The sequence below is a fragment of the Bacillus sp. LBA3-1-1.1 genome, assembly GCF_040676495.1.
In the GTDB taxonomy this organism is placed as follows: domain Bacteria; phylum Bacillota; class Bacilli; order Bacillales; family Bacillaceae_G; genus Bacillus_A; species Bacillus_A nitratireducens.
Genome location: NZ_JBEGIB010000007.1, coordinates 56577 through 114247, shown reverse-complemented (window position 1 = coordinate 114247; position 57671 = coordinate 56577). Strand labels below are relative to the sequence as shown.

The following is a 57671-nucleotide window of genomic DNA, read 5'->3' as shown; positions in this document are numbered from 1 at the left end:
TATTCAAACGCAGCCAATCGACTTAGTGGTTTTAGATATTATGATGCCGAAAATGGATGGTTATGAAGTGACGCGTCAAATTCGCGCAAAACATCATATGCCAATCATTTTCTTAAGTGCGAAAACATCTGATTTTGATAAGGTGACAGGTCTTGTACTAGGTGCAGATGATTATATGACGAAACCTTTTACGCCGATTGAATTAGTCGCACGTGTAAATGCACAACTACGCCGCTTTCTTACGTTAAATCAGCCGAGAATGGAAGAAAGTAAATCAGCTTTGGAAATAGGTGGAATTGTTATTGATCCTGAGCGAAGAACAGTAAATGTATACGGAGAGCAAATTGAATTAACACCAAAAGAATTTGATATTTTATATGTATTAGCAAGTCATCCGAAGAAAGTGTACAGTGTGGAAAATATATTTCAGCAAGTATGGGCAGATGATTATTATGAAGGCGGAAATACAGTTATGGTACATATCCGTACTTTGCGGAAAAAACTTGGAGAAGATAAAAGAAAGAATAAGTTAATAAAAACAGTGTGGGGAGTAGGGTATACTTTCAATGGCTAAAAAGATGAGAAGCTTTCGCTCGAAGATGGTTATGCTATTTGCGTTAAGTATGGTATTTGCAGCTGGCGTAACGTATTTCATTTATGAAGGATTACGGATTTACTATAAATTAGCAGTTCATTATGAGGATCCTCTAGCTCAATTTCGTTCGGTTATAAGAGGGATTGGGGATATTACTTTCTTTTTACTAATATTTATCCCTCTGTCTATTATGTTTTTTTTCTTCCTTACTAGACCATATTTAAAATATTTTGATGAAATTTCAGACGGGATTCATCATCTGGCGAATGGGGATTTTACAAATCAAGTTCGCGTTTTATCAAATGATGAGTTTGGATATATCGCCGGCGAAATTAATGTAGCGAGTGAAAAATTAAAAGAAGCAGTGGAACGAGGAGACTTTGCAGAGAGTAGTAAAGACCAGTTAATTGTTAACTTAGCCCATGATTTAAGAACGCCACTAACATCTGTGTTAGGATATTTAGATTTAATTCTTAAAGATGAGAATTTAACGAAGGAACAAATTAAACATTTTTCTACGATTGCATATACAAAATCGCAAAGACTGGAAAGTTTAATTGATGAACTATTTGAAATTACACGTATGAATTATGGCATGCTAAAGCTAGATAAAAAGCAAATTGATATAAGTGAATTACTCATACAGTTAGATGAGGAATTATATCCGCTATTAGAGAAACATCATTTAGAAGCTAGGCTGAATGTTGATCCTAATTTACCGATTAATGGTGATGGGAAATTGCTAGCTAGAGTATTTGAAAACTTGTTAACAAATGCCGTTCGATACGGATGCGATGGACAATTTGTTGATATGAATGGGTATATCGATAATGAAGAAGTTGTTGTACAAATTATAAATTACGGAGATAGCATTCCAGAAGAAGATTTACCGTATCTTTTTGATGTGTTTTATACAGGTGATAAATCGAGAACAGAGGACCGTGGCGGAACAGGCCTTGGACTATTTATCGCAAAAAATATTATCGAGCAGCATGATGGTACGATTTCTGCTGAAAGCAATGTTATTAGAACGATATTTGAAGTGAGATTGCCAAAAGAAGAGAGTGAAACAATTTAATAAAAATTTAAACTTTACCCCACTTTTTATTTTAATAGTTTTTTCTATTCTATACGTAAGTTACGTTAAGGAGGAACTAGAAATGAAAAAGTGGGTATTTATTTCTCTTTTTATAGTATGTACAGCATGCGTAGGCTTTTATATATCACCATTATTTCAAAAGGAGATCGACGTTAAAATTGCAGAAAAAGATAATAAAGTAAAAGCCGCGAACACTGAAAAGATAGAGGTTACAAAGGAACAAATTTATAAAGGTGACCTATTATTAGTTAATAAAAATTACCCAGTAAAAAAAGATAGTATTAGGTCTGATATTATAAATGTAAATCACAATAGTGAATTAGTAAGAGGTTACGTGATATTTGATAGAAATCTTCGCTTATCAAAGGGTGTTGTAAAAAAGTTTTTAAACGTTGTCGATGCAGCTGGAAAAGATGGAGTACAGCATTTCTTAATGAGTAGCGGTTACCGAGATTTTCAAGAACAAAGTAAATTATATAAAGAAATGGGATCGGATTATGCACTACCAGCAGGATATAGTGAGCATAATTTAGGATTATCACTCGACGTTGGATCTACGCAAAAGAAGATGGAGAAAGCGCCTGAAGGAAAATGGATTGAAGAGGACGTATGGAAGCACGGATTTGTTTTACGTTATCCGAAAAATAAAAGCGATATTACAGGCATTCAATATGAGCCGTGGCATATACGTTATGTCGGCTTACCTCACAGTGCCATTATGCAAAAAAAGAAAATTACATTAGAGGAATATTTGGACTTTTTAAAAGAGAAAAAAGAAATTTCAACGAATGTAGAAGGGAAGCAATATACGGTTTCTTATTATAAAGTGTCCGGGAACAGGAAAGTGAATGTTCCGGTAAATAAACAGTATGAAATTTCGGGGAATAATATGGATGGGGTTATTGTGACGGTTCAGGAGTAGGAGTTTCTTTAAACTAGAAGAATGGGTACAATTCTTCTAGTTTTTGTTGTGTAAAAAGACAATACAGTTGTTTAATTTTAAAACTTAAAACAAGCATAACCCCGTTCTAAATTTAGGACGGGGTTAAAATATAGTTGTTTGAAAAGCTAAGGTGTATTTAATACTTTGGTTAAACACCTTACAAATAATCCAGGCTATTAAAAATCAGGATGAGTCCCACTATACACATAATCCATGAAAGAGCCGATCCTGTATTATTAGTGATTTTCACTCGAAGCTTCTCGAGAGATGTTTGCATCCACCACCCAAACAGGAGATAGAAGAGAAACAGCAAGAGGGACGGCAACACCATGATAAAGTTGTATCCAGCTAAAATAGAAGACCATTCCACCCACGATAGATTAGAAGTAGTCATTATACCAATTGCTGCAAAATAAGGAAATGCAGCACCTACTTCAATTAATGAAGTAGTGAATCCTAGAGCAACTATTGAAAGAATGCTATTGGATTTTGGGGCAGGTAGGTCTGAACTTTTCTTTGTTGGAACATAAAAACTTGCTATTAACAATATCACCCCAATAATAAAGAACGTCCAGCTTACGATTCGATTTTGAAATACGCCAGAAATAATCTCAAGCAAGAAATCTAATCCTAACATAAGTGAAACTCCAACAGTAAAATAACAGCCTGCTATCGTTAATAAATAAACTAATAAACGTTTAGTAAGTCTCTCTTTATCTGTTAAAAGCAAATATATTGTTACCCCCAATGTGGCAGGGCTTAGCGTGTCTAATAGAGCCAATCCCCCTATTAGGAGAAGTAGTTCTGTAGTCATCATTATTTCCCCCTTATTCCGGTTGGGGATTATTTTTTTTAGCCATAAAAATGGCATTTGCCTGATCCATAAATTCAAGCAAATCCTGGTCAATTGGATATAAGCTCAGTTTCTCTGATTGCTTGGACGACAGCCTTATTTCCCACAGCTTATTTAAAAATTCATCTTCACCTTCAAACTCCTCTAAGCGCTTTTCGTCCATCCTTCTAATGATATTTTGGACTTTGGCTGCTTTTGGGCCGTCCTCCATATAACGCTTTAACTGACCTATTAGAGCAATCCATTCGAGTGAATCAGGGTTGTCACTCGTCATATTGGGAACCTTTTCCCATAATTTTATTTCCCTATCTTTAAAGATAGATTCACGATAATACTGCTGCATTTCTTTATCTTTACTAGATAGTTTCATAATCTTCTGAATTGCGATTTGGTTTTCTTCCCCTTCTATTGCAATTCCAAGTATCAATTCCCGTATGGATAACTCTATTTTCTTTAAGTTTTCCTGTTCTTTTATTACAAAAGATAATTGACTCTTTAAACTATCCGACCAATCCCATTCACTGGAAGCGAGCATATTCTTAATCTCATGTAACGAAAATCCAATCTTTTTTAAAAATTGAACCTGCTGTAGTTTTTTTATTTCTTCATTTGTATATAAACGATGGCCGCCCTCTGTCTTGGATGCGGGTTTTAATAAGCCGATTTTATCGTAGTAACGCAGTGTTCTTACTGTAACACCTGTCAACTCCCCAACCTTATTAATGTGTATCAACTGATAAACCTACCTTCCTGTACGTTAAGACTCTACCATTAACAACTGTTATATTCATTCTATCTTATCATCTTCAGTTCTCACTTGTTCTTACCAAGAATCTTTATTACTTATTCTTCTTTACGAAAAAAATTCTGAAGTAAGTAACCGATTCCCAAACCAATCAGTACACCTGGAAGTGCATGATTCATTGTCAGTCCAATGCCTGCACCTATAATGACACACCCATAAATAATAATATCTTTCTGTTTCATCTATGAACCTCCTAAGTTTTTATTACATTTATCCCGCAAAAGTCCGATTGGTGAAGGTTAATAATTAGTGGGGGATGGACGAGACCGCCACTTTATTTCGAGAGCACTAAGTAGTTACTAAATAGTATATAAAATAACCTAACGTCAACTTCAAGCATTTATTTTCTTTTTTAATTTATAATCTTATTTAACAGAACGAAATGATTTACCATTAAACATTATAACGTTATATTTACTTTTCGTTTTTTTCGTGATACTCTAAATATGTGAAAGAGATATAAAAAATGAAACTTTAATGTAAGCGTATTCTTATGGCTTCTTATAGAAAAGGGTGGAAATACAATGACAGAACGATTCGTACTACGTAATGTGAAACGTGTGAACGGGGAAGAGATTGACATTGTAATTGAAAATAATAAAATCGCACAGGTGACGAAAGCTGGTGCTGGCGAGGGTGGAAAGATTCTTGATTACTCTGGTACTTACGTATCGAGTGGTTGGATTGATTTACACGTTCATGCTTTTCCAGAGTTTGATCCGTATGGCGATGAGGTGGATGAAATTGGCGTTAAGCAAGGAGTAACGACAATTGTTGATGCGGGTAGCTGCGGAGCTGATCGTATTGCAGATTTAGTACAAAGTAGAGAGCAGGCAAAAACGAATTTATTTGCCTTTTTAAATATTTCTCGCATCGGTTTGAAACGAATTGATGAATTATCCAATATGGAATGGATAGATAAAGAGAAAGTAATAGAAGCAGTAGAAAAGTATAAAGATGTAATCGTTGGGTTAAAGGCGAGAATGAGTAAAAGTGTCGTTTGTGATAGTGGAATTGAACCGCTACATGTTGCACGCTCTTTATCTCGTGAAACATCATTACCGATTATGGTACATATCGGTTCAGCCCCTCCTCGCATTGAGGAAGTTGTACCTCTTTTAGAAAAAGATGATGTTATTACACATTACTTAAACGGGAAAGAAAATAATTTATTTGATGAAGAAGGCAAACCGCTATCTGTGTTACTAAATGCAGTGAAACGCGGTGTTCATTTAGATGTTGGGCATGGTAATGCTAGTTTTTCTTTTAAAGTAGCAGAGGCGGCGAAGCGTCACGATATTGCCTTTAATACAATTAGTACAGATATTTACCGAAAGAATCGTATACACGGTCCAGTGTATAGTATGGCTCATGTTCTTTCGAAATTCCTTTACTTAGGTTATCCGCTAGAAGAAGTAATTGATGCGGTGACGAAAAATGCGGCAGAGTGGCTGAAAAAACCAGAGCTTGGCCGTATTCAAGAAGGCGATATTGCAAACTTAACTTTATTTACGGTGAAAGATGAACCGATTACGTTAATTGATTCAGAAGGGGATCAGCGCATTGCTGAAAGAAGAATTGATACGAAAGGGGTTGTAATCAATGGGTCATTCATTGAATGCTAAGTACGGATTAAAAAGAGTGATTAATGCGAGCGGTAGAATGAGTATTTTAGGTGTATCCGCTCCGGCAAATACAGTTATGGATGCGATGAAACATGGTGGACAAAATTATGTGGAAATTGCAGATTTAGTAGATAAAGCAGGAGACCATATTGCGAGAATTCTAGATTCGGAGGCAGCGGTCGTTGTGAATTCAGCATCGAGCGGAATTGCGCTTTCTATCGCTGGGATCGTTACAGAAGGAAATCGCCGCAAAAGTGAAAGACTTCATCAAGAGGTCATCGCGAAAAATGAAGTGATTATGTTAAAAGGTCATAACGTTCAATACGGTGCGCCTGTTGAAACGATGATTTACTTAGGCGGGGGTAAACTTGTAGAAGTTGGCTATGCAAATGAAGGGAAAGCAGAGCATATTGAAGATGCGATTGGTGAAAATACAGCAGCAATTCTGTATGTGAAATCCCATCATGCCGTTCAAAAAAATATGATTTCTGTTGAAGAAGCATGGGAAGTTGCGCAGCGAAATAACATCCCACTTATCGTCGATGTGGCAGCTGAAGAAGATATTCAAAAGTACGTGAAGTATTCAGACCTTGCCATTTATAGCGGTTCAAAGGCGATTGAAGGACCAACTTCTGGTATTGTCGGCGGGAAACGAAAATATATCGAGTGGCTGAAAGTACAATTACATTGCATCGGAAGAAGTATGAAAGTTGGGAAAGAAACAACTTTCGGTTTACTTCAAGCACTTGATGAGTACGGAGTAAAAGAAGATAAGAGTGAGCAAGAAAAAGAGTTATTACAAGTACTTATGCCGCTAAAAGAATTAAATGGTGTAAATGTAACGATCGTTCAAGATGAAGCAGGAAGAGCGATTTTTAGAGCGCGTATTCACATTAACGAGAACGAGTTAAATAAATCAGCAAAAGACGTTGTAACAGCATTACGAGAAGGGGAAATCGCAATTTACACACGTGATTACGGAGTAAGACAAGGATTCTTTGATATTGATCCACGCCCACTTCAAGGTGATGACATACATGTAATTGAAGAAAAAATGAGAGAAATTGTAGGGGGAAACTAAAATGACAAACATTCAAAAACGTTTTTATAAAGGCCGCGTAGCATTAAATGTATTAGCGAACAATATTGAAAATGCGAAAGATATTTTTGAAGCCGCAGAAGGTTATGTAGTAGTCGGTGTGTTATCAAAAGATTATCCGACAGTAGAAGAAGCAGTAACTGCGATGAAAGCATACGGAAAAGAAATTGATGACGCTGTATCAATCGGACTAGGAGCAGGAGATAATCGTCAAGCGACTGTTGTAGCTGAAATTGCGAAGCATTATCCTGGTAGTCATATTAACCAAGTGTTCCCTTCAGTTGGAGCGACACGTGCAAATCTAGGCGGAAAAGATAGCTGGATTAATAGTTTAGTATCACCAACAGGAAAAGTAGGGTACGTAAATATTTCTACTGGTCCAATTAGTGCAGCTGGGGAAGAAAAAGCAATCGTTCCAATTAAAACAGCAATCGCACTTGTACGTGATATGGGCGGAAATTCATTGAAATACTTCCCAATGAAAGGTTTAGCTCATGAAGAAGAATATCGCGCTGTTGCGAAAGCATGTGCGGAAGAAGGATTTGCATTAGAGCCAACGGGCGGAATTGATAAAGAAAACTTTGAAACAATTGTGCGTATTGCGCTAGAGGCAAACGTAGAGCAAGTTATCCCGCACGTGTACTCTTCTATTATTGATAAAGAAACTGGTAATACGAAAACAGAAGATGTTCGTGAGTTATTAGCGGTAGTGAAGAAGTTAGTTGATCAATATGCGTAAGAAAATTGCAGCATTCGGTGAAGTGATGATGCGCCTGCAAGTACCAGGATATGAATTATTATCGCAAGCAAACACATTAAATTACTCATTTTCTGGTACAGGTGTGAACGTTGCAGCAGCACTTTCTCATCTAGGGCATGAAGGTTTTCTTATTTCAAGAGGCGGTAAATATGTCGGCATGTACTTTTTAGAAAATGGATTTGGTGCACGTGCAAGCCGCGTTACATATTCAAATCGATTAGAGAGTAGCTTCAATACGGCATGTGAAGAGATGTACCAATTTGAAGAAATCGCCAAGGAAATTGATATCGTTCATTTTTGCGGGATTACACTTGCGATGAATGATACGGTGCGCCATCATATGAAATCTTTAGCGAAAGCAGTTAAAGAAAGCGGAGGCACTGTCGTTTTTGATTGCAATTATCGTCCATCTCTTTGGGGAGAAGACGGATATGAGCAGGCGAAACCACATTATGAAGAAATGCTGGCTCTTGCTGATATCGTTATGATGAACGAAAAAGATGCAATGTTCGTTCTTGGAATGAAAACAGAAGAGACGGAGCGAGAAGCACAACTTGTGGATCTTATTCCAAAAGTGGCTGAAACATATCGTATCGCTACAATTGCTGGTACACATCGCTCTATTAATAGCGATAATACACACTCACTTCGCGGGTTTATATGTAAAGATGGTGCGTTCACTTTTGCAAAAACACTTACGTTTTCTGTATATGATAGAATAGGTGCTGGAGATGCTTATACGAGCGGGATTATTCATGGCGAGATAGAAGAGTTTGCACCAGAGAAAGCTGTTTCATTTGCGTCAGCAGCTGGAATGCTTGCACATACAATCGTCGGTGATACGCCAATGTCATCAGAGAAGGATATACTTCGGGCAATGACGGCATCAGTAGGTGATGTAGAAAGGTAGTGGTGTAACGGTGAACGTAACGAGAAAAAAAGGACCATTATATTTACAAATAAAAAATATTATTCGTGATCGAATACTGCATGGCGTATATGCGATTCATACGAATATTCCTTCCGAACCGCAGTTAGAAGAAGAGTTCAAAGTGAGTAAAATTACAGTGCGAAACGCCATTAAAGAACTCGCTCAAGAAGGATATTTGGAAAAGAAGAGTGGTAAAGGAACGAAAGTTATTCGCAATACTTCTGCGACAAAACTGTCAAAGGGTAAGAAATTTACAGAAGTGTTAGTGGAAGAAGGATATAAAGTACAAAAGAAATTGCTAAAAGCAGAAGTCGTTCATAATGAAGAAGGAACAGTGCCATTTCGATTATTCGGTAAGGAGAGTTTTCGTATTGAACGTTTATATACGTTAAATGATGCACCGTACATTCATTATACACACTATTTCTCAGCACGAATGGCAAGTACAGATTTATCGGACTTTGATCTACAATCGCTTTACGATTTAGTTGAAGACCGAGGTATACATCTAGAAAACTTCAGAGATGAATTCGCAGTTGGAGCCGCTCCTAGTTTTGCTGCAGAAGCGTTAGGTGAAAAAGAGGGGACAGCGCTATTAAAACGTATGCGCTATTCTTACGATGAAGTTGGCGAAGTAATTGAATATAGCGAAGGCTACTACAATACAGAAATGCAGCATTATGTAGTGAATTATGACGTATAAAAAGAGGGTATTCGCCCTCTTTTTTTATAAAGTGAAACTTTAATTGGATTCATCCCGCACCAATCAGGTGTTACTGTCCACAAATACGGGGTAAAAGTAAGGGGAATGAGAGATGGATATATACTTATTAATCGTCACGTTACTTGCGATTGCAATTGTTATTTTAGGGGTATCATGGTGGAAATGGCATGCATTTATTAGTTTAACAGTTGCTAGTTTATTTTTAGCCATTATGTCTGGACTGAATTTAATGAAAATAGTGACTGCCTATGAAACTGGTGTTGGTAGTGTACTAGGGCATTTAGTTGGTATTTTAGCTCTCGGAACAATTTTAGGGAAAATGATGTCCGATTCAGGGGCCGGCATGCAAGTGGCAGACTTCTTTATTCGATTTTTCGGTGTGAAGAAACTACCTTGGGCTATGTTATTTGCAGGATTTGTTATAGGGATTCCGGTATTTTTTGAAGTGGGGATCGTCATTTTATTACCACTTGTTATTTCCATTCGAAAAACGACGAAGCAAAATATATTATTAATTGCGTTACCTGTTATTGCTGGATTATCGATTGTGCATGGGCTCGTGCCACCACATCCAGGGGCGATGACAGCAATCGGTATTTATAACGCGAACTTAGGAAAGGTGCTTTTATATTCATTAATTATTGCGTTACCAACAGCCATTATTGCAGGACCGATATTTGCAAAGTGGGTACATAAAAGGGTTATACCTGAAAATGAACCAGAGCTAGTTCGAGTTACGACTGTATCAACTGATTTACCAAGTCGTAAAGTTTCATTCTTTATTATTTTATTACCGGTTGTATTAATGATTTTATCAGTAGTTGCACCGTATATTTCATTACCGAAAAAGATGACTGAATTTTTCGTGTTTATAGGAAGTCCAGTAATTGCTTTACTTATTTCATGTTTCGCAGCATTTTATTTACTTGGAATAAGACAAGGAATTAATAAAAAGGTCATTAAAAAATTAACGGACGAAAGTTTACTACCGGTCGGTTCCATTATTTTAATTATCGGTGCAGGTGGTGGATTTAAACAAATATTAATTGAAAGCGGCGTTGGAACGGCGATTGCACAAATGGCAGAACATATATCGTTATCACCAATTGTATTAGCTTTCATGGTAGCTGGATTAATTCGAATTGCAACAGGTTCAGCGACAGTAGCATTAACGACAGCAGCAGGAATTGTTTCACCAGTTATTCAGCACATGTCTGGTGTAAATTTAGAATTGCTTGTTATTGCAACAGGTGCAGGATCATTAATGTTTTCTCACGTAAATGATGCGGGGTTCTGGCTTGTAAAAGAGTATTTAGGTTTGACAGTAAAAGAAACGTTTAAAACGTGGACGGTGTTGGAGACATTGTTATCATTTATTGCATTCGGCTTTGCGCTTTTACTTAATATGTTTGTTTAAAAGAAGGGGGTGCCTATTTAAAGGTATCCTCTTTTTGTGTTGGGGCTCTTTTCATGAAACAAGCCCGTTTTTAGGAAGGCCAAGCTTCCGATTTGCCCTGAAAACATAATATAAATGGAATCCCCTCATTTAGAGCAAGGTGAACTTGTTATGAATGATACTAAAGGAGGAATAGAGTAATGAGCGAAAAGTGTGAACACAGACATGATGATTGTAACCGCAGACACCATGGTTGCGGCGGCGGTTTTGCGCTTCTAATCGTATTGTTTATTTTATTAATCATCATCGGTGCTAGCTGCTTCGGCGGTGGCGGTTCTTGTGGTTATGGTGGTTACGGCGGTTATGCTGGCGGCTATGGTGGATATTGCTGCTAATTATTTAAAAACTATTGAAAATAGCCTTGTGCATATTGCACAAGGCTATTTTATTCATACATTAATATGCTGTGATAATTTATTAATGTACAGAGAACGGATTAAGAAGAAGAAAATAATCTCGATAATCCCGAAAAAGGTGAGTACAATCAATAACTCTTTTAGTAAAGAAAAAGCGAACATGCTTTGTAAAAACTTAACCGCAAATAACGTGTGAACACCAGCAACGATGTAAGGAACGAAAAATAAAATTCCTAATTGAATCGTTGCAGAACGAAACATTTCTGATTCTGTTAAGCCAAGTTTTGTAATTGTAATGTACTTTTGTTTTTCATTCGTTAAGTCGTTATACATACGGAAGTATAAAACACTAGCTGCACCGATAAAGAAAATAAAGCCAAGAAATGCCCAAATAAAGAATTGAGCAACTGCATTTTCTTTATTATGGAGTAACTCATCAGTAGCTGTATAAATATTAAAAGGGACGGGAGCAGCATGCTTATCGTCTTTATGTGCCTCATAATATTTTTCGGTGTCATTACTCATACTTTTTAATATATTTTTAGTTGGAACAATTGCATTTTCCCAATTCTCCACGAAATAGTTATAAACCGTAATTGTTTCAATATGAGGAACCATAGTATCGATTGCATAATCTTGCATAATAACTAAATTTGGTAATGCAAATGGTGGTGCTATTCCTTTTTTAATAAATCCCTTTATATAAAACTCCTTTTTATTTGATTCAAGTGTAATTGTATTTTGTTTTACAAATGGATTTGATACAAGGTTTAATAGTTCTGGTGAATAGCGAGAAATAATATAAACTTCTTTTGCATCAAGGGTGATTATAGGTCTCCTTAACTGCTTAGCAATTTCGTTATAATCACTCATTTTCATAATTGCAATCTCTTTTTTTGAAGCATCATCTTTTAAAAGCGTAAATTTGTATTTTTTATATTGAAAATGAGCATTGGAAAGTTCGGATTCAATAGTATTAATGTGCTTTCGTTCAAGGGAATGGTCCCCTTCTAATTTGTATGTGAAGGGAATTGGATATCGTTCTAGTATCGACGCTTTTGTATTATTATTCGCAGCAAATAGTCCGATAATAATCGTAAATGCAAGTGCAGATAGCATGGAAACGATAAAGAGTACATTAATATTACTACGGGTACGGGCAACTAAGTCTGAAATCCATAACATATTTATTTGTTTCAAATAAAACTTTCTGCGTTTCTTTAAAATATAGATAAAAAGAAGAAATGTTTGTGAAAAGAATAAATATGTCCCGACTACTACGAGCGGTAAAATAGATAACATAATAAAGAAGACAGATCCATTTTGTACATTCTTTTCAGTTACGTAGCCTTGCGGGTAACCGGCAATATAATAGCATAGCCCTAAACAAATTAAAGCGAATAAAGAGATGAGTATAGACGGCCTTTTTTCGGCTATCACTTTCTTGTTCCCTTTAATAAGATGGACTGTTTTACGAGTGCGAATAAACATCGGTGTAAACGTAGAAACGATTAAAAATAAAATGATAAATGTTACGGTTGTAACGATTATCGCTTCTGTTGGCCAATATAAATAGAGACCTTTTGAACTTGTTAATTTCGAAGTAACTAATAAGAAAAAGTTAGAAAATACAAGGCCACCTTGTATCCCGATAAAGATAGATAATATCCCGATTATCATGTTTTCAGTAAATAACAGTCTTTTTAATTGTCTCTGTGAGATACCAAGAATAGTGAGTACCCCGAATTGCTGCTTCCGTACATTTAAAAATGTGCCAATTGAATATAAGAGAAAGAAGAACGAGAACATAACGATAACAAGCTGTGCTGTACTAGCTAAGTTCGTTAGAGGGTCACGTTCTTGAAAGCTTTGTACACTTTGTAAGCGCGGATGATACGCGTATACAGTAAATGAAAAGAAAACCATTATAGAAAACGCACTACTTACAAAATAAGCGAAATATGCTTTAGAATTACGCGAGACATTTTTAAATGCAAATTGCCAAAACGTCATCCACGTCTTCCTCCTAATAATGCTAAAACATCTAAAATTTCTTGATAAAATTTCTCGCGATATAGTCCGCGGTGTAATTCATTGTAAAGCCCACCATCTTTAATGAAAATAACGCGGTTACAATAACTCGCTGCAAACGGATCGTGAGTAACCATTAAAATTGTGGCATCCTCTTCTTTATTTAATTTCGTAAATAATTCCATTACATCAATTGCTGCTTTCGAATCTAAGTTTCCTGTCGGTTCATCGGCAAGTAGAAGTGACGGATGATGAATAACAGCACGCGCTACTGCGGTACGCTGTGCTTGTCCTCCAGAAACTTCAAAAATACGTTTGTCCAAAATATGATCAATTCCAAGTTTTTTTGAAATGTTCTCAAGTTTTTCGTCCATTTCTTTTAATGGAACATTATCTAAAGTTAAAGGTAGTACGATATTTTCACCGATTGTCAGTGTATCCAGTAGGTTAAAGTTTTGGAAAACAAACCCTAACTCTTGGCGGCGGAAAATAGCTAACTTCTCTCTACGAAATGTGTGCGGTTTTTTTCCGTTAATAACGACATCACCAGAAGTAGGGGAATCAATTGTAGAGATAACGTTTAAAAATGTAGATTTACCGCTCCCAGACGGCCCCATAATCGCAACGAATTCGCCTTTATCTACATGTAAATTTATATTTTTTAAAGCGGTATGAGGGACTTTTCCTTCATATACTTTTGAGACGTTTTTTATGTGTAAAACTTCTTCCATAGTAATCACCTTTCTATTTTTAAAACTTAATATGTTGTGATAATTTTTGCATATAAAAGGAACGAATTAAAAGGAAAAAGATAATTTCAACCGTTCCAAAGATTACAAGTACAACTGTAATTTCAGCGAATAATGATAGATTTAATATCTCTTGCAACATTTTTGTCGCAAACATCGTATGGATCGATGCCATAATGTAAGGAACAAAGAAAAGAATCGCAAGTTGAATTGTAGCGGATTGCTTCATTTCGACTTCTGTTAAACCGATTTTTGTTATCGTTATATACTTTTCTTGCTCATTTGTTAAATCTGTATACATCCGGAAGTAAAGAACACTGCCAGCTCCGATAAAGAAAATAACACCTAGGAAAGTACCAATTAAGAAAAACGAAGCAACATTTAATTTTGTTTTGTATAGAGAGTCGCTTGCTTCACTTGCATGAAACGGTGGATGTTCTGCCTGAATAGCTGCATTGTCATTATCAATTTTTGTTATAAATGCTGAACCGATATTATGTGCCTTTTCCCAATCTGGAACTTTGAAGCTATATACACTCATCTGTTTTGAAGTGGTTGATAAGGCTTCTACATTTTCATCAGATAATACGAGAAGTTGTGATATTAAGTTATTCGGGAAAGGGTTATAACTTTTATATTCTTTCACTTGTAGCTGTAAAGAGTTTTGAGTAAGTGTCAGAGTATTTCTCTTTTCTTGATCAAAAACTGTTCCGATGAATTGATCATCTATGTCTTTAATAAGGATATAAGACTCATTATTACTTACGGTGAGCGTTTCCCAATTTAATGCTTTAGCAAGTATATTATAGTCACTTTGTTTAATTGCATAATAGAGCTGTGCATTATCTTCTGCCGAAGACACTTCATATATATTCGTTCTAAATTTCTTATAAGTAAACTGCTCTTCGTTAAATTTTTGTTCTAACCAATTTAAATGTTCATCAGCTAACGTATTTTCAGTATGTGATAAATAAGTAAACGGGAAAGGGTTTTTCCTTATTTCATCAAACTTTGTGAATTTCCCAAACCCATATAAGAATGTAATCATTGTGAAAGCGAGTGTCGATAACATCGTCACGATAAAGAGCATGTTAATATTTGTCCGAATCCGAGTTGCTAAATCAGAAACCCAAAGCATATTAATACGTTTCATATAAAATTTTCTTCTCGTCTTTAATATGCGAATGAGTAAGAAGCTAATTTGTGAGAAGAAAAAATATGTCCCAGCTGCAGCAAGTGATGGGATGACAAATATACAGGAGGCAGCGTACAAAAGCCCAGCGATATCTCCTAGTGACATAAAATATAGTGGGTTTGCTGCTAAAACATATCCAGATATTAAACACATCGCACCAAAGAGAGAGATGTGTACAGATGCTTTTCTTTCTTTTTGTTTTGTTCCTTCTTTTAAAAGACGTACAGCTTTTCTCGTACGGATTAGCATCGGTGTAAAAGATGATACGAGAATGAAGAGTCCAAGAAAGATAATTATAGTTAAAACGATAGCACCTGTAGGCCACCAATATAAATATAAACCAGGCACATGCGTAATTTTGGCGGTAACTAATAAAAAGAACTGTGAAAAGACAAGGCCAAATTGAATGCCGAAAAATATGGATAGGCCACCAATTAGCATGTTTTCTAGAAATACGAGCCTCTTTAATTGCTTTGGAGATATGCCAAGTACCGTTAAAATCCCGAACTGTTTTTTTCGTACTTTTAAGAAAGTACCGATTGAATATAGTAAAAAGAAAAACGAAAAGAATACAATGACAACTTCTGAGATTATCATTAATATGTTCAGAGCAGCATTCACGCCTGTCATATGCAATTTAGGATGAAATAAATAAACTGCAAACGAGAAAAAAATTGCAATGGAAAACGCACTGCTTATAAAATAGGCAAAATAAGCTCTGGCGTTCCGCGTCACGTTTTTAAATGCAAACTGCCAAAATGTCATTCACCTAGACCTCCTAATAGAGTTAATGTGAAAGGAGTATGGGGGATTTTTCCGCATACTCTTTTCATAAAGCTCACCTTTTTCTTATTTAAAACTTAATATGTTGCGATAATTTTTGCATATAAAGTGAACGAATTAATAGGAAAAAGATAATCTCAACCGTTCCAAAAATCACAAGTACAACCGTAATTTCAGCGAACAATGATAAGTTAATAATATCTTGCAACATCTTTGTCGCAAACATCGTATGAATAGAAGCCATAATGTATGGAACGAAAAATAAGATTCCAAGTTGAATGGTCGCTGAACGCTTCATTTCTGATTCTGTTAAGCCAATCTTCGTAATCGTTGCATATTTTTCTTGCTCGTTTGTTAAATCTGTATACATACGGAAGTACAGTACACTACCAGCTCCAATAAAGAAAATGATCCCAAGGAATGTACCAATGAGGAAGTAGGAAGCACTTCCGGATTTGATTCTGTATAAAGAGTTGCCTGATTCAAAAATACGAACGAGAGATCCTTCGTGCTTGATACTCGCGCGGTCTTTATCTGCTCGTTTTACAAACTCATCAGCAATAGCATATGTATTCTCCCAGTTTTCTACGTTGTAATTATAGACTGTCACATGTTTAGTGTTAGTTGGCAAATTGTTAACGACAGAATCAGATAATACTAATGTTTCATAAGCAAAAGTAGACGGGAGGGTATTATCTATTTTGATCCCTTTTATTTGTAGCTTATAATTTGTATTAGCGAGTGTAATATGTGTTCTATTGTAATTTGGATCGAGTGAAGTAAATAGTGGGACATATGCTGCTCCAGATAATACATATGTTTCATTCTCATTTATAAATAGCTTTTGTAATTGTAATGACGTAGCGAGCTTATTATAGTCACTTTGCTTTATGGCATATGTGTCATAATAAATTTCTGTATTATTTTTCGCTTCTACAGGTGTAGCGTATAAATCTACTTTAATTTTGTCGTAAGAGAATTGCCCATCTTCTAATTGTTTTTCTAGCCAATTTAAGTGCTGGGAAGTAAATGGATTCTCATCAAATGAGAAATATGAAAATGCGAATGGTGAATTTCGTTCAACATCAAGTTTCATAAATTTCCCGAACCCATATAAAAATGTAATCATCGTAAAAGCAATTGTAGATAGCATTGCCACAACGAAAAGCATATTAATATTTGATCGAATGCGGCTAGCTAAATCAGAAATCCAGAGCATATTAATACGCTTCATATAAAAATTCCGTCTCTTTTTCAACAGGTGAATGAGCAAGAAACTAATTTGCGAAAAGAAGAAATATGTTCCGATTGAAACGAGTGCCGGAATGACGAAAATACTTGAAAGCATATAAACCATTGCTATTTGTGGGCTTATTGATACGAAATATATTGGTTTGCTCGCTAAAGCGTAGCCACCTATTAAACATATAGCACCAAATAGAGAAATGAGTATGGATGGCTTTCGTTCTTTTTGTTTTCCACCATTTGCTTTTAAGAGATGTACTGATTTTTTCGTTCGAATGAGCATCGGTGTAAATGTAGATACAACGATAAAAAGGCCAAGAAAAACAATTGTTGTTAAAATGAAAGCATTCGTAGGGGGATATAAATATATCCCTGGTAGGTGTGTGATTTTCGCTGTAACTAATAAGAAAAACTGTGAAAATACAAAACCAAACTGCATGCCGAAAAAGATAGATAAAATACCGATTAACATATTTTCCATAAAAACGAGACGGTGTAATTGTTTTCTTGATATTCCTAAAACGGTCAAAACGCCGAATTGTTTTTTACGTACTTTTAAAAACGATCCGATTGAATATAGTAAAAAGAAAAAAGAGAACAAGACAATGACAACTTCTGAAAATATCATTAACCCTGAAACTTCAGAGATCATATTGGAGTTTTGTAATTTCGGATGAAATAAATAAACAGCAAAAGAAAAGAAAACAGCAATAGAAAAGGCGCTGCTTATAAAGTAGGCAAAATAAGCTCTTGAGTTGCGCGTTACATTTTTAAATGCAAACTGCCAAAATGTCATAATATATGCCTCCCGTTAGCAGGCCGATATGTAGTTTTATTGCAAAAAATGTATGAGAGTGAGATCTCATACATTTTGCTAGCATATGTTACGATCATGCTTCAGTCACCTTCTCCGTATTCTCTGCTTGATTATTTGCAGCGTTGTGGAAGATGATTTTAATCGTCGTTCCTTTACCAACTTCAGAGTCTAGTTTCACGGAATGACCTAAATAATCACAAATTTTACTTACAATATAAAGTCCCATACCAGTAGATTCCCCGAATGTACGACCATTTTTTCCAGTGTAAAATGGTTCAAACACTCTTCGAACATCTTCTTGCGGAATACCGACACCTTCGTCACGAACTTCCAAAATAATATCTTTTCCATTTCGGTAAGCTGATAAGAAAACTTTCTTTCCGCGTTCACCAGAATAGCGAACGGCATTTGTCATTAACTGATAAATGATGAACTTTAGCCATTTCGCATCAGAAGCAACTTTTAAATCTGAATGAACTTCTAAAACTGGGAAGACTCCATTTCGAATGAATAGTTCTTTTAATCCGTTAATATTTTTTGTTACAGTATCTTTTAATGAAATCGTCTCAACATGGAAGTCCTCATGGAAGTTATTTAATCTTGCCATGTATAAAGCCATATCGAGCCCTTGATTTAATCGCTCTAGCTCTTTTTTGAATTTCGGGATTAAATGTTCATCTTCCATTTCAAGCACCATAAGCTGCATAACAGAAACAGGCGTTTTCATTTGATGTACCCAATGGTTAATAAATAATTGGTGTTCTTGCTGTTTTACTTCGAATGTTTGTAAGTCTTTTTGGAATAGGCGATATTGCGTACGAACGAGCTCGTTTACACTGTGGGGCATAGGAGCAGTCGCTCTTTCAATAAACGCATCTTCCATTTTCTCTGGTGGTTCACTTAATCTATGGTACATTCTACGGTTACGAACGTAACGATAAGCGAGGAAACAGATGAATAAGTATAAGCTTAAAACGATGAAGTAAAACTTATTATTTTGAAATCCGTCTACTGCATCATAAAGAACGAAAATGATTCCGAAGTTTAATACATATAGTAGGAAAAATGCAAAATGATCACGTAAAAATAGCTTCATGCTTATTCACTCCAAGTTGCGTTAAAACGATACCCAAGTCCACGTACTGTTTCAATAGCATTTTCAATACCAAGCTCATTGAACTTTTTACGAAGACGCGTAATGTTTACGTTTAATGTATTTTCTTCAACGAAGCTCTCATCATCCCATAGAGCAGCTAATAAATCTTCACGGCTCGCTGTACGAGGGAATTTAGATAATAACATTTCTGCTAAAATCGCCTCTTTCTTTGTTAAAAGAACTTGCTCAGCGCCGAAATGAATTTCTGGGCGTTCTGGGAATAGTTTTAAACCTTCTACTTCAACGATACGTTCAGAAATATTTGGTGCATAATCACCGTAAATACGACGTAATTGACCTTTAATTTTCGCCATTACAACGTCATAGTGGAACGGTTTTGTAATATAATCATCCGCACCGCTTTCAATCGCCATAATTTGTTCCATCTCACCAGCACGCGCTGAAATGAAAATAATTGGGCAAGTAGATTCATGGCGAATTTGACGGCACCAGTAGAAACCATCGAATTTCGGTAAGTTTACATCAAGTAAAACAAGATGTGGTTTCACAGCGTTAAACGATTCCATAATATCATCGAAGTTCTCTGCAACAACAGCTTCATAGCCATATTTTTGAATGTGAGATTGTAGTAATGATGAAATATTTGGATCGTCTTCAACGATTAAAATTTTATACATATGTATATTCCTCCTAAAAAAACAATTGTAGCTATAGTGTATCATGTGTTTCAAGTCTTTTCATTATGTTGAAATGGAAGCTAATAAACAGTATAGGTCAAAAGTGTGAAAAGTAAAAAGGGCTATGGGTATAATTGACAATTATTGGTTTTTAATTTAATATTTAGATAAATATCTAAATGTCTAATTAGTGAAGGGAAGAAAGACATTGAATCAAGCATTTAAAGCATTAGCAGACCCAACAAGGCGAAAAATTTTAGACTTATTAAAAGAAGGTGATCTAACTGCTGGTGAGATTGCTGAACAGTTCAATATGACAAAGCCAAGTATTTCACACCACTTAAATGCACTTAAAAATGCTGAACTTATTCAAGATGAAAAAAAAGGGCAATTCGTTGTGTATTCGTTGAACACAACTGTATTTCAAGATTTATTGACCTGGGTGTTTACGTTTACGAATAAGGGGGAAGAGGGGAAATGAAGAAACATCTTTTTGCAATTATATTAATTCTTATAACTTGTATCGCATGGGCGTTTGCTTGGCCACATTTGCCGGATACAATCGCGACACATTGGAGTGGTGGGAAGGTAGATGGCTATTCTTCTAAACTTTACGGAATGATTTCTATGGTTGGAATTATGATTGCGTTATATGTATTTCTAAATGTGATACCAAAGATTGATCCAAGGAAAGCAAATTACGAGAAATTTTCTAAAGCTTTTATGATGATGAATAACGGGATACTCCTGCTACTATTTGTAGGAAATATAGATATTATTACAAGTGGACTAGGATATAATTTATTCATTAATCGAGTTCCAGAATTATTAGTTGGTGTTTTATTTTTAGTGATGGGTAATTATTTACCGCAGTGTAAGCCTAACTTTTTCGTTGGGATGCGTAATCCTTGGACGTTAAGTAATGAAGAAGTATGGCGGAAAACACATCGATTTAGTGGAAAAGTATTTGTAGCTTTAGGACTCATTATGATTATAAGTGTTTTCGCTCCAGCTGATTGGAGATCTTATATGATGCTAGGGATTATAGTAGTTGCTGTCCTCATAACAAATTTATATTCTTACGTTTTATATAAAAAAGAAATGCGATTGTGAGCAATAAGGGATTGAACTGTACTAGTCAAATTTTATATTTATAGTTTCTATGTGTTAAGAGATTTTAATACTCAGTGGGGATAACGAAAAAGCTCGCTGAGTAAATTTTTCGCTTTTAGGTCTGAAAATTCAGTTAAAAAGATAGTTTGGGGGAAATCACATGTTAGAGATTATAAATTTTAGTAAGACATACAAAGGTGGCAAGAAAGCAGTAGATCATTTAAATATTACTGTTCAAGCAGGAGATATCTTTGGATTTATTGGGCATAACGGTGCGGGGAAAAGTACAACAATTAAGTCGTTAGTTGGAGTTATAGATTTTGAGGAGGGTGAAATTTTTGTTGATGGATATTCAGTAAAAAAGGATCCGATTGCATGTAAGAGAGTAATGGCGTATATTCCCGATAATCCAGATTTATATGAGCAATTAACAGGAATTCAATATTTAAACTTTGTTGCGGATGTGTTTAAAGTGTCTGCAAAAGATCGGGAAAAGGAGATACAAAAGTATGGAGATGCTTTTGAGATTACACCGTACCTAGGTGATTTAATATCTTCTTATTCACATGGTATGAAACAAAAAGTGGCGATTATATCAGCGGTTTTGCATAAACCGAAATTATTAGTTTTAGATGAACCCTTCGTCGGTCTTGATCCAAAGGCTGCTGTAGTGTTGAAAGGTATTATGAAGGAGCTTTGTGAAAAGGGAAGTGCGATTTTCTTTTCTACGCATGTTTTAGATGTGGCGGAGAAGTTATGTAATAAAATAGCGATGATTAATAGAGGGAAATTAGCACTTTCAGGGGAAGTGAATTCTTTAATAAAGGAAGGCTCATTGGAAGAGCTCTTTATGAAGGAGCTTGCTAATGAATATTAGTAGTCTAGATCTTTTAAAAATCCGCTTGATAACACAGCTTGGCTTAAATACTTTTAAATACGAAAAAGATAAGAAAAAGAAGCAGAATAAGATTTTACTGACAGCATCTATTGCCTTGGTGGGTGTCATGTTAATGCTATATTGTGGTGCCTCAGCATATGGGTTGGTGAAACTAGGAATAAGTGAAATTATCCCAGTTTATGCACTAGTTATTAGCAGTGTATTGACGTTGTTTTTCACTATATTTAAGGCAAATGGAGAGATTTTTGCTTTTAAGGATTACGATCTTTTAATGTCATTACCGATTCGTGTAAGTACTGTTATTACAAGTAGGTTTTTGTATTTATATATGCTGAATACACTCTTTTCAATCATAATCATGCTACCAATGGGAGTTGTTTATGGCATACATGAGAGGCCATCAGTTTCTTTTTACTTTATGTGGTTTATCAGTATGTTTATAGCATCTTTAATTCCAACAACAATAGCAGCGATCTTTGGAGCTGCTATTACGGCAATCGCTTCTAAATTTAAAAATACGAATAAAATAACTACGACTTTAAGTTTTATAGTAATTATTACATTCGGTTTCTTTATGCTAAAAAGCGGAAATGCTCAATATAGCCTTAATGATATGAATGGAATGGGTGCAATTGTTTCAGAGCAATTAACTAAAGTTTACCCATTAGCTAACATGTTTCAAAAAGCAATTGTTAATGCTGATATTGTAGCTTTCATCCTATTCGTTGGGATATCAGTTATTTGGTATTATCTTTTTGTAAAAATACTTTCGTTAAAATATAAGCAAATAAACACAGGGATTTCCACTTATCATATGCTTTCAAATTATGAGATTCATAGTATGAGAAAAGAAAGTGTATTGGTCGCATTGTATAAAAAAGAGCTGAAACGTTTCTTTTCTTCTACAGTGTATGTCATAAATAGTGGAATGGGAGTCGTGATGGCTATAGCTTTCTCGCTAGCTATAGTTGTAGTAGGACCAAGTCAATTAATAGCGTACCCTGGAATTGAGACCCTGTTGCAAAAGGTTGCGCCATTTGCTATTGCAGCAGCGATTTCGATGACGTGTACAACATGTGTGTCATTGTCATTAGAAGGAAAAAATGTATGGATTATTAAGTCGTTGCCTATAGCGCCAAAGATGATCTATGACAGTAAAATTCTTGTGAATCTTTCATTAAGTATACCTGCATCAATTATTAGTGCCGTATTATTGATAATAAGATTAAAACTAGATGTTTGGAGTTCCCTTTTAATCGTAATAACACCGATAGCATATTCATTCTTTTCGGCAGTATGGGGGATTTTTATTAATAATCGATTTGGTTATTATGATTGGGTATCAGAAACTCAAATAGTAAAACAAAGTGTAGGATCGTTTGTCGGTATGTTTGGTGGCTTAATTACGGCTGTTATACCTGCCTTGTTAATCGGTACTGCTACGATCTCGAACTACAGAGTATTTACTTTTGTAGTTGTTATAGTGCTTGCGATTATTACTATTTTCTTGTATAAGAACGAGTCGAGAAGAAGTATAAAATAAAAAGCTGCTTTTCCTTTAAAGAGGAAGAGCAGCTTCTTTATTTTGAAAAATTTTAGACCTTTATATTACTTTTTTAAAACAGGTACCCATATCTCGCTTCTGAAATTCGGCGACGATATATCTTTCTGTTCATTCCACAATATTTCCGGTCCTTCCGCTAGTTCATAGTTCGAAGAAGGGAACCATTCGGAATAAATACGTCCCCACACATTTTGTAATGCATCAGGAAATGGACCGATAGCTTCAAATATAGCCCACGTTGAAGCTGCGACTTCAAGTTGTTTGAATTGCTTTGGACAAGTTTTTGTTGTGGCTACCCCAATATAATGATCGAGTTCTCCTTTTTCCTCCATTCTTCCTTCAGAAAAGTTAGTAGAGGCACTAATAATTCCAGTAGGTTCAATATTTGAAAGGGACTTTAATGTTTGGATAGCCCCCGGATCTAAACTTTTCCACATAGAAGCAATTTCTTCGTTTACACCATTAAAAACAATCGGTACTCCTTTTTGTATACCAATGATTTGAAATGGCTCTTTTTCTTCAATTCGATAGTTCATTTCATTTCCTCCTTGAATAGATAGTTGGAAGGTCATTGGTGAATAAGCTTTCAAAGAACGACTAGTCCTTCGAGCTTCGGAAGGTGTTATTCCGTGCAAATTTTGAAATGCACGTGTAAATGAATCTGGTGAGTTGTATCCATATTTGATAGCGACATCAATGACTTTTGCATTGCTATCTTTTAGTTCAAAGGCAGCAAGAGTAAGACGTCTACAGCGAATATATTCTGATAGTGATATGCCAGCTAAAAAAGAAAACATTCTTTTGAAATGATATTCGGAGCAGAAAGCTATTTTTGCCACTTCTTTAAAATCAATTTCGTGTGTAAGGTTGTCTTCAATATACTGCATTGCCGCATTCATATTTTTAAGTGAATCCATTATATGACCTCCTCTGTACATAGAATAGCAGGAATGAAATAACTACATCCGACATTTCATGCACAACTTTGTAGGGGGCATTTTTAACCTTACAAAATTGTAATGTTCCTGTAAGGAGAATGAATGGATGGCATGATATTCCAATGTTATAGTAACAAAGTACTTTAGCTCATTAGATTAAATTTTGATTTCTCCGCTTATGTGCCTTACATAACTGTCATGTTTGTGTAAGAAACATCGATAGTGGCAAGAGTAGAGAGTGTATATAGTTGAAAATAGAGAATAGAAGAAATGAGGGATGTCGAGATGAAAACAGTGTTAGAAGCAAAAAATATTGAAAAAGTATATGACACAGGTGGGAATAAATTTGCAGCTTTAAAAGGTATTAACTTACAAGTAAAAGAAGGTGAGTTCGTTGGAATTATGGGACCTTCTGGTTCGGGTAAGACGACTCTTTTAAATGTTCTTTCTACAATTGATAATGCGACGAACGGTGAAATTTTAATTGATGGAAAAGATATCGTGAAGATGAACGATGATAAGCTGGCGTTATTCCGCCGTGATCATTTAGGTTTCATTTTCCAAGATTATAACTTATTAGATACGTTAACGGTGAAAGAGAATGTTGCGTTACCTCTTGCGTTATCAAAGGTGAAAGCGAGTGAGATTGATCGCCGCGTTCTTGAAATCTCAAAGAAATTCGGCATTGATCATATTTTAAGTCAGTTCCCATATCAAGTGTCGGGCGGACAGAAGCAGCGCTGCGCAGCATCGCGTGCGATCGTTACAAGTCCTAGTATGATTTTCGGAGACGAGCCGACTGGAGCACTTGATTCTAAATCAGCGACAGATTTATTAGAAAGTATGAAGTCGTTAAATGAATATGATAACTCCACAATTTTAATGGTAACGCACGATGCATTTGCGGCGAGTTATTGTAAACGAGTTATTTTCATTAAAGATGGTGAGTTATATAAAGAATTACACCGCGGTGAATTAACGCGTAAACAGTTCTTCCAAAAAGTCGTTGACGTAATGTCTTCCATTTCTGGAGGTATGGCTGATGACCTTATCTAGCATTGCCCTCCGCAACATACAGCGGAACTTTAAAGACTACTTTGTATATTTTGCATCTATGATCTTTAGCATCGTCATTTATTTTACATTTAAGGCGTTGCAGTACAATTCACAAATGGAAAAAGCTGCGGAAGGTTCTAAAAAAATTAGCGGTGCGTTTCAAGTTTCAAGTGTCATGCTAATTATATTCGTAGCGGTGTTCATTATATATTCGAACGGCTTTTTTACACGAAAGCGTAAAAAAGAAGTTGGACTATATTCGTTACTTGGTATTCGTAAAAGACAAATCGGTAAAATGCTCTTTTATGAAAATATGTTAATGGGATTAATGTCTTTAATTATAGGGATTGCGATTGGTAGCGTCCTTTCGAAACTATTCCTTGAATTATTAGTAAGCATGATGGGATTAAACTTAAATGTACATTTTGAAGTACCGATGGCTGCAATTGTTGATACAGCAATTATTTTCTTTGTGATTATATTGTATACATCACTTCAAGGATATCGTTTAATTTATCGATTCAAGCTAATTGAACTTTTCCGCGCTGAACGTGAAGGAGAAGCAATGCCAAAAGGATCAGTAATTATGGCATTAATTTCAGTTTTCTTAATCGGTTCAGGTTATTTCTTAGCATTAATGTATGTGAAAGCACTTAAGTATGCCGACTTTATGGTAGTCGCACTTTACATTTTACTGGCGACAGTAGTAGGTACGTACTTACTATTTATGTTCTTTACAGTATTCGTATTAAAACGTGCAAGAAATAATAAATCATCGTTTTATAACGGTATGAATATGGTAACGACGTCACAGTTACTATATCGTATTAAAGGAAATGCAAAGTCACTGGCGACAATTTCTATTTTAAGTGCAGTAACATTAACAGCGGTTGGTACGTCAGTTACGATGTATTACAATACATTTACACAATCAAAAGTAGCTGCGCCTTACAGTTATTCTTATGAGAAAAAAGATGAAGAGCTAGATAAGAAAGTAAATGCGATCCTTGCTGAAGAGAAGGCGAATCACCCTGTTAAAGATCAATTTGAAATTGAGACGGTTCCTGTAAAAGGGAAGTTTGAAGGGGATAAAGTGGACTTCATTCTTAATCTAAACTACACGATTTCAGAGACATACCAGTTTATGTCTCAGTCCGAATTTAATAAACTTGCTAAAAAAATCGATGCAGAAACAGTGAATATAGCTACTGGTGAAGCATTTATATATGACAGTTCTTATATTGAAGGGTATGAGTTTAGTTCTCAATATAAAGGAAGTAAAGCAGTATTCCAAATTGGCAATGAAACGAAGACATTAACGATTCAAGGTGCAAATAATACAGCACTTACGAACTTAGGTGAATTAGTGATTGTCGTTTCAGATGAAATGTATGAACAAGCGAAGCAAGCATTTGGAACACGTACTGTAAAAAATATTGATGTAAAAGATGAAAGAAATAGTAAAGTATTAACAGAAAAATTAGCAAAAGTGATGCCAGCTGGTGAATCAGAAATGGTACCATCATTTAGAGATTTCTATACTGGTTTCCAAATGGGGCTTGAAGGAACGGGACTAATGATGTTCATCGGAATGTTTTTAGGACTTGTATTCTTACTAGCAACAGGCTCCATTATTTACTTTAAGCAATTAACTGAAGCAAATGCAGATCGTGAGCGTTACGTTGTACTTCGTAAAGTTGGTGTAACGAAACAAGAAATGAAAAAAGCTATTGCAAAACAAGTAAGCTTTATCTTTGCGATTCCGTTAGTAATCGGAATTCTGCATAGCTTATTTGCACTAAAAGGCTTAGCAAACTTATTACCATTTGAAATTATGATTCCGCTTCTAATTAGTATCGGAGTATATGGCGTCATTTATATTGGATATTACTTCTTAACAGTTCGCTCTTATTATAAGATTGTGAGCGCGAAGTAATAAATGAGCAGCTATCGCTATAGGCGGTGGCTGTTTTTTAATTCTTCATAAAATCTTAAGAAATCTCCTCAATTTTTATTAAGAAACGATAGTTATACTTAGAAACAAGTTAAAAACTATTGAACGAATGGGGAGAGGTTTATGTGCAGCTCATAACATTCTTACATGAATTTATTAAACATCCGAAACATACTGGTGCAGTTGCGCCAAGTTCAAAAATATTAGCAAAGAAAATGGTAAATATAATTGATTTTAATAGAGCGAAATGTATCGTAGAGTTAGGGCCTGGTACAGGTGTTTTTACGAAAGAAATTATGAAGAGAAAGAAGAAGGAGACAATATTTCTTCTTATTGAAATTAATGAAGTGTTTTGCAAAGAGTTAACGAGAAAGTTTAAAAATGAGCAGAACGTCATTGTTATACACGGTTCAGCGGAAAATATAAAGAAGTATATGAAAGAGTTAAATATAGACTACATCGATTATGTCTTATCAGGATTGCCTTTTACTTCTTTACCAGAAGAAGTTTCAAAGCGCATTTTAAACAATGTAATGGAGGCGATACATGAGAACGGTGAATTTATTACATTTCAATATTCACTTGTGAAAAAAGGATTTATACAGCATTTCTTTCCTGAAATTACACTCGAAAAAGTGTGGCTCAATTTCCCGCCAGCTTACGTCTTTAGCTGTAAAAAAGAGCTAAGGAGAGCGTATGCATAATGGAATTGCACGAATTATTATCTTATATTGAGCAGTACGGTTATTGGGCATTGTTTTTCTGCTTATGGTTAGGTATTATCGGTATGCCAATTCCAGATGAAATGATTGTAATGAGTGGTGGTTTTGTATCTTCACTAGGGATATTAAGTGTCATTCCAGCGTTTTTATTAACATATTTAGGTGTCGTATCTGGGCTATCATTAGGTTATATATTAGGGAAAATATTTGGTACAAAAGTACTTGATAAGCTAATGAAAAAGAAAAAGGCGAAATATCTTTTGAAATCTCAACAAATGGTAGAGAAGTATGGCCATTATGCGTTAGTCACAAGTTACTTCATACCAATTGTAAGACATATTGTACCGTATTTAGTTGGAATGAATAACATGTCATTTAAGATGTATGCCTTGTATTCCTATACAACAGGATTTGTTTGGACACTTGTTTATTTTGTGCTCGGTTCTTTATTTGGACAACATATTGAAAGTATTGTAGCGATCGCGATAGAGTATGGCGTGTATTTTGGCGGGATTGTTTTTGGTGTTGCGAATGGTGCTTATTTATATAAGCAAAGAAGAAGTACAGTGATGAGTAAGTAAATAGAATAGAGGTTTACGCTTATTGAGAGTAGTATTAAAAGGGAGAGTTATTTTGTAGAATAACTCTCCCTTTTAATGTAATAGCTTCTTATTGCTTACATTAGGCATTGTCTGAAATACAATTATATAAATTGTTAATATGATTGTATTGATCAGATTGGCTAATATAGTCATAAAATCACTTGATGGAGTGATAAGAACAAAGATTGAAAGTGCGGCAGAAGCAAGTGGAATGAATTTTTGTAGAGCAGTTAACTTTCCATCTTTATGAAACTTTGAAGATTGAAAGAAGCAAAGTAAGAAAATAAAGGATGTAAATAATAATCCTAAATACCCCCACCCATCTTCAATATACCAAGGTAAAAAGCTCATTCGTGATGTGAAAATAAATAAATTGAAAACTAAGGTGCTAATGATTAACGTATTTAAAATCGTGATATTTGTCTGTTTTTTCATTTGAATTATACTCCGAAATTTATTTTATCCCGCTATTTGTGGGTAGAAGAACCCCACTGATTAAAGTTGCACTTTATTGAGATGTTTTTGCCATTTCCATAAATCGCTGTTCAATTTCATCCAATTCGAATGAGTGGTATATTCTGCGGTCTTCTTTATCTAAAATTCGATAATGTTGAGATAAAATATTTTGTTGTATTTGATAACCGTTTAATTCTTTTATTTGTCGCCACCACACTTTTCCTCCTAACGTCTTCGGGAAGTTCGTATTGTAATGTGTAAAAGCGATTGTTTTTATAATTTCATTCACATCATCTCCAAATGTCATCTGGACTGTATCGCTCTGTTCGAAGAGTGTTACGACACAAACTGCGCCTGCCCATGTTAGCGTGCGTCTTCCTTTTTCGATTTCCACTAATGTTTTCTTCGATAAACCAATAATTTCTGACATTTTATCTTGGGATAAATCACTTTCAACACGGATGAGTTTTAATTTTGAATTAACGAGTTCAATAAATTCTTGTTTATCCATAATACGGCTCCTTTTTCGTTATAGTGTAAAATTACACTAAAGGTGTAATTTTGTCAATGTTAGTATAAAAAGTTACTTTTTTTGTTTTGGTCTTTCTAATTAATATTTCACTTTTAGTTTAAGAAAATGTTAAGAAACCGTACGAGTTTTTATTAAGAAATACGCTCTATACTTAGAAACATCTTAAAGAAAACATAATGAAAGGCGGAATATAGATGAAAAGATTTATCCTTGCATCATTACTTGTCATCATAGCAGGAGCTGTATATGTATTAAATGGGAGCGCTAAGCTAGATCAAATGAATCCCTTTCTTGATATAGAGGATCATTATGCAATAATTGATAACGATGGAAAAGAGTTAGGTGGAAATAAAGGTCGTGAATATAAAGTGAAAGCTTATGATGAAAATGGTAAGGAAAAAGAAGTTACAATTGATGGAGTAGATGAATTACAAAAAGGTTCATACTGGCATGTGCTTACGAGAGGCGAGTTCTTGCGTGATAAAGTGCAAGTAACGATAGATAAAATTCCTGATGGGGCGAAGGCTAAGTTAGGACTGTAAGTATAAAACCGATTCTTAATGAAGGAATCGGTTTTGTTATTTTATGGTAAAGTGTAGTGGGAGGGGGCAAGAATGATGCTACTCATTGTTAGTCTTATTTTAATTGGATTTATGTGTAGTATGAGAATAGTATCCTTACATATGATAGAACGAGAAAAGATAGAAGAGCGATATGTATATTGTCCAAAATGTGATGCGAAAATTAGAAGAGGAAATTCTGCTCCTTTTTGTTCGAAATGCAATGTAACATTTTAACTATAAAAAATCCAAAATCACTTTGTATGGTTTTGGATTTTTTATGTTGAAAAATCACAGTGCGATTTCAGAAAAATGAAAGAGAAAATGATGTTCTCTTTCGCTTTTTTAGTTAAAATAGGGTGTACATAGCAAGGTTTAAATGGAGTGTTATATTTGGAAATTCTTATCATAGTAGGGTGCCTATTAATAGGCATCATTTTTATTGGTCTAAGTATTTATAGGTTTGTAAAATAAATAAAAGAAAAAGATTCAAAAAAAGATAAATGGACAGTAGTATCACAAAATATTCTAGGGCTATTTTGTGATACGCTGCAGGGAGGTGCACCGTTCTACTTTTTAATTGGTGCACTCTTTTTTGTAGTGGGGCTTTTATTTCTCTATATGGGAATGGGATGGGTTGAAATTGATTAGTTGGCGCTAGAGAATCAATTATATAGTCGTAGAATTAAGAAGGAGAGAGTAAATGCCGATTATAAGAGATATCCGATTAAGTTTTCTAAAGAGAAAAGAGAATATAAGCAGTCTAGAGATATTACAATCAACATCCTCGAGTAACTATGAGGAAGAGATATCTTTTTTAAAAGAAACGAGCTGTATTACTTCTTTATACGAGCGACATATGTCAAAGTTAAGAACAGACTATGAAAAAGTTATCTTGATTTACTGTGTGGATGATATGTCATTATTAAATCAGTGGGAGAAGAAATATCGAATTTTTCCTGAATATATGAATGTGTTTGTAGAGTATGGGAGTGTAAAGGATTTTCCATATTTATCAGATAGAGAGAAAAAAGAATTAGCACTTCAAATCGTTCATACTGAAATGAAGAGTTTAGCTGTGGAATGTGATTGGGATATAGAGATGTTAGAAAAGGCATACAATAAGGTACTGGATTTGGATTATAAAAATGAACTTGTATATATAAAGAAGAGTAGTCCGAATAAAAAATATGTATGTAGTATAATTTGGCAGCATGAAGTGGCTTATGCTGATATTTACTTAGAAATAAGAGAGTATAGAACGAGACGGTTAATCAAAAAGGAAAAGCTTATTAGAGAAGAAGATATGTATAAAATGTTTAATCATGTTAGTGACGTGGCATGGAAATTAAACCATAAAGTGATTTTGATGAATGATAAAGGGAAAGCTATGTGGATGTTAACCTTTTTGGAGAAAAACGATCCAGATAATTTAGTTTGGAAGATGGAAAGAATTGAGGAAAGTTGATAAAAAAAGAGCTTGAAACAATTCAAGCTCTTTTTTTATTACTATTTATGTCCTAAAATACGCTCAATCTCGTGCACACTTAATTTACTTGCCTTAGCAATCGTTTCAAGTGGTATACCAAGATCATACATACTTTTAATCATTTGAACTTTTCCCTGTTGAACCCCTTCTTTTCGACCTTGTTCAATGCCTTTTTCAATCCCTTTTTTTATTCCTTGTTCCATTCCTCTTTTTATTCCTTCTGTCTCTGCGTGGGCGAATTTTGCTGCTTCATCCATTAAAACTTTCTCCCTTGCGTCATAGGCTTGTCGGAAAGAAGAATCTTGACTCATACGTTCCCATTTATTTATCGCTTTTTGTAAAATAGGATCTTGGTTCATAGCAATATCCTCCAATGTTTTAGTTAAGTGCTCATCCTCATTTGCTGAAAGTAATAAAAGCCAACGAACAAATGGATCTTTCCACGGATTTACTTTTTCTTCATGCCATTGTTCTGTTAACTGTGGGATTTCTACAATGTGAATCTCTATGTCATCACTTAAGCGTTTCTGTTGTTGTGTATTCCATAATGTGCCCGTTGTATGAAATTCTTTGTGATCTGAAAACATTATGAAGTTCAATAAATTAATGGTGATGGTTTTATGAAGCGAACTGTAAGGCATCCCTTTTTGTAATTGGGATGTGTATAATTTTCCCCAATAATATAAACTACGTTTTATCATATCGTGATTATTATTGAGGTCGGGTAAGTCGGAGTCCTCGCGGACTCTTTCTCCCCTCAGAACCGGACTTGTCCGTTTCCAAACATCCGGCTCAAGCCTTCTTTTTATCCCAAACAGCTAATCGTTCTTCATCCATCATACGCCATTCTATTACCTGGATTCTTTCTCGAGGCGTTAATGAAATATGTTTGTTCACTTTCTTGTAAATATATGCTCTCTCTCGAGAGATAGGATGCTTTTGATGGAGTTGAATGTGACAAGATGTATGTAGAAGTTGAAGATTACCATATTCATTTGTTCCTCCGTACACTTTAGGAACTTTATGATGTATTTCTAGTGCTTCTCCGTTTTGTAGAGCCTCTTCACACATTGGACAGATATATTTCTGTTTCTTTGCGATTTTAATTCGAGTTAGCGTATTATTGTTATCAAAATCTTTTTTATTTCGTTTGGCAAAATAATGAGAGAGTTCAGGATTATCTGGGCTGTTTTTGTATCTTACTCCAATATGTCTTACAATGGGAGTCCAAATCATTTTATAGATTTGATACTGTGTCTTTGGACAGGTAAGAACCCATTTATCATGACCTCCATATTTAGGTTTTCGAAAATATTGCTTTACAATCCATTTCCAACTTTTCTTTGGATGTAAGTGTTTTACATGTCGTACTACATTTCCCCAAATAAAGTAGTCCATGGATGAGAAAACCTTTTTCGATACTACATGTCTCCAGTAATACGCATACCCACGTATTATTGAATTTAAGTTTGTTAGTAGTGTATAAACAGGTTTTCCTCTTAACTTTTGAAAAGTTGTTTTAATTTTCTTCTTAGCTTTCTGGATACTTGTTTTTGAAGGTTTTATTAACAATTTATTCTTGTCTTGCACATATTGTTTAATATGAAAACCTAAAAAATCAAAGCCCTCAGTGATGTGAGTAACACGAGTTTTATCCATTGCTAATGTAATTCCGCGTTTCTCAAGATATGGTACTAACTCTCGATACAAGGATTCGGCTTCTTTTTTGGTTTGACAAGCGATGATAAAATCATCTGCATAACGAACCATTGCCTTTGTGCATTTGACATGAATATTATAGGCAGTACCCTGTCTTTTTGTATTACTTTTACTGTATCTGATACCGAGTTCTTTCTCCATGCCATGTAAGGCGATATTAGCCAAGAGCGGTGAAATTACACCTCCTTGAGGGGAACCCACTGTTGTAGGATGAAACACTTGGTTATCTACATACCCAGATTGCAGCCACCTACTAATAATCTCTTTGGCTGGGAAGTTTTGAATTTTCTCTAAGATATGTTCATGATTGAGATTATCGAAACACCCTGCAAAATCCCCTTCAAATACCCAAACTTTTTTACTTTTGGAGTTTAGTTTATTAAAGATATTCGATAGCATCATGCGCACTACGCTTTGGACGGAATCCGTACGAAATGGGTTCAAATTCTGCCTCCCACTCCGGTTCCGGGGCGTTTCTGACGATATTCTGCCAAATTCTATCCCTAACTGTCGGAATGCCCAACGGGCGTAATTTTCCATTTTTCTTCGGAATGTGTATGCGCTTTACTGCTCTTGGACGATGTAATTTGATATTTTGGTAGCTCATTTGATGAAACAATGCCACCCTAGACCTAGGTGACAATATACGTTCTCCATCGATACCCGCTGTGCGCTTCCCACGGTTTATTTGTGTAACTCTTTTAATTGATAACAATAGATTCGCTTTGCTTCGAAGCATAAGACGTTGTAATTTTCTTACTCTTCTACTTTGGTTTTGTTGTTTGGCACGAAAAATTCGTTGTCGTAACTTCCTTACATACCTTTCGATTTCTTTCCATTGAATTGTAAACCAATCTGTAAGTGAAGGAATAGCCGACGCCTTGTGAGCTGTATCCATAACTAGATTCCTTCCTTTCGGCAGAAGTTTCTTTCCGCTTTTTTTCGTATTGAAGACCTGTTGGAAGTCTGCACCCTTTCGGGTTGCATCATTAGGTTTTTTTCCCTGGATGCTATTCGCACAGTTATGAGTTCCTGTTGTCTTTCGACCTTGCGACTTTCGCTTTTTCCAACATCCCATACCCTCTATAACGTCATTTTGCCTTACGACATCCTTACTGTACAACGTACAGATTATATAGGGCTTACCAAGTTCCACTTCTAATAGATACGATGAGGGAAGGTACCTTCTTCTACTCCGACGGATATGTAGGTTGTCTCTCAGTGGCATCCAAAGTCCACTTTTCTAATCCGCAATCCCAATGTATCAACGTCTTTCATTAGGTTCGTAGTAACGAAGCTTAAGAAGATTCACTGTCGTTTACCTTTCTCATCTTTCCCTAGCACGGATTGAATGTACGTTCATCGCTTCCTTAGGAATTCCCTCATGCAACCAACCCTGCCATTACTAGCAACGCTGTTTTGGGTGGGAATATTCTTGACAACTAGAATAGCGTATCCTTATGGATACGCACTATTATGAAGCGACTTCTTGTCGCGCCTGTATTTCTACATTTACTTTTGTTCCTGTGTTTAATGTCGCTGAAATGTCTAAAATAGATAACTTATCCTCTTCATATTCCCGATGTAAATGTGGATCTTCTAGTTGTAGGGAAGCAATGGGCGACTCTAAAGACTCTTGTAACATAGCGTTTAAAAATGCAATTAGAATATCTTCACTACCATTCGTACCAAACAATTGTTTAAATGCAAAATCAATGCGTAAATTAACTAACTGTTGGTTGAACACAGCTTTTCCTCTCCCTTGTATCAGGTTGTTTCTTTCCTTCATTTTACCTAAAAAGAACTAGGCCATGCAAACAGACCCTTCTGCTATTTTGTTAGTAGTAATATTAGAAAATGAAAGGCAAGTAGGTCTATGTTATACTCTAGTGAAATCAAAAAAACAATTTTTATTTATATTGAGGAAAAGGTGATACATATGCAAAAAGATATTTTAAAGTTATTAGATAAAAAGCAAAGTAAATATGAATTTCCTGCCTTTGATAATGAATATATGGATATTTCGCAAGTGAAATTCTCTCTTTTCTTTAAAGATACTAAGGATTGGTTAATGGTGTTTCAAATTGTCGGTGTAGGTTCATTAGGTGTATTTAATGATATTCAAGTATATGGCGATAGAATGAATCATTCAATTGGTGATGACGGTATTTTGCAAGTAAAAGATGGAGATTATGAATTATTTGATAATGAAGGTGAATTTATACCGGATATTCATAACGGTAGTTTAAAAATTCGCGATCATCATTTTGAATATCAATTTACAGAAGAAGATTATGCGAATAATGGAATAGAAGTGAAAACGAAAGAGTCTTATCCAACATATTTCATGCGTATGCTTGCTGCTAATGACGAAGCTAGAAAGTTATTATGGTGGGATAAAGAAGAAATTTTAGAAGAGTTCGGTTTAAAAGGTGATTGGGAAGTAGCTTATGAAACGGAAGAGTGGCAACATGTTGAAGAAGAGAAAGTAAGTGAAAATGAATTCTTCCAATCAGTAGCTGCAGCGATAGAGAAGCAAGATCCAAGTGTTATTGTAGATAAGGATGCTAATACGCACTGGAAAAATTGGGTAGAGTTTGATTACGAAAACTCATATTAAAAATGAAAGAGTAGATCAAAGCGCATTTTTACTAAAAAAGACTATCCGAAATGTTAAAAATCGGATAGTCTTTTTTCATTAAACAACCGCAGGATTATAAATCATCGTAAAGTGCCCTTGTAATAGTTCAATATGACACGGTGTATGGAGCGAGCTTTCTCCATCAGTATCTACTTCTTTTTCTTCTTCTGTTTCAATCTGAATGGATTTCGCTTTTACGTGGAAGATATCATTTTCGTTTGAGTCTTCAAATAGTTTCTTTCCGATATAATCTTTAAACGCTTGAATGCCTGTTGATTTGACTACGAAAATATCAAGTGTTCCATCATCACATTTTACGTTCGGAATAAAGGATGGGATACCTCCGAGATATTCACCGTTTCCAACCATAATAAGGACAGCTTCGTCTTCATATACTTGTCCGTCGTACGTAATTTTTACTGGGAATGTTTCAGCGTTTTTGACAGTTCGAATGGTGCTTAAGTAGTAACCAATTTTACCAAGCTTTGCTTTCTCTTCCGCATCGATATTGTTTGATACTTCAGATACGAGTCCAATGCCCCAAAAGTTTAAGAAGTGTTGCCCGTTTGCTTTTGCGACGTCAACTGGTTTTACATGTCCTATTGTAATAAGTTTTGCTGCTTCTGCAATATTTTGCGGAACGCCGAGTGTGCGAGAGAAGTCGTTGCAAGTTCCGCCTGGAATGATTGCAAGTGTAGGTCTAGTTTCAAGAGGGGCTAAGCCGTTTGTGCATTCAAATACAGTTCCATCACCACCAAAGACGATAATTAAATCTACTTTACTAGCAAACTCCTGGCAATATTTTGTTGCATCACTTTGCTTTTTCGTATGGAGGATATGTAGATCAGGAAAAGTTGCGGCAAGTCGTGGTACGATTTTCGTTAAGTTCGTGTGTAAATCGCCTTGTCCTGCTTTCGGATTTATGATGAGGAGTACTTTTTCAAATTTTGTCTTTGTCATTTTTATTCTCTCCCTTTGTCTTTTACGAATCGTGATAGAAAATAAACTTCCATCAGTAATTGATGGAAGTTTATTTTTTTATATTATTCCGTTACAACTGAAGCGATAAATGGTAAGTTACGATATTTTTCTGCGCAGTCGATACCGTAGCCAACGATAAATTCGTCTGGAATTTGGAAGCCAACATATTCAGCTTTTAAATCCACTTTACGGCGTTCAGGTTTATCAAGTAACGTACAGAATTTCAATGCTTTTGGTTTATGCATAAAGAAGTGATCTTTTAAGAAGTGAAGTGTTAAACCAGAATCGATAATGTCTTCTACGACAATTACGTTTTTTCCAGTAATGTTTACATCGATATCTTTTAATAGTTTTACTTTTCCAGTTGTTTCTGTTTGATTTCCGTAGCTAGATGCAGAGATAAAGTCGATAGTTACTTCGTTTTTAATATGACGAATTAAATCAGCAGCGAATACGAAAGATCCTTTTAATACAGCAATTACTACGATTTCTTCTCCTTCAAAATCACGTTCGATTTGAAGAGCTAGCTCTTTTACTTTTTCTTGTAATTGTTCTTCGGAAATTAAAGTGTCTTTTATTTCAATTTTCATTTGAATCCTCCTACAGTGTAAAACTTGTGAACATTTCGACTGTAAAGGATAGAAAGGAAAAAGTCAAAGAAGATATAAGGTTTTTACAGAAATCCCCACAAAATAATCAGATGATATGATATACTGATTACATTAAGAAAACGCTTCCATAAAGGGTGGTTATGATGAGAGAGAAAGAGTATACAAGTGCAACATTTATAAAAGCATTACTTTTAACAATTGTTCTTGGTATGTTGGCGTACATAATTGATATACCTGCAATTCGCATTTCACTAATTGGAATGACTTTAGTATTAGGCGCAATTTCCCACGGTATGATGTCACAGCTGCAAGAAGTTGGACTTGATGATATGAAAGATCATATAGATAAGAAATGATAAACCTTCACGTATATAGAGTGAAGGTTTTTTCGTTTCTTACAAAAATGTAAGGTAGTTTGTAAGACAAATCGATAGTTGCATAGTAGTGTTTTGGATAAACTATAAGTGTAAGGTAAAAGGCAAGCATATTTTAGGTAAATTAAGTTTTAGGCACTCTATATGTGAAAAAGGAGTAGGAGGGCATGGAGAAACATTGGACGACCTTTTCTTTTTTAGCAACTAGTAACACCGTAATGCTAGCTGGAGAAATGGATTTTTTGCATACGTTTGATCGAGAAGACGATCATTCTTCTTCTAAATTTACAATGAAATGGAGTAAGTGGAGCGATAGTTGTAAATTAGAAGAAGAGGCCCCTAACGAAAGGCAAAAAATTATTTTAACAAATCCTATTAAAGCATGGGTCGTTCAATGTCGTAAGTGTAACGTCAAAAATCACTTCAAGAAAACTGAGCCGAGACAATTAGTTATCACTCCGGCCCTTTCTACTTCTCAATCACGCGAAAGTAACAAATAAATATCGAGACACATCAAAAAAAGCATTGTACTATACGATGCTTTTTTTATTTTTACGAAAAATCCCTTAGCGTAGAAAAGATTTGCTATGATTATGGAGGAATCTTATATTTTATATATGGTAGGAAATGGAATTAAAGTGAAATTAGAAAAGGTGTGTATGATGAAAAAATATAGTGTAATTGCAGTAGCCAGTTTATTGACAACAAATCTATTAGCGTTTCCTTCTAGTTCGCTAGCGGAAATTGAAAATAAAACAAGAACTAATATAGAAGCTTTACAGAGTATACATAGTGATAGACAGAGTGAATTGCAAAAACAATTTGATGCTATAAAAGAGCAACAAATGGAATTAGAAAAAAGAAAAGATATTTTGAAACAGCAAGAAGAGTTATTTAATAAAGTTGACGAATTAAAACAGAAAAAAGAAGAATTACTAAAACAAGATAGTGAAGATAGAGAAAGATTAGAAGAAGTTCAGCAAAAATTAGATGAATTAAAGAAACAACAAGAAGAACTTGAAAAGAAGAATCCGTTAGAAGTACAAGGAAAGAATAACCAAGAAGAAACAAACTTGAATGAATTAGAGGAACAAAAAAAGAAGGAGGAGCTTGAAGAGAAGAGTCGATTAGAAGGAAACGAAAAGAATAACCAAGAAGAAACAAATCCTGAATTAAAAGAGAAACAAAAGAGAGAAGAATTAAAGAAACAGCAAGACGAATTACGAGTAAATCAGCAACAATTGGAGCAACAACAAATAGAGTTAAAGCAGAAAGAAGAGCAAGCAAGACAAGAACTTGAATTAAAGCAAAAGGAAAAACAAGAGCTTGAGTTAAAGCAAAAAGAAGAGCAAGAAAAACAAGAGCTTGAGTTAAAGCAAAAAGAAGAACAAGAGCTTGAGTTAAAGCAAAAAGAAGAACAAGAGCTTGAATTAAAGCAAAAGGAAGAACAGGAAAAAAGAGAAGTAGAATTAAAAAGGGCAGTGAGTAATTTACAAGCAGCACCACAATCATTCCCTGATGTTCCAGGGTGGGCGGAAGAGTCTGTTAATTATTTAGTGAATAAAAAAGTAATTACAGGAATGCCGGATGGAACATTTTCACCGCATAGCGTATTAAGTAGGGCTGAAGCGGCTACAATTATGGCTAAAGTTTTAGGATTAGAAGTTAAAGAAGGGGACAAGCCGACCTTTATAGATTCGAAAGATAATTGGGCATCTTCCTACATTGCAGCGGTGGAAAAAGCAGGTGTTATTAAAGGTGAAGGAAACGGGAAATTTAATCCATACGGTCAAATGACAAGAGCGGCAATGGCAACAATGCTTGTACAAGCATATCAATTAGATTCGAAAGTTAATGGAGAATTACCGACATTATTTAATGATGTGAAAGATCATTGGGGTGAGAAATTCATTAATATTTTAGTAGAATTAGGTATATCAAGTGGTATTGATGGAACACAGTGGCAACCTGACAAATCGATAACACGTGCTGAGGCAGCGCGACTTGTTGCGGTAACAGATCAATCTAAAGATAGCGAAGTAAAAGTGAAAAAGGTAAATATAACGAAAAATTTCTTTACTTATAATGGTCCATCATTATCATCAGGTATTTCAAATGAATATGTATCACAAGAAGTAAGAGTATATGAAGAAAGAGATGGTGGATGGATAAAAATTCATACGGATTTGGGTTTTAAGTGGGTGTGCTTAACTGAGAAGAAAGTAAATATAACGAAAAACTTCGTTACATATAATGAATCGTCATTATCGTCTGGTATTTCAGGCGAGTATACTCCGCAAGAAGTGACGGTTGTTGAAGAAAGAGAAGGCGATTGGATTAAAATTCGTACGAGTGTAGGCTATAAATGGGTATGTCTAACTGAAAAGAAAGTACAGATTGATAGAGACTTTACTACTTATGATGCTCCGTCACGGTCTGCGACTATTTTAGCGTATTATGGACCACAAACAGTAACTGTTGTAGAAGAAAGAGGAACGTGGCTTCGTATAAGTACATATGCAGGATACCAGTGGTTAGATACGAAAAAGGAGACAAAGTATTTATCTAAAGTATTTTTTGCATATGACAGCCCTAGTTTTGTATCACGTGTATCAGGGAAATATTCTCCGCAAACAGTAGAAGTGTATGGCGAAAGAGCAGGTGGTTGGATTCAAATACAAACTAATAATGGTTTGAAATGGGTGAATGAAGGCAATATTAATCTTAGTCAAGTGATATTGAACGTACCATCAATTTACCAATTTCCAGAATTACACAATGGCTGTGAAGTAGTTTCTTTACAAATGCTTGTGGAACATCAAATTGGTCGTTCATTAAATAAAGTAGCATTTGCGTTTGAAATGCCTTTTGATCAAACGAAATTAAAGAACTATAAAACATCATCACAAATTTGGGGAGATCCAGATGTAGGGTTTGTAGGTGATGTGACAGGAAATACGCCAGGATATTCTATTAATCCAGAGCCATTAAAAAGATTGTTAGATAAATATGCAAGAGGAACGAATTTAACAGGAAATGATTTTTCAGTCCTAGAAGATTATGTGCGAAATGGGAAACCGGTTGTTACTTGGGTAACTGTAGCACTAAATAATCCTAGACCAATTACAACATGGAAAACACCAGGCGGAAAAATAATTAATGGGCGAATGAATACTCATGCGGTCGTTTTAACAGGTGTGGATGATAATTATGTGTATTATAATGATCCATTTTATGGAACGAAAAATGTGAAAGTGAGTAAGAGTTGGTTTGCAAGTATTTATAACCAAATGGGGAAGAAAGCTTTAAGTGTAGATTAAATAAAAAAGGTTATCCAAAAGATTATTTTTGGATAACCTTTTTTTATAATGAAATCTTTAACAGAATTCCATTTCATCTGCATCTTATATTTACATCTCTTGTTTATTCTAGTAATACATCCGGTGCGACGTGATGTATTACTAGAATAAAGTATAAAGGGAGAGAAATAAAATGAAAAAAAAACTATTACCAATTTGTGCAATGGCACTTTTAACAGTAGGATATTCTTCAGTAGCGAGTGCTTCTACTGGAACATTAACAAAAGAAGAAACGGCGCAAATGCAGCAAGATAAAGCTAAAAAAGAAGAAGCAATTAAGGAACAGCAAAAGAGCGAAGTAGAGAAAAAAGAAGCAGCACAAGTACAAGAAAAAAGTGATATGGCTAAAAAAGAGGAAGCAATAAAAGCAGGGCAAAAGAATGATACAGCGAAAAAAGAAGTAACACCACAAGTGCAAGAAAAGGAAGCTCTTGCAAAAAAAGAAGCAGCAATTAAGGCAGGGCAAAAGAATGATGCAGCGAAAAAAGAAGTAGCGAAACAAGCTGTACAAGGTGAAAAATTACCAAACACAGCATCAAATAATGTAGCAATGATGGCATTAAGCGCATGTCTTGTAGCGATTGGGACATTATTTGGTTTGAACCGTCGTAATAAAGTTAAGGCGTAAATAAAATATTTTCCTATAAAGAATGGGATAATTTCATATATTAAAAATGGTAGGCTACTCCTACCATTTTTTGCATGGAGGGATTCACAGTGACAGTTCTAAATCGTATTGGATTTACGTTAATGATAGTAGGCTTATTAATGGGAGCCTATTACGCTTTTGAATGGTACAAAGGAAAAAGTTCTGCACAAGATTTAACGACAGAAGAAATTAAAAATTTTGAACAACAAACATCCAAGCAGCATTCTAGCGAAGTACCAGTAAATGCACAAGTACCTTCTTCTCAAATACAACATAAAGAAGGAGAAAAGGTAGCGATGTTAAATATACCGAAAATAAAGAAGAAGTTTTCTATATATTGGGGAGCGAATGATGCAACATTGAAAAAAGGAGTCGGTATGTTTGTTAGTGATTTAACGACAACACCATCTGGAGGGGGGCATACTGTACTAAGCGGGCATAGGGATACTGTATTTACAGATTTAGGAGAGTTAAAAGAAAAGGATACTCTTATTTTAGAGTATGATAATAAAACTTACACATATGAAATTCAAAAGACATGGATTACCCATGCGGAAGATCGTACTGTTATTGTAAAAAAAGAAGAACCGACATTAACAATGACGACTTGTTATCCATTTGATTATATAGGGGATGCACCGGATCGATATATTATCGAGGCAAAGTTAATTACGAGTAATTCAAAATAAATTATAGAGCTTTGAATAGTAATTTCTTAAAGCGAGAGGGGAAGACATAGATTATGTCAAAAAACATTTTACTTGTTGAAGATGAAGATATTTTACGCGAAATATTAAAGGATTACTTTTTGAGTGAACAATATAAAGTGCTTGAAGCGAGAGATGGAAAAGAAGCTTTAGTCCTATTTGAAGAAGAAGAGGTCGATTTAGTTATACTTGATATTATGTTGCCGGAACTTGATGGATGGTCTGTTTGCCGAAGGATTCGTAAGACGTCCGGGGTTCCCATTATTATGCTGACGGCACGTGTAGATGAAGATGATACGTTACTTGGGTTTGAGCTTGGGGCAGATGATTATGTTGTGAAACCATATAGTCCGCCTATTTTATTAGCGAGAGCGAAAAGGTTGTTAGAAAGTAGAAAAACAACAAAGAAACCTTTAGAGAATGAAGATGATACGTTATCAATTCACGACATTCACGTCCATTTTCCGTCACGTACTGTTACTGTTGATGAGGCAGACATTAGTTTAACGCATACAGAATTTGAAATATTAGTGTATTTCATGAAAAACCAAGGAATTGTACTAACAAGAGAGCAATTAATTTCAAGAATTTGGGGATATGAGTTTGCTGGGGATGATCGAACAGTTAATAGCCATATTCGTAATTTGCGAAATAAATTAGGAGAGAAAGCAAAGTACATTACAACTGTAGTGCGAACCGGTTATAAATTTGAGGGGAACATATGAGAAAAGGTATCGTACTAAAATTATTTATCCTTACAACAGCATTATGTATGTTAATCTTAGCGACGATTTTTATTGGACAAACGATATTTTTCAAACAATATTATGCGAATCGAAAAGTAGAAGATATTAAAGTGAATTTAAATTCCTTTAAAAAGAATTATTTAAATTATACAGGAAATGCAGAAGGAATTCAGAAACTGGAGCAAGATTTTTTAAGAGAAAATAATACGTGGATTACGACGTTAGATCAGAATGGGAATTTAAAACATGCGGATGATTTTTATGTGGAGATTACTTTAAATCGTTGGATGGAGAAGGAGTTTGGAAAAAAGGTAATCAAGATTCCTTTGTACTATCTCATGAACATAGATGAAATTGAAGGTGGAACACTACCTGAGTTGGAAGGACGATCAGTTTATTTTTATGGACTAAAAAGAGAAGAGGGCTTCATCGCATCTTATTTACAGATAGATGAGATGAATTTGAGTTGGCTTCATAAACCGTTAGGTAAGAAATTAGCTGAAAAAGAGCCTAAGATGAGTGAGGAAAAACCAAAAGTTGCTCAAGATTCTATCTCTGGGGAAAGAAAAAAAGTTGCAGGAATTATGAGCGGTGAGGAACAGAAGAGAGCGGCTCGAAATTCAGATTTCAATCTATCAGGGAAAATTACGAAAGTACAATTCCCTGATGTAAAAGGACCTGTAAATCCAATTTATAAAAATAATTTATTTTTGGATAATATAAAAGAATTTCAAGCTGATTTATTATTAAAAGAAGGTAAGCAAATACAAGATGCAACACGAATAATGGACTATGAAAAAAATGATATAAAATATAAATTATTAATGAAACCAATAACAGAAAGAGACGGATCAGTCACATATATATATGCGATGGCTTCTTTACAGCCTGTAGATGAGGCTGTACAAATGGTGCAAGATTATTACATCTATATTGTTGCATTTGTAGTCGTTCTAATTTTTCTAGCCTCGTTTTATTACTCAAAACAAATTGCAAAACCATTACTAAAAATAAATGATACAACGAAGAAAATAGCTCATTTGGATTTCACAGAAAAAATTCCGATTACTTCAAAAGATGAAATTGGTGATTTATCGCAAAATATTAATACATTATCTAATAAACTACATTCACATATTGGACAGTTAGAACAAGATATTGAAAAAGAAAGAAAGTTAGAAAACACAAGGAAAGAATTTATTGCGGGTGTATCGCATGAACTAAAAACGCCGCTGAGTATTATGAAAAGCTGTATTTCCATTTTAAAAGATGGGGTAGCTGAACATAAGAAAGACTACTATTTTCAGGCGATGGAAAAAGAAGTAGACAAGATGGATATACTAATTTTGGATATGCTTGAATTAGCTAAATTTGAGTCTGGTACATATAACATGAAGATGGATTCCTTCTATATAGATGGAGTGATTGAAGAAATATGTGAACAACTTTCAGCGGAGATAGAGAAAAAAGAACTGAGTGTGCACAAACATATATGTCCAGCAGAAGTGATTGGGAATCAAAATAGAATTGAACAAGTAATTGTGAATTTTATTACGAATGCAATACGTTATACACCAGAAAAAGAAGATATTATTATTTCCACAATAGACGGGAAGGATCATATAAAAGTATGTGTCGAAAATAAAGGTACCCACATTGAAGAAGAGCAATTAGATAAAATTTGGGATCGTTTTTATAGAGTGGATGCAGCTCGCCAACGTTCACAAGGTGGAACAGGGCTTGGACTTGCAATTTCAAAGAATATTTTAGAACTGCACGATGCTGAATATGGGGTAAAGAATACAGAAGATGGTGTGTTATTTTACTTCTATTTACCGAAAAAAGCGTAGACAATCATGTTACGCTTTTTTAATTTGTTTTCATATTATCTTTACCTAATCTTTATTTTGGAGCAGTATAATTTGGATAGAAAATGAGGTTATGTAAGGAGTAGATGAACCGTGCATAGCAATTGGCTAAGTATAATGGTATTTATTTTCTTTTGTGCATTTATTGTATTTTTAATTGATATTACGATATGAAAGAAGAGCGCTCATTAGGCGCTCTTCTTTGCTCTATTCATTTGATAAGCACCGATGCTTTTGAATAAGCGTGGTGAAGTTGTAAATAAAAGAATTAGTAATACAGTACATAGTATGAAAGAGCCGATCATTGTACTGCCGTTTACAATTAATGAATATAAGACAGTTGATTGTCCTTTAGGTGCATATTGACCAAAGAAAATAATACCAGCAATAAAGTGACAGAAATAACGTGCAAAGCTGCCGACAAATGTGGCAAGGATAATGTAAACGAGTGCTTTTTTTCCCTTGTTTTGTTTTGGTTTATCTTTGCGACTACCGAAACTTGAATGCTCTGCATTATTGTTTTCTGAGGCAAGTGTTTTTTGAATTGGGCGATAGAATAAACCAGCAAAGCCGATAAAGGCAAAGGCAACGAAGTACTCAATGAATGCTTGCACTGGTGTTAGAATGTAGGCATCACCTACGACAATTTGTAATAGTCCCCAAATTAAGCCGCCTAAGAAAGCCATTTTGAAGCCCCAGCGGTATGCAATAATAAAAATAGGAATCATAGCAAATGAGATGGAACCACCTGTTGGAAGTTTGATTGATAATGGTAAAATGTCGATGACCAGGGCGAAGGCTGCAAGAATTGCAGATTCGATCATCGCTTGTAAATTGGTGTTACGCATGTTGTCTCCCCCTAAATCCAAGTTGTACAAAAAAGAATAGATATCATAGGAGGATACGAAATACGTAAATAAAAAAGAGGTATGTATTTCGGACGTTTGCACAATCCCTGCGTTAGCATTAACTAACAGGTTCGAAGGGTCGGAACGAAGTGTTCCCTCTCAGCGGCATGGCTCCCCCTGTGATAACGAGATTCTTTATTTGCTATTGTTTATTGTAAGCGAAATGGATGGGAATGGCAAATGCACTTTGTATGACAATTATTGAAATATAATTGTATTGAAATGTTAATAAATATGAAGCAAAAAGATATAGTCCAAGTGAAATAGAGTGTGATATAATTTTTTTGAAAATAATTATCATTCTCTTCTGAGGGGGAAGGTTATGAGCTTAGTAGATATTAAAATTGGTGAGAAAGTGTTAGTAAAAAGTATTCAGTCGTTAGATCAGTTATTGAAGCGTAGACTAGCTGCTTTCGGTCTTGCGGAAGGAAGCGAGCTTCGCATAAAACAGAAAGCGATGTTTAAAGGTCCTTGTACATTGGAGTGTCGTGGGCAGTTAATTAGTATTCGTCATTGTGACGCGAAAATGATAAAGGTGGAATTAGCGTGAATAAGGTTGCTTTGCTAGGGAATCCGAATACAGGGAAAACATCATTATTTAATGCACTTACTGGTTCTTATGAGTATGTAGGGAACTGGAGCGGTGTAACAGTAGAAAAGAAGGTTGGTAAATTAAAAGATAAGCAAGGAACATTAATTGATTTACCAGGCGTGTATGATTTGAATCCAGTTTCACGCGATGAAGGTGTCGTTACGAATTTTCTACTAACAGACGAATTTCATCATATGTTAAATATAGTGGATTCTTCGCAATTCGAGCGAAATATGCATTTAACATTGCAATTACTTGAATTTGGTAAGCCTGTTTCAATTGGTTTAAATATGGTTGATGTGGCAAAGCAAAGAGGAATTGTGATTAATGTAAAAAGGTTATCAGAAATATTAGGTGTAACAGTCGTTCCTGTCATCGCAAGAACCGGAAAAGGCTGTGAAGAATTACTTACTACTCTTCATGAAAAGAAACAAAAAGAGAAAAAGCCATTCATTATTTCATATGGTGTACAAATGGATGAGGGAATTGGAGAGGTAATCGCTCTTTTAGAGAAAGCGAATTATGAGCATCCAAGATGGTTAGCCTTACAATTTTTAAGCAATAACGAAGTAGTAGAAAAAGAAATGAAAGCATTACCAATTTATAAGGAACTTATAGCCATTCGATCTCGTTTAGATGGAAAACTTGATTGTACGTTAGAGGAGCACATTTACAAGACTCGTGAAGCGTATATTGAAAAGTTAAAAACAAATGTTATGCAACATGAGAAAGAAGGAAAAATTCCTTTTTCGGAAAAAATCGATAAGTTAATTACACATAAAATTTTAGGACTTCCAATCTTTTTAGCAGTTATGTTTTTTATTTTTCAGGTTACGTTTACGTGGATTGGTACACCTTTATCGGATATGCTGGATGGATTTTTTGGCGGACAACTTACTGATTGGGTTACAGCTGGGCTCACAAGTGTTGGCGCTTCTGACTTTATTCAAGCACTCGTTACAGAAGGTATTATTGCCGGCGTAGGTGCGGTATTAGTATTCGTTCCACAAATCTTTGCACTATTCTTTTTCATTTCATTATTAGAAGACTCGGGATATATGGCACGAATTGCAGTTGTTATGGATAGAATTATGGAGTTTTTCGGTTTAAACGGAAAAGCGTTCATTCCGATGATTATCGGCTTTGGATGTAACGTTCCAGGTATTATGGCAGCGAGAACGATTGAACAAGAAAAAGAAAGATTACTTACCGTTCTTGTAACACCATTTATGTCTTGTTCAGCACGTTTACCTGTATATGCATTATTTGCGGGAGTATTCTTCCCTAATAGTCAGGCAACTGTTGTGTTCTCTTTATACATTGCAGGTATTGTTCTTGCATTACTCGTTACAAAAATTATGTCACTTACTATTTTAAAAGCGGAAAAATCTATTTTTGTAATTGAGCTACCGCCTTACCGTGTGCCACAAGCAAAAACGTTATGGCTCAGCACGTGGGAGAAAGGTAAAGGATTTGTTCGTAAAGCAGGTACATTCATCTTCGGTGGTTCTGTTGTCATTTGGTTATTAAACTATGCAGGTCCATCAGGATTTGGTGTTGATATGGGAGACAGTTTCTTAGCGATGATTGGTGGATTTATCGCACCACTATTTGCACCGCTCGGTTTTGGAACGTGGCAAGCTGCGGCATCCCTTTTAACAGGATTTTTAGCGAAAGAAGTTGTCGTTTCTACAATGGCAATTATTTATGCGGTTAAAGAAGATGTGCTAGGAAATGTAATGGGAGCACATTATACTGCGCTATCAGCGTATGCATTTATGTTCTTTATTTTATTATATGTTCCATGCTTAGCGACAGTAGCTGTTATTAAACGTGAAACTGGATCGATGAAATGGACAATTTTCTCTGTCGTTTATCCGCTCGTTGTTGCTTATGTATTAACGCTCATTATATACCAAGTTGGATCCTTACTCGGATTCTAGAAGGAGATGTATTGCAATGATGGTCAATATTATAATTGGAGCTATCATTTTTGGTTATGCAGCATATACGTTAGTTAATTTTGTAAAGAGAAGTAAAAAGGGAAAATGCGCAGCATGCTCGTTAAGTAAGTCATGTCAGTCGCAAACTTGTAGCCCGGATATGGAGCAAATCGCTCATAAATAGAAAAAAGCTTTGCGAATTTCGCAAAGCTTTTTTTGTTTTACTTTTTAATTTTTACAAGCTGAGAAGCTTCTACTCCATTGTAACCAGGGAATTCTTTACTAGGGTCTTTATCGAATTTTAATACACCAACAGATTTTTCATCACCTTTTACATTTCCATAAGTTGCATCGTCAACAATTGCGAACATATCTGCATATGCGCGGCCACTTCCGATAATTGTGTTGCCTTCGTATTTTAATTTTGCCCCATCAAGTGTAGCATTTTCTACTTTATCTTTTGCAAATAACACGCCTTGTTCTGTTGTTACAGCTGGTAATTTATCAAGTGGTTTTGTATCATCGTTTTTATCAACTTTGCTAAGTAACTCTTTCTTCACCAGTTCTTCACCAGTTTTCTTATCCATTACAAGAACTTTTTTACCCTCTAATGTTGTCATTTTCATTTTATAGAAGTCTTTTTCTTTCACTTCTTTTTTATTTTTATCTGTAACTTGTTGAACTTGCTCATCTGTTCCGTATAGTACAAAGCCGTTCGCTTTTTCTCCTAATAAAGAACAACCTGATAATGCTCCGAATGAAATTGCTGCTGCTAATCCGATTCCTACTAATTTTTTCATGATGATTTCTCCTTTTTATATGTTTTATAGTAAATACAGTTTTTGTATTAGTTCTGAAATGATGAGAAGCTTGTTCGTTGCTTCTGGTATTAGTGTATAAGAAATATCGGAATGCAACTATCGAGTTAGCTTACAGTAACATTACAATAATGTAATTTGGTGAAAGTACATAAAAATAAGTCAATTCTAAAGAGGATGAATGAGAATATATTAGGAATACAATGTTTTATATGGAATGTCATATTATATTGGCTGTATTTTGGAAATAACATGTAAGGACATCTTAGTTTTGTTATAATAAACACATAGGTTGTAAAAATGAATATTCTTTACTGTAAAGGGAGATTTTTCAGTTTTCCAAGTAGTGAATTTGAAATATGAGGTATATCATAGGAGGAATTTGGATGTCTGTATTTAAACGATTAAGAGATTTAACTATGTCGAATGTGTATTCATTAATTGAAAAAGCGGAAGATCCAGTTAAGATGACGGATCAATATTTACGCGATATGCAAGCAGATGTACAAGAAGCTGAGAAAAGTGTAGCAGCTCAAATCGCACTTGAGAAGAAATTTAAAATATTATTTGAAGAGCAAGAAGCACTTGTGAAAAAACGTGAAGAGCAAGCTCATATGGCTGTTCAAGCAAGCAATCTTGATCTTGCGCGTCGTGCTCTTGAAGAAAAACAAAACGCAGAGCAAAAGATGAATGAGTATAAAGCAAGCTATGAGCAAAACAAAGCTGCTGCCGATAATCTTCGCCTGAAGCTAGAAGAAATGCGTAAGCAATTAACAGAGCTGAAAAATAAACGTGAAACACTTGTAGCACGTGTAAATGCAGCGAAAGCACAAAAGAATATTAATCAGGCGATGTCTGGATTCGATTCAAATTCAGCAAAAGCTGGTTTAAGCCGTATGGAAGAGAAAGCTCTTCAATTAGAGGCTGAAGCAGAAGCAAGTGGTGAAGTGTACAAAAAAGAAAAGTCATTAGATGATGAATTCGCAAGCTTAAATAAAAATTCTGTTGTTGACGATGAATTAGCTCGTATTATGAAGCAGTACGAGAAATAATATAGAATAGACAAAGAAACCGACATGTCTGAAGAGAATTCATGTCGGTTTTCTATTATCTTTTAGAGGAGGTTTTGCAATGACGTGGATGAATGTTTTAGCCATGCTTGTATGGACTGGAGCGAGTGCGGTACTTTTATTTGCAATTATGTGGGTTGATTCGATTTTTACAAAATACAATGATTTAAAAGAGATAAAAAATGGAAACATAGCAGTGACAACACGTTTCGTTATGAAATTATTCGCTCAAGGATACATTTTGTCACAATCAATTACGAAAGCGAATGATTTATGGCAAGCGCTTCTTGCTTCAGCAGTTTCTTTCGTTATTTTATTAGTGGTAGAAAAGTTCATTGAGTTTGTGTTAAAGAGAATGTCAGGTTTAGATTTAGAAGAAGGAACGAAAGAAGGCAGCGTAGCACATGCGATGTTAGCTGGTTCATTACATATCGTTGGGGCACTTATTTTAGGTGCTTGTTTATAAAGAGAAAAGGAGGGGTAGATTGTGAGCTTATTTAAACGTATTAAAAATATAATGAAAAGCCCGGAGCCGCCAAAGCCAGAAAAGAGTCTGTTAACGTTAGCTCCTGGCGATATGATTGAGGTTTCGTTAGTAATGTACGAATTAACTGGGAAAACGAGTATGCATTCTCGCAAGGAGATCGTTTTAACACTGCAGGACGGGAAAGATATTCGTTATTTAAAAATTGAAGACCGTGAAAATACGTATTACAAATTGTATACACCGATTGACGGTCGTTTAGATTCAATTGATGAAATTCCGACGACGATTGAAATGGATGATATAGAGTATCATATGGAAGAACAATATAATGGACGTGTTGTTGTAATGGGAAAAACGCCATTCGCTGCCTCAGAAGAACAGTACGTATGGGAATTCCAGTCTGACAACCGCAAATTATTACGTGTTGAATGGCAAAATGGTCGCACAATGATGTATGAGGGAGAAGCAATTATTCCTGCTGATGTACAAATCATAAGAGCAACATAAGGGGGGCGTAATCATGTCAAACCGATTGTTTACCATGATTAAATCGTTCGTGATCCCTATACTTGCTATCGTTACATTACTTGTTATTGCCGGTTATGCTTTATCGGGCTGTCAAAGTGGTCAGGCGAAGTCAATTCAGGACCGTTATCCGCTAGAGTCTGTCGCAAAGGATGGTAAACAAGAATCTTACGTGTATAGGGCTGCCAATCGGTCAGTTCCTGAAGTTGCAAAGGAACTTATAGCCGAAAGGAAACCGAAGCAAGCATCTAAAGAAGACGAAAATCAAATGTTCCTCGTTTATTCCGATAAAATGTATAGTTTACAAAAGGATAAAGAGAAACCATCTGATACGTTAATTGAAATAAGTAATGAAGAATTTGTCCGTCAAAATTACCAACCATCCTTCTTACAAGGATATATTATGGGGAGTATATTAAACGATATATTCGGTTCTAGAAAATCATCATACGGTGATTATCGCGGATATAATGACAGACAAAATCATAAACCGGTTATCCCGGAAAGACCACCTACGAAAGAAGAAAAGAAAACCCCGCCTCCAATTACGAAGGAAGGGAAAGGATCTATCATTAAGCGAGGCGATAATGTAGATCCGAAATCATCTGTAGGTGATAAAGGAAGTATTACGGAAAAAGGAAGTAAAACGACGCCTCCGCCTTCTACCGGAAGCAAAGGGAAAATTACAAAAACACCAGGTGGCTCGAGCGGATCAGATGTGAAGCCGAAATCATCTATTAAAACGCCGCCAAAGAATACATCTCCTCCGAAAACGAGGGTCGGTGGTTCAGGGAAGATTACGAAGAGAAGATAGTATAGAGACCGAAAAGTGAAATTTGCTTTTCGGTCTTTTTTTTATTATGGGAATTAATTCCTTATAGCTGGTACAATTAAGTTATAAGGAGGAGATTATTATGAGTATATATAAAAGGTTTAGTTTGATTATGTTCCTCGTCTTATTCCTCAGTTTGTTTATTAGCACAACGATGAAATTTCACTTTATAGTAGGTATTCTATGGATACTATGTACATGTACTCTCTTTCTATATGTTCCGCTTCGCTTTCAACATGAAGTGCCCGCTTTTCAAAAATACGTAGAGTGGATTAAGAGAGGAGGAAGATGGGGGAAGTGAAATTATATCAGCCATTATTAGAATATATCGACTGCAACTCCAAATATATCAGCGATTTTTACAATATATCGATTTACCGAGAAAAACTGACAACGACAGCAACTTAATAATAAAAGGAGGCTGCACCAAAATTTTGGCACAGCCTCCTTTTTCATAATGATTAATGAATATCACGTTTCTTAAAGTTACCGCCTTTTACTTCTGCTACGTCATAAACTGTAATAAAGGCATTTGGATCGATTTCATTAATAAGTTCTTTCATTTTACTTTCTTCTAAACGGTTAATTACGCAAGAAATTTCTTTGAATTTTTCTCTTGAATAACCACCGTATACTTCGTTATACGTTGCACTTCGGCCTAAACGATCGCGAATGGTTTCTACCATTAATTCAGGCTCTTTTGTAATGATTTTAAATGCTTTCGAACCACTTAAACCAACTTCAACGATATGAATCACTTTCGAAGCAATAAAGTAAGCAATTGCCGAAAGGATAGCTCCTTGAAGGCCGAATACTGTTGATACGAAAATAAATACGAACATGTTTAAGAATAAAATAAGGTCACTCGTTCCGAAAGGTAACTTACGAGAAAGCAATACAGCTAGCATATCGATTCCATCTAATGCTCCACCGTTACGTAATGCTAGTCCCATACCAAAACCGATAATAATACCACCAACAACTGTAACTAATAATGTATCGCCTTCAATAATAGCTGGTATTCCGTGCATGACAACGGTACCTATTGCTAACGAAGCAATCCCGATAATAGAATAAATTGCAAAACTTTTACCAATTTGTTTATATCCTAACCAAACGAAAGGAATGTTAATAACTGCGATTAGAGCTCCTAATGGCAATCCAAATAATCTTGAACTAACGATACTTAAACCAGTCACACCACCGTCTGATACGTTATTTGGAATTAATACGGCTTCTAATCCGTATGCTGTGATAAATGCCCCAATAATAATCATCAAAGCTTTTGAAGCGATTTTTAGCTTATTGGGCTTGTTTTTGATAATTTTCTCCATGTAATTTCCTCGTTTCAAACTAGTTTCTTATTTGTTACGTAATTCACACCTAAAGTCTATTTTAACATTTTACTTGAAAAAATTCTCCTTTAATGGATGTATGCAGGGAATATTATCTTTAAAATATTTTTGAAATGAGTATAAGAAATCCCATCCTTTCAAAGGATGGGAGACTATTAAGAAATGATAAAACTAAGCACGGATAGGAATAAAAAGAATCCTAAAATAGCTCCGCAAACTTTCATATGACGTTTACGTCCCATCACAACAATTGCGACATATTCACGAATCATTGCGTTAGGCCAGTAATAAAACGCAGTTTTGGATCCAATTCCTTGGCTATTAAGACCCGCTTGTTTTGCATATATACCAGCGCGGAAAAGATGGAAATTATTCGTTGTAAAAATACTTCTATACTTACCTTCGGGCTTTAATGAATCCATAATTTCTTTAGAGAACAACATATTTTGATATGTGTTTACAGAGCGATTTTCTTGCACTGTATGTTCAAGAGGAATTCCTTTTTCAATAGCGTAATTTTGCATCGCTTCTGCTTCCGGAAGCCCTTCATCTGGACCTTGTCCACCAGAGAAAATGATTGTTGGTGGTGTATTCACAGCGGCTTGTTTCCAGTAAAAGTCGATTGCTTTATTAATACGACTTGCAAGTAATGGCGGTACTTTATCATTAATTAAGCCGCTGCCAAGAACGATGATGAAATCTTGATTACGCCTTGGTCTGTTGAATTGGTACAGAAAATAAGCCGTTAAGAAGTTAGATAGGTGTATAAAGAAATATACGGTTATAAGAGAAATACCAGCGAAAATAGGCTGGAAATGTGATGAGAACAAACTTGCTGGATTTATAATAGGGAGTAACATAAAGAATAAAATACCTAAAGCAGCAATGAGTGTTAAACAGTTAGTGAAACGTCTTCCTTCTCGTTTCATTAAAATTCTAGCATTCAGAAATAACCCAAACATTAAAGCGACAATACCAAAAGGAATCATAATGATAAGTGCTAAAATAGGTAGCAATATAATTGAATGCAGGGTATTATTGCCTGAATCATAGGATGTAATAGTACAAAAAATAAGGAAAGAACAGAAAAAGGCATTAAATAAAAAGCCGTTTATTATTTTCCGTGGGTCTTTTAAGTAAGAGATAAGAAAAATAATAAACAATATAAGAGGAATAATTCCGAAATACATAAGTAGTGTACACCTCAATTTGTATAATAATTTGACATACATTCTATATTACATGATTTTATAATTGGAAATGAAAGAAAAAGGATTTTGAATTTTCTTAATAAAGTATATGGATACATATGTTAAAATGTATTCAAGGCGATATATTAAAAGTAAAATGGTTGAAGAGGCACTCTGTGGAGTGTCTTTTTCTTTTTGGTATGTAATTCTGCATATTATGTTTATTTTCAAGGGAAGAGGATTAAAATATAAGTTGTGGATACACGCTATAAAGCAGAATTTTATATTAATATTTACCTCTACTCTTTTTGTACCTAACAATCTTGTAACAATTCATGATTCTGTTTTCTAGTGTGTGTTTACAAAAAGCGGGATGGGGTATATATAAACAGGGGAAAGGACGTCTTCTTGAAAGGCGTCTTTTTGTTTCTTAATATAGATAGTTTTCACTATTAACGTAGTGTAAACTATCTATACTAAACATTAGCAATCTTCCGTATAAAGATTATCAATTCACTATATATTACAGCGGTGTTAAGCTACATATGAAAGGCTTTCTTTTTCAAAATATTACCCCTAATAAAATTTTGAAGAAGTCAACTGTCTCCAAACTTGCCATTAATGCTTAGAGAAAAAGCACTCAATTTGAGTGCTTTTTCTTATTGAAACATGCTATTTTTGTAGGCGATGTTCATAAAATAAAAGTAGCGAAATGAAAGTAGGTGACAAAATGCCAGCTATCGTTGAAGGTGTTATTATTGAGAACTGTAACGGGACAATTAACTTAGGTGATAAATATAACGTACATCCGATTGAAAAAACGAAAGCTTATAACGGATCGGGATCTTCAAATACCGGATTAAATGTGAGAACATTCAGTGGTATTAGTACGGCAGATGTAATGGATAGCGATGTGTATGACCAAGTAATTCAATCTACGTTATAATTTTTATATGTAAAATTGCATAAAGTGATATATTTGCCTTGTGATATAATGGAGTTGTGAGCTGTTAGTGATTCTTCTTTATCATAGTTGTTATATTAGAAATGTAACACCTTATCGAAAATCATACGTATACGAAAAAAGACACTTCGCTCGAAGTGTCTTTTTCATTTTAGTGATAGCCTTTAGCAGAGTCTTTATGAATCTTATCTTTAAATATGGTGTAGCTCCAAAGTTGATATCCAATAACGATTGGTACCATGACCATTGCAACGAAGAACATAATTTTTAAGTTTAATTCACTACCTGCTGCGTTGTATAACGTTGTGCTGTATGCGTCGTTAATACGTGATGGTAACATTCTTGGGAACATACCTGCAAAGCCAGTTGTCATAAACATTGCGATTGTTAAGCAAACGAATGTAAATGCAAGGCCAATTTTATGTTTGTACACCATAATAAGTGCTAGTACACTCATTAACATTGCAAGTACTGGAAGAATAAATAGTACAGGATATTCCGTAAAGTTTTGGAATAAATTTGTACGATTTGCAGTTGCTACGTAGAAAATAGCGAGAATGATAGCAGCTGCCATTGAAAATGGTCTTGCGATTTTATAAGCGCGATCCGATACTTCACCAGTCGTTTTAATCATAACCCAAAGGGCACCAGATACGACGAATATAGCAGTGAAGAAAAGACCACCTAAAATACCATAATGGTTTAGTAAGCTAAGTAAAGTTCCTTCATAACCATCTTTTCCAATTTGTAGTCCGTAATATAGGTTAGCGAATGTAACGCCGAATAAGAAGGCGATTAGGAAACTACCAATTGTAAATGCCCATTTACAAGTTTTTTGCCAAATTGGTGAATCGTCTTTATGCATAAATTCAAGTCCAGCGGCACGAGCAAATAGTGCAAGTAATACTAAAAATAGTGGTGTATATAGGTAGCTAAACATATTTGCATATGTGATTGGGAAGGCAGCAAATGTTGCGCCACCAGCTGTAATTAACCATACTTCATTACCACCCCAGAACGGACCAATAGCTTCTTGTAATTGATTTCGTTCTTGTCGGTCTTTCGCAACGAATGGGAAAATCATTCCGTTACCGAGTGCGTAGCCATCAAGAATGAAGTAAACTGTCCAAATTACGCCCCATAAACCGAACCAGATGATTGCAAGCATATCATGAGACATGAGCTGTACCTCCTTCAGTAGCAGGCTCTTCTAATGCAGCTGGTCCTTTTTTTGCGAACTTTAGCATTAAATATACGTCTGCAATTAAAAGTAAAGTGTAGAACAATATTAAACTAATTAATGAGAACCAAATTTGTGGAACTGATATAGGTGATACAGATTCTGCTGTACGCATTAGTTTATAAACTGTCCACGGTTGACGACCTACTTCAGCGACAATCCAACCAGCGTTAATTGCAATGTACGGAAGTAAGACAGACCACATTGTAATTTTTAAATAACGTTTTGAGTTTTCTAGTTTTCCTTTACGGTTTAAATAGAAACCGTACCAAGTTAATGCCATAAAGAACATACCCAGTGCAACCATTAAGCGGAAGCTATAGTACACGAGGTTAACGTTTGGACGAT

The 57671-nt window shown here is 35.1% G+C and carries 59 protein-coding genes, 2 pseudogenes and 1 riboswitch (2 of these 62 cut by a window edge); of the genes and pseudogenes, 38 read left to right on the top strand and 23 right to left on the bottom strand.

Annotation, left to right across the window (positions count from 1 at the left end):
- From MRBLBA3_RS08285 to MRBLBA3_RS08275, 3 genes are all read left to right on the top strand, one after another.
- On the top strand, positions 1-574 hold the 3' portion of the coding sequence (locus MRBLBA3_RS08285) for a response regulator transcription factor (RefSeq protein ID WP_363380744.1). The gene continues 125 nt to the left of window position 1, outside the view; 574 of the gene's 699 nt are visible here — the last part of the coding sequence; its start codon lies off the left edge, out of view; its stop codon occupies positions 572-574.
- Positions 567-1673, top strand: coding sequence for a HAMP domain-containing sensor histidine kinase (locus MRBLBA3_RS08280; RefSeq protein ID WP_363380741.1), 1107 nt, complete (start codon positions 567-569; stop codon positions 1671-1673). Before MRBLBA3_RS08285 ends, MRBLBA3_RS08280 begins: the two co-directional genes overlap by 8 nt.
- Before the next feature lie 82 nt (positions 1674-1755).
- Positions 1756-2616 (top strand): M15 family metallopeptidase, encoded by an 861-nt coding sequence (locus tag MRBLBA3_RS08275; protein ID WP_363380738.1) that lies wholly within the window; start codon positions 1756-1758, stop codon positions 2614-2616.
- 178 nt (positions 2617-2794) lie between these two features.
- On the opposite strand, the gene MRBLBA3_RS08270 is transcribed toward MRBLBA3_RS08275, so the two are convergent.
- The 3 genes from MRBLBA3_RS08270 to MRBLBA3_RS08260 form a co-directional block, all read right to left on the bottom strand.
- Positions 2795-3451 carry a GAP family protein gene (locus MRBLBA3_RS08270; RefSeq protein WP_363380797.1) on the bottom strand — a complete coding sequence of 219 codons (657 nt, stop codon included), beginning with the start codon at positions 3449-3451 and terminating at the stop codon, positions 2795-2797.
- A gap of 13 nt (positions 3452-3464) precedes the next feature.
- Positions 3465-4223: a MerR family transcriptional regulator gene (locus tag MRBLBA3_RS08265; RefSeq protein WP_363380736.1), complete on the bottom strand. Its 759-nt coding sequence runs from the start codon at positions 4221-4223 to the stop codon at positions 3465-3467.
- A gap of 110 nt (positions 4224-4333) precedes the next feature.
- Positions 4334-4477 carry a hypothetical protein gene (locus MRBLBA3_RS08260; RefSeq protein ID WP_363380733.1) on the bottom strand — a complete coding sequence of 48 codons (144 nt, stop codon included), beginning with the start codon at positions 4475-4477 and terminating at the stop codon, positions 4334-4336.
- Positions 4478-4819: 342 nt separating this feature from the next.
- Between MRBLBA3_RS08260 and MRBLBA3_RS08255 the strand changes: the two genes are divergently transcribed.
- From MRBLBA3_RS08255 to MRBLBA3_RS08225, 7 genes are all read left to right on the top strand, one after another.
- Complete coding sequence (locus MRBLBA3_RS08255) at positions 4820-5920, top strand: amidohydrolase/deacetylase family metallohydrolase (RefSeq protein ID WP_363380730.1); 1101 nt, start codon at positions 4820-4822, stop codon at positions 5918-5920.
- The gene (locus MRBLBA3_RS08250; RefSeq protein WP_363380727.1) at positions 5898-7001 is read left to right on the top strand and encodes a DgaE family pyridoxal phosphate-dependent ammonia lyase; all 1104 of its coding nucleotides are present in this window, start codon (positions 5898-5900) and stop codon (positions 6999-7001) included. Before MRBLBA3_RS08255 ends, MRBLBA3_RS08250 begins: the two co-directional genes overlap by 23 nt.
- A 1-nt stretch (position 7002) precedes the next feature.
- A complete protein-coding gene (gene dagF / locus MRBLBA3_RS08245) occupies positions 7003-7758 on the top strand; it encodes a 2-dehydro-3-deoxy-phosphogluconate aldolase (RefSeq protein ID WP_363380724.1) in 756 nt (251 codons plus the stop codon).
- Positions 7751-8689 carry a sugar kinase gene (locus tag MRBLBA3_RS08240; protein WP_363380721.1) on the top strand — a complete coding sequence of 313 codons (939 nt, stop codon included), beginning with the start codon at positions 7751-7753 and terminating at the stop codon, positions 8687-8689. Before dagF ends, MRBLBA3_RS08240 begins: the two co-directional genes overlap by 8 nt.
- 10 nt (positions 8690-8699) lie before the next feature.
- Positions 8700-9413, top strand: coding sequence for a GntR family transcriptional regulator (locus MRBLBA3_RS08235; RefSeq protein WP_212088307.1), 714 nt, complete (start codon positions 8700-8702; stop codon positions 9411-9413).
- Positions 9414-9525: 112 nt separating this feature from the next.
- Positions 9526-10851 carry a gluconate permease GntP gene (gntP, locus tag MRBLBA3_RS08230; protein WP_363380718.1) on the top strand — a complete coding sequence of 442 codons (1326 nt, stop codon included), beginning with the start codon at positions 9526-9528 and terminating at the stop codon, positions 10849-10851.
- Between the two features lie 179 nt (positions 10852-11030).
- Positions 11031-11225, top strand: a complete 195-nt coding sequence (locus MRBLBA3_RS08225; protein WP_001290403.1) for a YjcZ family sporulation protein — start codon at positions 11031-11033, stop codon at positions 11223-11225.
- 54 nt (positions 11226-11279) lie between these two features.
- Here MRBLBA3_RS08225 and MRBLBA3_RS08220 read toward each other — a convergent pair whose 3' ends face one another.
- The 6 genes from MRBLBA3_RS08220 to MRBLBA3_RS08195 form a co-directional block, all read right to left on the bottom strand.
- Positions 11280-13259: an ABC transporter permease gene (locus MRBLBA3_RS08220; RefSeq protein WP_363380715.1), complete on the bottom strand. Its 1980-nt coding sequence runs from the start codon at positions 13257-13259 to the stop codon at positions 11280-11282.
- The gene (locus MRBLBA3_RS08215; RefSeq protein ID WP_000393253.1) at positions 13256-14008 is read right to left on the bottom strand and encodes an ABC transporter ATP-binding protein; all 753 of its coding nucleotides are present in this window, start codon (positions 14006-14008) and stop codon (positions 13256-13258) included. Before MRBLBA3_RS08215 ends, MRBLBA3_RS08220 begins: the two co-directional genes overlap by 4 nt.
- A gap of 19 nt (positions 14009-14027) precedes the next feature.
- Entirely contained in the window at positions 14028-15986 is a 1959-nt protein-coding gene (locus MRBLBA3_RS08210; protein ID WP_363380712.1) for an ABC transporter permease, read from the bottom strand.
- Between the two features lie 88 nt (positions 15987-16074).
- Complete coding sequence (locus tag MRBLBA3_RS08205; RefSeq protein ID WP_363380709.1) at positions 16075-18045, bottom strand: ABC transporter permease; 1971 nt, start codon at positions 18043-18045, stop codon at positions 16075-16077.
- Between the two features lie 94 nt (positions 18046-18139).
- Positions 18140-19162 carry a sensor histidine kinase gene (locus tag MRBLBA3_RS08200; RefSeq protein ID WP_098304231.1) on the bottom strand — a complete coding sequence of 341 codons (1023 nt, stop codon included), beginning with the start codon at positions 19160-19162 and terminating at the stop codon, positions 18140-18142.
- A 2-nt stretch (positions 19163-19164) separates the two neighbouring features.
- On the bottom strand, positions 19165-19860 hold the full coding sequence (locus MRBLBA3_RS08195) for a response regulator transcription factor (RefSeq protein ID WP_000276736.1): 696 nt from the start codon (positions 19858-19860) through the stop codon (positions 19165-19167).
- 208 nt (positions 19861-20068) lie between these two features.
- Between MRBLBA3_RS08195 and MRBLBA3_RS08190 the strand changes: the two genes are divergently transcribed.
- From MRBLBA3_RS08190 to MRBLBA3_RS08175, 4 genes are all read left to right on the top strand, one after another.
- A complete protein-coding gene (locus MRBLBA3_RS08190) occupies positions 20069-20341 on the top strand; it encodes an autorepressor SdpR family transcription factor (protein ID WP_001070536.1) in 273 nt (90 codons plus the stop codon).
- Positions 20338-20973, top strand: coding sequence for an SdpI family protein (locus MRBLBA3_RS08185; RefSeq protein WP_363380705.1), 636 nt, complete (start codon positions 20338-20340; stop codon positions 20971-20973). Before MRBLBA3_RS08190 ends, MRBLBA3_RS08185 begins: the two co-directional genes overlap by 4 nt.
- A gap of 160 nt (positions 20974-21133) precedes the next feature.
- Positions 21134-21850, top strand: a complete 717-nt coding sequence (locus MRBLBA3_RS08180) for an ABC transporter ATP-binding protein (RefSeq protein WP_363380703.1) — start codon at positions 21134-21136, stop codon at positions 21848-21850.
- Complete coding sequence (locus tag MRBLBA3_RS08175; protein WP_363380700.1) at positions 21840-23414, top strand: permease; 1575 nt, start codon at positions 21840-21842, stop codon at positions 23412-23414. Before MRBLBA3_RS08180 ends, MRBLBA3_RS08175 begins: the two co-directional genes overlap by 11 nt.
- A gap of 65 nt (positions 23415-23479) precedes the next feature.
- Here MRBLBA3_RS08175 and MRBLBA3_RS08170 read toward each other — a convergent pair whose 3' ends face one another.
- Positions 23480-24352 carry an AraC family transcriptional regulator gene (locus MRBLBA3_RS08170; protein ID WP_363380697.1) on the bottom strand — a complete coding sequence of 291 codons (873 nt, stop codon included), beginning with the start codon at positions 24350-24352 and terminating at the stop codon, positions 23480-23482.
- Between the two features lie 306 nt (positions 24353-24658).
- Here MRBLBA3_RS08170 and MRBLBA3_RS08165 point away from each other — a divergent pair, with 306 nt between their 5' ends.
- The 4 genes from MRBLBA3_RS08165 (at position 24659) to MRBLBA3_RS08150 (ending at position 28686) form a co-directional block, all read left to right on the top strand.
- Positions 24659-25429, top strand: a complete 771-nt coding sequence (locus tag MRBLBA3_RS08165) for an ABC transporter ATP-binding protein (protein ID WP_363380694.1) — start codon at positions 24659-24661, stop codon at positions 25427-25429.
- Positions 25416-27365 (top strand): ABC transporter permease, encoded by a 1950-nt coding sequence (locus MRBLBA3_RS08160; RefSeq protein WP_363380691.1) that lies wholly within the window; start codon positions 25416-25418, stop codon positions 27363-27365. The genes MRBLBA3_RS08165 and MRBLBA3_RS08160 overlap by 14 nt, the downstream gene beginning before the upstream one ends.
- A 143-nt stretch (positions 27366-27508) precedes the next feature.
- Entirely contained in the window at positions 27509-28087 is a 579-nt protein-coding gene (locus tag MRBLBA3_RS08155; protein WP_088009710.1) for a class I SAM-dependent methyltransferase, read from the top strand.
- A complete protein-coding gene (locus tag MRBLBA3_RS08150) occupies positions 28087-28686 on the top strand; it encodes a DedA family protein (protein ID WP_363380687.1) in 600 nt (199 codons plus the stop codon). The genes MRBLBA3_RS08155 and MRBLBA3_RS08150 overlap by 1 nt, the downstream gene beginning before the upstream one ends.
- A 72-nt stretch (positions 28687-28758) precedes the next feature.
- Here MRBLBA3_RS08150 and MRBLBA3_RS08145 read toward each other — a convergent pair whose 3' ends face one another.
- Both MRBLBA3_RS08145 and MRBLBA3_RS08140 read right to left on the bottom strand, forming a co-directional pair.
- Positions 28759-29142: a hypothetical protein gene (locus MRBLBA3_RS08145; RefSeq protein ID WP_212088284.1), complete on the bottom strand. Its 384-nt coding sequence runs from the start codon at positions 29140-29142 to the stop codon at positions 28759-28761.
- Between the two features lie 73 nt (positions 29143-29215).
- On the bottom strand, positions 29216-29674 hold the full coding sequence (locus MRBLBA3_RS08140) for a helix-turn-helix transcriptional regulator (protein ID WP_097808214.1): 459 nt from the start codon (positions 29672-29674) through the stop codon (positions 29216-29218).
- A 215-nt stretch (positions 29675-29889) separates the two neighbouring features.
- Between MRBLBA3_RS08140 and MRBLBA3_RS08135 the strand changes: the two genes are divergently transcribed.
- The 3 genes from MRBLBA3_RS08135 (at position 29890) to MRBLBA3_RS08125 (ending at position 31723) form a co-directional block, all read left to right on the top strand.
- Positions 29890-30237: a YxeA family protein gene (locus MRBLBA3_RS08135; protein WP_363380683.1), complete on the top strand. Its 348-nt coding sequence runs from the start codon at positions 29890-29892 to the stop codon at positions 30235-30237.
- Positions 30238-30312: 75 nt separating this feature from the next.
- A complete protein-coding gene (locus tag MRBLBA3_RS08130; RefSeq protein ID WP_128856520.1) occupies positions 30313-30492 on the top strand; it encodes a hypothetical protein in 180 nt (59 codons plus the stop codon).
- A 466-nt stretch (positions 30493-30958) separates the two neighbouring features.
- Complete coding sequence (locus MRBLBA3_RS08125; protein ID WP_363380680.1) at positions 30959-31723, top strand: hypothetical protein; 765 nt, start codon at positions 30959-30961, stop codon at positions 31721-31723.
- A 41-nt stretch (positions 31724-31764) separates the two neighbouring features.
- Here the strand turns inward: MRBLBA3_RS08125 and MRBLBA3_RS08120 are convergent, their stop codons facing one another.
- The 3 genes and pseudogenes from MRBLBA3_RS08120 to MRBLBA3_RS08110 form a co-directional block, all read right to left on the bottom strand.
- A complete protein-coding gene (locus MRBLBA3_RS08120) occupies positions 31765-32505 on the bottom strand; it encodes an Rpn family recombination-promoting nuclease/putative transposase (RefSeq protein WP_363380793.1) in 741 nt (246 codons plus the stop codon).
- A 31-nt stretch (positions 32506-32536) separates the two neighbouring features.
- Positions 32537-34361 (bottom strand): annotated as a pseudogene (gene ltrA / locus MRBLBA3_RS08115) (group II intron reverse transcriptase/maturase).
- A gap of 600 nt (positions 34362-34961) precedes the next feature.
- A pseudogene (locus MRBLBA3_RS08110) lies at positions 34962-35210 on the bottom strand (Rpn family recombination-promoting nuclease/putative transposase); the annotation flags it as partial.
- Between the two features lie 192 nt (positions 35211-35402).
- Between MRBLBA3_RS08110 and MRBLBA3_RS08105 the strand changes: the two are divergent.
- On the top strand, positions 35403-36083 hold the full coding sequence (locus MRBLBA3_RS08105; protein ID WP_212088272.1) for a DUF7003 family protein: 681 nt from the start codon (positions 35403-35405) through the stop codon (positions 36081-36083).
- Between the two features lie 78 nt (positions 36084-36161).
- Here MRBLBA3_RS08105 and MRBLBA3_RS08100 read toward each other — a convergent pair whose 3' ends face one another.
- Both MRBLBA3_RS08100 and hpt read right to left on the bottom strand, forming a co-directional pair.
- Entirely contained in the window at positions 36162-37064 is a 903-nt protein-coding gene (locus tag MRBLBA3_RS08100; RefSeq protein WP_363380677.1) for a diacylglycerol/lipid kinase family protein, read from the bottom strand.
- A gap of 83 nt (positions 37065-37147) precedes the next feature.
- Positions 37148-37675 (bottom strand): hypoxanthine phosphoribosyltransferase, encoded by a 528-nt coding sequence (gene hpt, locus MRBLBA3_RS08095; protein WP_000687586.1) that lies wholly within the window; start codon positions 37673-37675, stop codon positions 37148-37150.
- 161 nt (positions 37676-37836) lie between these two features.
- Between hpt and MRBLBA3_RS08090 the strand changes: the two genes are divergently transcribed.
- The 7 genes from MRBLBA3_RS08090 (at position 37837) to MRBLBA3_RS08060 (ending at position 45381) form a co-directional block, all read left to right on the top strand.
- Positions 37837-38052 (top strand): hypothetical protein, encoded by a 216-nt coding sequence (locus tag MRBLBA3_RS08090; protein WP_044737475.1) that lies wholly within the window; start codon positions 37837-37839, stop codon positions 38050-38052.
- Positions 38053-38237: 185 nt separating this feature from the next.
- On the top strand, positions 38238-38570 hold the full coding sequence (locus MRBLBA3_RS08085; protein ID WP_000410949.1) for a hypothetical protein: 333 nt from the start codon (positions 38238-38240) through the stop codon (positions 38568-38570).
- 159 nt (positions 38571-38729) lie between these two features.
- Entirely contained in the window at positions 38730-41390 is a 2661-nt protein-coding gene (locus MRBLBA3_RS08080) for an S-layer homology domain-containing protein (RefSeq protein ID WP_363380790.1), read from the top strand.
- A gap of 172 nt (positions 41391-41562) precedes the next feature.
- Positions 41563-42057, top strand: a complete 495-nt coding sequence (locus MRBLBA3_RS08075; RefSeq protein WP_363380673.1) for an LPXTG cell wall anchor domain-containing protein — start codon at positions 41563-41565, stop codon at positions 42055-42057.
- An 89-nt stretch (positions 42058-42146) separates the two neighbouring features.
- Positions 42147-42767: a class D sortase gene (locus tag MRBLBA3_RS08070; protein ID WP_363380671.1), complete on the top strand. Its 621-nt coding sequence runs from the start codon at positions 42147-42149 to the stop codon at positions 42765-42767.
- A gap of 53 nt (positions 42768-42820) precedes the next feature.
- A complete protein-coding gene (locus MRBLBA3_RS08065; RefSeq protein ID WP_363380668.1) occupies positions 42821-43510 on the top strand; it encodes a response regulator transcription factor in 690 nt (229 codons plus the stop codon).
- Entirely contained in the window at positions 43507-45381 is a 1875-nt protein-coding gene (locus MRBLBA3_RS08060) for a sensor histidine kinase (protein ID WP_363380665.1), read from the top strand. The genes MRBLBA3_RS08065 and MRBLBA3_RS08060 overlap by 4 nt, the downstream gene beginning before the upstream one ends.
- Positions 45382-45587: 206 nt before the next feature.
- On the opposite strand, the gene thiT is transcribed toward MRBLBA3_RS08060, so the two are convergent.
- Positions 45588-46247: an energy-coupled thiamine transporter ThiT gene (gene thiT / locus MRBLBA3_RS08055; RefSeq protein ID WP_363380662.1), complete on the bottom strand. Its 660-nt coding sequence runs from the start codon at positions 46245-46247 to the stop codon at positions 45588-45590.
- Between the two features lie 86 nt (positions 46248-46333).
- Positions 46334-46435: riboswitch (TPP riboswitch) on the bottom strand.
- Positions 46436-46629: 194 nt separating this feature from the next.
- Here thiT and MRBLBA3_RS08050 point away from each other — a divergent pair.
- Genes MRBLBA3_RS08050 through MRBLBA3_RS08040 form a run of 3 tightly spaced genes read left to right on the top strand, consistent with a single transcriptional unit; the run spans position 46630 to position 49026 of the window.
- Entirely contained in the window at positions 46630-46857 is a 228-nt protein-coding gene (locus MRBLBA3_RS08050; RefSeq protein WP_000060510.1) for a FeoA family protein, read from the top strand.
- Positions 46854-48842: a ferrous iron transport protein B gene (gene feoB, locus MRBLBA3_RS08045; RefSeq protein WP_363380659.1), complete on the top strand. Its 1989-nt coding sequence runs from the start codon at positions 46854-46856 to the stop codon at positions 48840-48842. The genes MRBLBA3_RS08050 and feoB overlap by 4 nt, the downstream gene beginning before the upstream one ends.
- Before the next feature lie 16 nt (positions 48843-48858).
- Entirely contained in the window at positions 48859-49026 is a 168-nt protein-coding gene (locus MRBLBA3_RS08040) for a FeoB-associated Cys-rich membrane protein (protein WP_000989601.1), read from the top strand.
- A 37-nt stretch (positions 49027-49063) separates the two neighbouring features.
- Here the strand turns inward: MRBLBA3_RS08040 and MRBLBA3_RS08035 are convergent, their stop codons facing one another.
- Entirely contained in the window at positions 49064-49642 is a 579-nt protein-coding gene (locus MRBLBA3_RS08035) for a lipoprotein BA_5634 family protein (RefSeq protein WP_363380656.1), read from the bottom strand.
- Positions 49643-50046: 404 nt separating this feature from the next.
- Here MRBLBA3_RS08035 and MRBLBA3_RS08030 point away from each other — a divergent pair, with 404 nt between their 5' ends.
- The 5 genes from MRBLBA3_RS08030 (at position 50047) to MRBLBA3_RS08010 (ending at position 52875) form a co-directional block, all read left to right on the top strand.
- Entirely contained in the window at positions 50047-50712 is a 666-nt protein-coding gene (locus tag MRBLBA3_RS08030; RefSeq protein ID WP_088098127.1) for a PspA/IM30 family protein, read from the top strand.
- Positions 50713-50791: 79 nt separating this feature from the next.
- A complete protein-coding gene (locus tag MRBLBA3_RS08025; RefSeq protein WP_363380652.1) occupies positions 50792-51196 on the top strand; it encodes a DUF350 domain-containing protein in 405 nt (134 codons plus the stop codon).
- Positions 51197-51217: 21 nt separating this feature from the next.
- Positions 51218-51724 carry a DUF4178 domain-containing protein gene (locus MRBLBA3_RS08020; RefSeq protein WP_000051748.1) on the top strand — a complete coding sequence of 169 codons (507 nt, stop codon included), beginning with the start codon at positions 51218-51220 and terminating at the stop codon, positions 51722-51724.
- A gap of 13 nt (positions 51725-51737) precedes the next feature.
- Positions 51738-52556 (top strand): DUF4247 domain-containing protein, encoded by an 819-nt coding sequence (locus MRBLBA3_RS08015; protein WP_000071203.1) that lies wholly within the window; start codon positions 51738-51740, stop codon positions 52554-52556.
- A gap of 100 nt (positions 52557-52656) precedes the next feature.
- The gene (locus MRBLBA3_RS08010) at positions 52657-52875 is read left to right on the top strand and encodes a hypothetical protein (RefSeq protein ID WP_212088256.1); all 219 of its coding nucleotides are present in this window, start codon (positions 52657-52659) and stop codon (positions 52873-52875) included.
- Positions 52876-53035: 160 nt separating this feature from the next.
- On the opposite strand, the gene MRBLBA3_RS08005 is transcribed toward MRBLBA3_RS08010, so the two are convergent.
- Positions 53036-53908, bottom strand: a complete 873-nt coding sequence (locus MRBLBA3_RS08005; RefSeq protein WP_000411241.1) for a YitT family protein — start codon at positions 53906-53908, stop codon at positions 53036-53038.
- Positions 53909-54084: 176 nt separating this feature from the next.
- Positions 54085-55119 carry a YdcF family protein gene (locus MRBLBA3_RS08000; RefSeq protein WP_212088254.1) on the bottom strand — a complete coding sequence of 345 codons (1035 nt, stop codon included), beginning with the start codon at positions 55117-55119 and terminating at the stop codon, positions 54085-54087.
- A gap of 712 nt (positions 55120-55831) precedes the next feature.
- Here MRBLBA3_RS08000 and MRBLBA3_RS07995 point away from each other — a divergent pair.
- Entirely contained in the window at positions 55832-56065 is a 234-nt protein-coding gene (locus MRBLBA3_RS07995) for a spore germination protein (RefSeq protein WP_000862559.1), read from the top strand.
- A 169-nt stretch (positions 56066-56234) separates the two neighbouring features.
- On the opposite strand, the gene cydB is transcribed toward MRBLBA3_RS07995, so the two are convergent.
- Both cydB and cydA read right to left on the bottom strand, forming a co-directional pair.
- Positions 56235-57263, bottom strand: a complete 1029-nt coding sequence (cydB, locus tag MRBLBA3_RS07990; protein ID WP_363380645.1) for a cytochrome d ubiquinol oxidase subunit II — start codon at positions 57261-57263, stop codon at positions 56235-56237.
- Positions 57253-57671: the 3' portion of a cytochrome ubiquinol oxidase subunit I gene (gene cydA / locus MRBLBA3_RS07985; RefSeq protein WP_363380642.1), read on the bottom strand. 931 nt of this gene lie beyond the right edge of the window; 419 of the gene's 1350 nt are visible here — the last part of the coding sequence; its start codon lies beyond the right edge, outside the window; it ends in the stop codon at positions 57253-57255. The genes cydB and cydA overlap by 11 nt, the downstream gene beginning before the upstream one ends.

Excerpts from the sequence above, each read along its gene's own strand:
- MRBLBA3_RS08280 (WP_363380741.1), top strand. The coding sequence starts at position 567 with ATGGCTAAAAAGATGAGAAGCTTTCGCTCGAAGATGGTTATGCTATTT.
- MRBLBA3_RS08275 (WP_363380738.1), top strand. The coding sequence starts at position 1,756 with ATGAAAAAGTGGGTATTTATTTCTCTTTTTATAGTATGTACAGCATGC.
- MRBLBA3_RS08270 (WP_363380797.1), bottom strand. The coding sequence starts at position 3,451 with ATGACTACAGAACTACTTCTCCTAATAGGGGGATTGGCTCTATTAGAC.
- MRBLBA3_RS08260 (WP_363380733.1), bottom strand. The coding sequence starts at position 4,477 with ATGAAACAGAAAGATATTATTATTTATGGGTGTGTCATTATAGGTGCA.
- MRBLBA3_RS08255 (WP_363380730.1), top strand. The coding sequence starts at position 4,820 with ATGACAGAACGATTCGTACTACGTAATGTGAAACGTGTGAACGGGGAA.
- MRBLBA3_RS08250 (WP_363380727.1), top strand. The coding sequence starts at position 5,898 with ATGGGTCATTCATTGAATGCTAAGTACGGATTAAAAAGAGTGATTAAT.
- dagF (WP_363380724.1), top strand. The coding sequence starts at position 7,003 with ATGACAAACATTCAAAAACGTTTTTATAAAGGCCGCGTAGCATTAAAT.
- MRBLBA3_RS08240 (WP_363380721.1), top strand. The coding sequence starts at position 7,751 with ATGCGTAAGAAAATTGCAGCATTCGGTGAAGTGATGATGCGCCTGCAA.
- gntP (WP_363380718.1), top strand. The coding sequence starts at position 9,526 with ATGGATATATACTTATTAATCGTCACGTTACTTGCGATTGCAATTGTT.
- MRBLBA3_RS08225 (WP_001290403.1), top strand. The coding sequence starts at position 11,031 with ATGAGCGAAAAGTGTGAACACAGACATGATGATTGTAACCGCAGACAC.
- MRBLBA3_RS08220 (WP_363380715.1), bottom strand. The coding sequence starts at position 13,259 with ATGACGTTTTGGCAATTTGCATTTAAAAATGTCTCGCGTAATTCTAAA.
- MRBLBA3_RS08215 (WP_000393253.1), bottom strand. The coding sequence starts at position 14,008 with ATGGAAGAAGTTTTACACATAAAAAACGTCTCAAAAGTATATGAAGGA.
- MRBLBA3_RS08210 (WP_363380712.1), bottom strand. The coding sequence starts at position 15,986 with ATGACATTTTGGCAGTTTGCATTTAAAAACGTGACGCGGAACGCCAGA.
- MRBLBA3_RS08205 (WP_363380709.1), bottom strand. The coding sequence starts at position 18,045 with ATGACATTTTGGCAGTTTGCATTTAAAAATGTAACGCGCAACTCAAGA.
- MRBLBA3_RS08200 (WP_098304231.1), bottom strand. The coding sequence starts at position 19,162 with ATGAAGCTATTTTTACGTGATCATTTTGCATTTTTCCTACTATATGTA.
- MRBLBA3_RS08195 (WP_000276736.1), bottom strand. The coding sequence starts at position 19,860 with ATGTATAAAATTTTAATCGTTGAAGACGATCCAAATATTTCATCATTA.
- MRBLBA3_RS08185 (WP_363380705.1), top strand. The coding sequence starts at position 20,338 with ATGAAGAAACATCTTTTTGCAATTATATTAATTCTTATAACTTGTATC.
- MRBLBA3_RS08180 (WP_363380703.1), top strand. The coding sequence starts at position 21,134 with ATGTTAGAGATTATAAATTTTAGTAAGACATACAAAGGTGGCAAGAAA.
- MRBLBA3_RS08175 (WP_363380700.1), top strand. The coding sequence starts at position 21,840 with ATGAATATTAGTAGTCTAGATCTTTTAAAAATCCGCTTGATAACACAG.
- MRBLBA3_RS08170 (WP_363380697.1), bottom strand. The coding sequence starts at position 24,352 with ATGGATTCACTTAAAAATATGAATGCGGCAATGCAGTATATTGAAGAC.
- MRBLBA3_RS08165 (WP_363380694.1), top strand. The coding sequence starts at position 24,659 with ATGAAAACAGTGTTAGAAGCAAAAAATATTGAAAAAGTATATGACACA.
- MRBLBA3_RS08160 (WP_363380691.1), top strand. The coding sequence starts at position 25,416 with ATGACCTTATCTAGCATTGCCCTCCGCAACATACAGCGGAACTTTAAA.
- MRBLBA3_RS08150 (WP_363380687.1), top strand. The coding sequence starts at position 28,087 with ATGGAATTGCACGAATTATTATCTTATATTGAGCAGTACGGTTATTGG.
- MRBLBA3_RS08145 (WP_212088284.1), bottom strand. The coding sequence starts at position 29,142 with ATGAAAAAACAGACAAATATCACGATTTTAAATACGTTAATCATTAGC.
- MRBLBA3_RS08140 (WP_097808214.1), bottom strand. The coding sequence starts at position 29,674 with ATGGATAAACAAGAATTTATTGAACTCGTTAATTCAAAATTAAAACTC.
- MRBLBA3_RS08135 (WP_363380683.1), top strand. The coding sequence starts at position 29,890 with ATGAAAAGATTTATCCTTGCATCATTACTTGTCATCATAGCAGGAGCT.
- MRBLBA3_RS08130 (WP_128856520.1), top strand. The coding sequence starts at position 30,313 with ATGCTACTCATTGTTAGTCTTATTTTAATTGGATTTATGTGTAGTATG.
- MRBLBA3_RS08125 (WP_363380680.1), top strand. The coding sequence starts at position 30,959 with ATGCCGATTATAAGAGATATCCGATTAAGTTTTCTAAAGAGAAAAGAG.
- MRBLBA3_RS08105 (WP_212088272.1), top strand. The coding sequence starts at position 35,403 with ATGCAAAAAGATATTTTAAAGTTATTAGATAAAAAGCAAAGTAAATAT.
- MRBLBA3_RS08100 (WP_363380677.1), bottom strand. The coding sequence starts at position 37,064 with ATGACAAAGACAAAATTTGAAAAAGTACTCCTCATCATAAATCCGAAA.
- hpt (WP_000687586.1), bottom strand. The coding sequence starts at position 37,675 with ATGAAAATTGAAATAAAAGACACTTTAATTTCCGAAGAACAATTACAA.
- MRBLBA3_RS08090 (WP_044737475.1), top strand. The coding sequence starts at position 37,837 with ATGATGAGAGAGAAAGAGTATACAAGTGCAACATTTATAAAAGCATTA.
- MRBLBA3_RS08085 (WP_000410949.1), top strand. The coding sequence starts at position 38,238 with ATGGAGAAACATTGGACGACCTTTTCTTTTTTAGCAACTAGTAACACC.
- MRBLBA3_RS08080 (WP_363380790.1), top strand. The coding sequence starts at position 38,730 with ATGATGAAAAAATATAGTGTAATTGCAGTAGCCAGTTTATTGACAACA.
- MRBLBA3_RS08075 (WP_363380673.1), top strand. The coding sequence starts at position 41,563 with ATGAAAAAAAAACTATTACCAATTTGTGCAATGGCACTTTTAACAGTA.
- MRBLBA3_RS08065 (WP_363380668.1), top strand. The coding sequence starts at position 42,821 with ATGTCAAAAAACATTTTACTTGTTGAAGATGAAGATATTTTACGCGAA.
- MRBLBA3_RS08060 (WP_363380665.1), top strand. The coding sequence starts at position 43,507 with ATGAGAAAAGGTATCGTACTAAAATTATTTATCCTTACAACAGCATTA.
- thiT (WP_363380662.1), bottom strand. The coding sequence starts at position 46,247 with ATGCGTAACACCAATTTACAAGCGATGATCGAATCTGCAATTCTTGCA.
- MRBLBA3_RS08050 (WP_000060510.1), top strand. The coding sequence starts at position 46,630 with ATGAGCTTAGTAGATATTAAAATTGGTGAGAAAGTGTTAGTAAAAAGT.
- MRBLBA3_RS08040 (WP_000989601.1), top strand. The coding sequence starts at position 48,859 with ATGATGGTCAATATTATAATTGGAGCTATCATTTTTGGTTATGCAGCA.
- MRBLBA3_RS08035 (WP_363380656.1), bottom strand. The coding sequence starts at position 49,642 with ATGAAAAAATTAGTAGGAATCGGATTAGCAGCAGCAATTTCATTCGGA.
- MRBLBA3_RS08030 (WP_088098127.1), top strand. The coding sequence starts at position 50,047 with ATGTCTGTATTTAAACGATTAAGAGATTTAACTATGTCGAATGTGTAT.
- MRBLBA3_RS08025 (WP_363380652.1), top strand. The coding sequence starts at position 50,792 with ATGACGTGGATGAATGTTTTAGCCATGCTTGTATGGACTGGAGCGAGT.
- MRBLBA3_RS08015 (WP_000071203.1), top strand. The coding sequence starts at position 51,738 with ATGTCAAACCGATTGTTTACCATGATTAAATCGTTCGTGATCCCTATA.
- MRBLBA3_RS08010 (WP_212088256.1), top strand. The coding sequence starts at position 52,657 with ATGAGTATATATAAAAGGTTTAGTTTGATTATGTTCCTCGTCTTATTC.
- MRBLBA3_RS08005 (WP_000411241.1), bottom strand. The coding sequence starts at position 53,908 with ATGGAGAAAATTATCAAAAACAAGCCCAATAAGCTAAAAATCGCTTCA.
- MRBLBA3_RS08000 (WP_212088254.1), bottom strand. The coding sequence starts at position 55,119 with ATGTATTTCGGAATTATTCCTCTTATATTGTTTATTATTTTTCTTATC.
- MRBLBA3_RS07995 (WP_000862559.1), top strand. The coding sequence starts at position 55,832 with ATGAAAGTAGGTGACAAAATGCCAGCTATCGTTGAAGGTGTTATTATT.
- cydB (WP_363380645.1), bottom strand. The coding sequence starts at position 57,263 with ATGTCTCATGATATGCTTGCAATCATCTGGTTCGGTTTATGGGGCGTA.